This window comes from Corynebacterium sp. UMB4614 (assembly GCF_030217065.1).
In the GTDB taxonomy this organism is placed as follows: Bacteria; Actinomycetota; Actinomycetes; order Mycobacteriales; family Mycobacteriaceae; genus Corynebacterium.
The window spans coordinates 1-53,561 of sequence record NZ_JASONC010000018.1 but is presented as its reverse complement, the minus strand read 5'-3'; the positions used below and the strand labels follow the sequence as shown (position 1 = coordinate 53,561).

44 protein-coding genes, 2 pseudogenes and 1 CRISPR repeat array are annotated in these 53,561 nt (G+C 64.1%); of the genes and pseudogenes, 34 read left to right on the top strand and 12 right to left on the bottom strand.

Features of this window, described 5'->3' with window-relative positions; translation table 11 throughout:
• Nucleotides 1-230 precede the first annotated feature (230 nt).
• Nucleotides 231-3,866 carry a YPDG domain-containing protein gene (locus QP413_RS08175; protein ID WP_284781404.1) on the top strand — a complete coding sequence of 1,212 codons (3,636 nt, stop codon included), beginning with the start codon at nt 231-233 and terminating at the stop codon, nt 3,864-3,866.
• Between the two features lie 257 nt (nt 3,867-4,123).
• On the top strand, nt 4,124-4,696 hold the full coding sequence (locus QP413_RS08170) for an NUDIX domain-containing protein (RefSeq protein WP_041628540.1): 573 nt from the start codon (nt 4,124-4,126) through the stop codon (nt 4,694-4,696).
• Nucleotides 4,697-4,716: 20 nt separating this feature from the next.
• On the opposite strand, the gene QP413_RS08165 is transcribed toward QP413_RS08170, so the two are convergent.
• A complete protein-coding gene (locus QP413_RS08165; protein ID WP_284781403.1) occupies nt 4,717-5,754 on the bottom strand; it encodes a bile acid:sodium symporter family protein in 1,038 nt (345 codons plus the stop codon).
• A gap of 116 nt (nt 5,755-5,870) precedes the next feature.
• Here QP413_RS08165 and QP413_RS08160 point away from each other — a divergent pair, with 116 nt between their 5' ends.
• From QP413_RS08160 to QP413_RS08150, 3 genes and pseudogenes are all read left to right on the top strand, one after another.
• Nucleotides 5,871-7,412, top strand: a complete 1,542-nt coding sequence (locus tag QP413_RS08160) for a GMC family oxidoreductase (RefSeq protein ID WP_284781402.1) — start codon at nt 5,871-5,873, stop codon at nt 7,410-7,412.
• 18 nt (nt 7,413-7,430) lie between these two features.
• Nucleotides 7,431-8,039 carry a hypothetical protein gene (locus QP413_RS08155; RefSeq protein ID WP_284781401.1) on the top strand — a complete coding sequence of 203 codons (609 nt, stop codon included), beginning with the start codon at nt 7,431-7,433 and terminating at the stop codon, nt 8,037-8,039.
• 26 nt (nt 8,040-8,065) lie between these two features.
• Nucleotides 8,066-9,604, top strand: a pseudogene (locus QP413_RS08150) (aldehyde dehydrogenase family protein); the annotation flags it as partial.
• A 29-nt stretch (nt 9,605-9,633) separates the two neighbouring features.
• Here the strand turns inward: QP413_RS08150 and QP413_RS08145 are convergent.
• Complete coding sequence (locus tag QP413_RS08145; protein WP_284781400.1) at nt 9,634-11,139, bottom strand: MFS transporter; 1,506 nt, start codon at nt 11,137-11,139, stop codon at nt 9,634-9,636.
• Between the two features lie 241 nt (nt 11,140-11,380).
• Nucleotides 11,381-12,460 (bottom strand): nucleoside hydrolase, encoded by a 1,080-nt coding sequence (locus tag QP413_RS08140; RefSeq protein ID WP_284781399.1) that lies wholly within the window; start codon nt 12,458-12,460, stop codon nt 11,381-11,383.
• 319 nt (nt 12,461-12,779) lie between these two features.
• Between QP413_RS08140 and QP413_RS08135 the strand changes: the two genes are divergently transcribed.
• On the top strand, nt 12,780-13,046 hold the full coding sequence (locus tag QP413_RS08135) for a hypothetical protein (RefSeq protein ID WP_284781398.1): 267 nt from the start codon (nt 12,780-12,782) through the stop codon (nt 13,044-13,046).
• Between the two features lie 67 nt (nt 13,047-13,113).
• Nucleotides 13,114-13,203: pseudogene (locus QP413_RS08130) on the top strand (cadmium transporter); the annotation flags it as partial.
• 37 nt (nt 13,204-13,240) lie between these two features.
• Here QP413_RS08130 and QP413_RS08125 read toward each other — a convergent pair.
• A complete protein-coding gene (locus tag QP413_RS08125; RefSeq protein WP_284781397.1) occupies nt 13,241-14,254 on the bottom strand; it encodes a ribokinase in 1,014 nt (337 codons plus the stop codon).
• 184 nt (nt 14,255-14,438) lie between these two features.
• Here QP413_RS08125 and QP413_RS08120 point away from each other — a divergent pair, with 184 nt between their 5' ends.
• Genes QP413_RS08120 through QP413_RS08105 form a run of 4 tightly spaced genes read left to right on the top strand, consistent with a single transcriptional unit; the run spans nt 14,439 to nt 17,336 of the window.
• Nucleotides 14,439-14,855: a hypothetical protein gene (locus QP413_RS08120; protein ID WP_012361225.1), complete on the top strand. Its 417-nt coding sequence runs from the start codon at nt 14,439-14,441 to the stop codon at nt 14,853-14,855.
• Nucleotides 14,856-14,866: 11 nt separating this feature from the next.
• Nucleotides 14,867-15,595 carry an ATP-binding cassette domain-containing protein gene (locus QP413_RS08115; RefSeq protein WP_015382111.1) on the top strand — a complete coding sequence of 243 codons (729 nt, stop codon included), beginning with the start codon at nt 14,867-14,869 and terminating at the stop codon, nt 15,593-15,595.
• Nucleotides 15,595-16,776, top strand: a complete 1,182-nt coding sequence (locus QP413_RS08110) for an ABC transporter permease (RefSeq protein WP_284781396.1) — start codon at nt 15,595-15,597, stop codon at nt 16,774-16,776. Before QP413_RS08115 ends, QP413_RS08110 begins: the two co-directional genes overlap by 1 nt.
• Nucleotides 16,776-17,336: a hypothetical protein gene (locus QP413_RS08105; RefSeq protein ID WP_231837680.1), complete on the top strand. Its 561-nt coding sequence runs from the start codon at nt 16,776-16,778 to the stop codon at nt 17,334-17,336. Before QP413_RS08110 ends, QP413_RS08105 begins: the two co-directional genes overlap by 1 nt.
• Before the next feature lie 31 nt (nt 17,337-17,367).
• Here the strand turns inward: QP413_RS08105 and QP413_RS08100 are convergent, their stop codons facing one another.
• Complete coding sequence (locus tag QP413_RS08100) at nt 17,368-18,006, bottom strand: SdpI family protein (RefSeq protein ID WP_284781395.1); 639 nt, start codon at nt 18,004-18,006, stop codon at nt 17,368-17,370.
• A gap of 40 nt (nt 18,007-18,046) precedes the next feature.
• Between QP413_RS08100 and leuS the strand changes: the two genes are divergently transcribed.
• Nucleotides 18,047-21,082, top strand: a complete 3,036-nt coding sequence (gene leuS / locus QP413_RS08095; RefSeq protein ID WP_284781394.1) for a leucine--tRNA ligase — start codon at nt 18,047-18,049, stop codon at nt 21,080-21,082.
• Nucleotides 21,083-21,200: 118 nt separating this feature from the next.
• On the opposite strand, the gene QP413_RS08090 is transcribed toward leuS, so the two are convergent.
• From QP413_RS08090 to QP413_RS08075, 4 genes are all read right to left on the bottom strand, one after another.
• Nucleotides 21,201-21,677 (bottom strand): hypothetical protein, encoded by a 477-nt coding sequence (locus tag QP413_RS08090; RefSeq protein ID WP_284781393.1) that lies wholly within the window; start codon nt 21,675-21,677, stop codon nt 21,201-21,203.
• A 201-nt stretch (nt 21,678-21,878) separates the two neighbouring features.
• Nucleotides 21,879-23,105 carry a universal stress protein gene (locus QP413_RS08085; RefSeq protein ID WP_012361218.1) on the bottom strand — a complete coding sequence of 409 codons (1,227 nt, stop codon included), beginning with the start codon at nt 23,103-23,105 and terminating at the stop codon, nt 21,879-21,881.
• 36 nt (nt 23,106-23,141) lie between these two features.
• Nucleotides 23,142-23,606: a MarR family winged helix-turn-helix transcriptional regulator gene (locus QP413_RS08080; protein WP_012361217.1), complete on the bottom strand. Its 465-nt coding sequence runs from the start codon at nt 23,604-23,606 to the stop codon at nt 23,142-23,144.
• 160 nt (nt 23,607-23,766) lie between these two features.
• On the bottom strand, nt 23,767-24,894 hold the full coding sequence (locus QP413_RS08075) for an inositol-3-phosphate synthase (protein WP_284781392.1): 1,128 nt from the start codon (nt 24,892-24,894) through the stop codon (nt 23,767-23,769).
• Nucleotides 24,895-25,161: 267 nt separating this feature from the next.
• Here QP413_RS08075 and QP413_RS08070 point away from each other — a divergent pair, with 267 nt between their 5' ends.
• From QP413_RS08070 to dnaB, 7 genes are all read left to right on the top strand, one after another.
• Nucleotides 25,162-27,402 (top strand): transglycosylase domain-containing protein, encoded by a 2,241-nt coding sequence (locus tag QP413_RS08070; protein WP_284781391.1) that lies wholly within the window; start codon nt 25,162-25,164, stop codon nt 27,400-27,402.
• Nucleotides 27,403-28,899, top strand: coding sequence for a glycosyltransferase family 87 protein (locus QP413_RS08065; protein ID WP_284759009.1), 1,497 nt, complete (start codon nt 27,403-27,405; stop codon nt 28,897-28,899). It abuts the gene before it with no gap.
• 18 nt (nt 28,900-28,917) lie between these two features.
• On the top strand, nt 28,918-29,106 hold the full coding sequence (locus QP413_RS08060; protein WP_284781390.1) for a hypothetical protein: 189 nt from the start codon (nt 28,918-28,920) through the stop codon (nt 29,104-29,106).
• 175 nt (nt 29,107-29,281) lie between these two features.
• Nucleotides 29,282-29,569 carry a 30S ribosomal protein S6 gene (gene rpsF, locus QP413_RS08055; RefSeq protein WP_012361211.1) on the top strand — a complete coding sequence of 96 codons (288 nt, stop codon included), beginning with the start codon at nt 29,282-29,284 and terminating at the stop codon, nt 29,567-29,569.
• 83 nt (nt 29,570-29,652) lie between these two features.
• Nucleotides 29,653-30,270 carry a single-stranded DNA-binding protein gene (locus QP413_RS08050; RefSeq protein WP_284781389.1) on the top strand — a complete coding sequence of 206 codons (618 nt, stop codon included), beginning with the start codon at nt 29,653-29,655 and terminating at the stop codon, nt 30,268-30,270.
• A 95-nt stretch (nt 30,271-30,365) separates the two neighbouring features.
• Nucleotides 30,366-30,824, top strand: a complete 459-nt coding sequence (gene rplI, locus QP413_RS08045; RefSeq protein WP_012361209.1) for a 50S ribosomal protein L9 — start codon at nt 30,366-30,368, stop codon at nt 30,822-30,824.
• 812 nt (nt 30,825-31,636) lie between these two features.
• Entirely contained in the window at nt 31,637-33,157 is a 1,521-nt protein-coding gene (gene dnaB / locus QP413_RS08040) for a replicative DNA helicase (RefSeq protein ID WP_070761720.1), read from the top strand.
• Nucleotides 33,158-33,178: 21 nt separating this feature from the next.
• Here dnaB and QP413_RS08035 read toward each other — a convergent pair whose 3' ends face one another.
• Entirely contained in the window at nt 33,179-33,820 is a 642-nt protein-coding gene (locus QP413_RS08035; protein ID WP_284781388.1) for a MarR family transcriptional regulator, read from the bottom strand.
• A gap of 150 nt (nt 33,821-33,970) precedes the next feature.
• Here QP413_RS08035 and QP413_RS08030 point away from each other — a divergent pair, with 150 nt between their 5' ends.
• The 4 genes from QP413_RS08030 to QP413_RS08015 all read left to right on the top strand — a co-directional run bounded on the left by QP413_RS08030 (nt 33,971) and on the right by QP413_RS08015 (nt 36,575).
• A complete protein-coding gene (locus QP413_RS08030) occupies nt 33,971-34,519 on the top strand; it encodes a YceI family protein (RefSeq protein WP_284781387.1) in 549 nt (182 codons plus the stop codon).
• Between the two features lie 155 nt (nt 34,520-34,674).
• Nucleotides 34,675-35,184 (top strand): CrcB family protein, encoded by a 510-nt coding sequence (locus tag QP413_RS08025; protein WP_284759001.1) that lies wholly within the window; start codon nt 34,675-34,677, stop codon nt 35,182-35,184.
• The gene (locus tag QP413_RS08020; RefSeq protein WP_070761723.1) at nt 35,184-35,672 is read left to right on the top strand and encodes a CrcB family protein; all 489 of its coding nucleotides are present in this window, start codon (nt 35,184-35,186) and stop codon (nt 35,670-35,672) included. The genes QP413_RS08025 and QP413_RS08020 overlap by 1 nt, the downstream gene beginning before the upstream one ends.
• 87 nt (nt 35,673-35,759) lie before the next feature.
• A complete protein-coding gene (locus QP413_RS08015; RefSeq protein ID WP_070761724.1) occupies nt 35,760-36,575 on the top strand; it encodes an ABC transporter ATP-binding protein in 816 nt (271 codons plus the stop codon).
• Between the two features lie 7 nt (nt 36,576-36,582).
• Here QP413_RS08015 and QP413_RS08010 read toward each other — a convergent pair whose 3' ends face one another.
• On the bottom strand, nt 36,583-37,095 hold the full coding sequence (locus QP413_RS08010) for a hotdog fold domain-containing protein (RefSeq protein ID WP_070761725.1): 513 nt from the start codon (nt 37,093-37,095) through the stop codon (nt 36,583-36,585).
• Between the two features lie 151 nt (nt 37,096-37,246).
• Here QP413_RS08010 and trxA point away from each other — a divergent pair, with 151 nt between their 5' ends.
• From trxA to QP413_RS07995, 3 genes are all read left to right on the top strand, one after another.
• Nucleotides 37,247-37,633 (top strand): thioredoxin, encoded by a 387-nt coding sequence (trxA, locus tag QP413_RS08005; protein ID WP_070757873.1) that lies wholly within the window; start codon nt 37,247-37,249, stop codon nt 37,631-37,633.
• Nucleotides 37,634-37,755: 122 nt separating this feature from the next.
• Nucleotides 37,756-38,502 (top strand): PspA/IM30 family protein, encoded by a 747-nt coding sequence (locus QP413_RS08000; RefSeq protein ID WP_070761726.1) that lies wholly within the window; start codon nt 37,756-37,758, stop codon nt 38,500-38,502.
• An 84-nt stretch (nt 38,503-38,586) separates the two neighbouring features.
• Nucleotides 38,587-40,086: an MFS transporter gene (locus QP413_RS07995; protein ID WP_284781386.1), complete on the top strand. Its 1,500-nt coding sequence runs from the start codon at nt 38,587-38,589 to the stop codon at nt 40,084-40,086.
• 278 nt (nt 40,087-40,364) lie between these two features.
• Here the strand turns inward: QP413_RS07995 and QP413_RS07990 are convergent, their stop codons facing one another.
• Nucleotides 40,365-41,942: a sodium/glutamate symporter gene (locus QP413_RS07990; RefSeq protein WP_284781405.1), complete on the bottom strand. Its 1,578-nt coding sequence runs from the start codon at nt 41,940-41,942 to the stop codon at nt 40,365-40,367.
• 544 nt (nt 41,943-42,486) lie between these two features.
• Here QP413_RS07990 and cas3 point away from each other — a divergent pair.
• From cas3 to cas2e, 8 genes are all read left to right on the top strand, one after another.
• Nucleotides 42,487-45,231 (top strand): CRISPR-associated helicase Cas3', encoded by a 2,745-nt coding sequence (gene cas3 / locus QP413_RS07985; protein ID WP_284781385.1) that lies wholly within the window; start codon nt 42,487-42,489, stop codon nt 45,229-45,231.
• Nucleotides 45,232-45,392: 161 nt separating this feature from the next.
• Nucleotides 45,393-47,075, top strand: coding sequence for a type I-E CRISPR-associated protein Cse1/CasA (gene casA / locus QP413_RS07980; protein WP_284781384.1), 1,683 nt, complete (start codon nt 45,393-45,395; stop codon nt 47,073-47,075).
• A complete protein-coding gene (gene casB, locus QP413_RS07975; protein WP_284781383.1) occupies nt 47,059-47,754 on the top strand; it encodes a type I-E CRISPR-associated protein Cse2/CasB in 696 nt (231 codons plus the stop codon). Before casA ends, casB begins: the two co-directional genes overlap by 17 nt.
• Before the next feature lie 48 nt (nt 47,755-47,802).
• Complete coding sequence (gene cas7e, locus QP413_RS07970) at nt 47,803-48,933, top strand: type I-E CRISPR-associated protein Cas7/Cse4/CasC (RefSeq protein WP_284781382.1); 1,131 nt, start codon at nt 47,803-47,805, stop codon at nt 48,931-48,933.
• Complete coding sequence (gene cas5e / locus QP413_RS07965; RefSeq protein ID WP_284781381.1) at nt 48,933-49,655, top strand: type I-E CRISPR-associated protein Cas5/CasD; 723 nt, start codon at nt 48,933-48,935, stop codon at nt 49,653-49,655. The genes cas7e and cas5e overlap by 1 nt, the downstream gene beginning before the upstream one ends.
• The gene (cas6e, locus tag QP413_RS07960) at nt 49,652-50,356 is read left to right on the top strand and encodes a type I-E CRISPR-associated protein Cas6/Cse3/CasE (RefSeq protein WP_284781380.1); all 705 of its coding nucleotides are present in this window, start codon (nt 49,652-49,654) and stop codon (nt 50,354-50,356) included. The genes cas5e and cas6e overlap by 4 nt, the downstream gene beginning before the upstream one ends.
• 2 nt (nt 50,357-50,358) lie before the next feature.
• Nucleotides 50,359-51,297 (top strand): type I-E CRISPR-associated endonuclease Cas1e, encoded by a 939-nt coding sequence (gene cas1e, locus QP413_RS07955; RefSeq protein ID WP_284781379.1) that lies wholly within the window; start codon nt 50,359-50,361, stop codon nt 51,295-51,297.
• Entirely contained in the window at nt 51,294-51,638 is a 345-nt protein-coding gene (gene cas2e / locus QP413_RS07950; RefSeq protein WP_041628535.1) for a type I-E CRISPR-associated endoribonuclease Cas2e, read from the top strand. The genes cas1e and cas2e overlap by 4 nt, the downstream gene beginning before the upstream one ends.
• A gap of 75 nt (nt 51,639-51,713) precedes the next feature.
• Nucleotides 51,714-53,512: a CRISPR direct-repeat array (repeat unit 28 nt; unit sequence GTGCTCCCCGCGCTAGCGGGGATGAGCC).
• Nucleotides 53,513-53,561: the final 49 nt, after the last annotated feature.

The following is a 53,561-nucleotide window of genomic DNA, read 5'->3' as shown; positions in this document are numbered from 1 at the left end:
TGGCTCACAATGAACATCCTCTCCTACGGACACAACATCCGTACAAGTTGGGTGTCCACTAAACGAGGGTAACCTCACAGTACGTTCTTCAGTTCAACGGTACGTACGGAGTCACATCGACGAACATCGGGACTCTGCCAAATGCGGAAGCCAAGAAACTCTTCCACACTGTCGCCGACTCTGCCGCTTCTGGACGATGGGCCACATCGGGAGGAGACGTTGCTCAGGGTGTGGGCGCAGGGACTGTCTCAAAGCACATCAACATGGACTACGTCTATGTGCAGCCCATCTTGGACGAAAGCGCCAATGTCAATCCGGATAACTTCCGGACGGCCATGTTCACCAACCCGACCTGGAATATTTCATACGCCACAGCGCCCAAGAGGCACGCCGTTGATAACTCTGACTTCGCTCTGAAGCCCTCGAAGCCCGGCTTTGATGTTGTCGATTACAACACCACCGACAAGCCTGCTTTCAAGGGCACCGAGGTGCAGACCAGGACCGTCGGCCTTGTTCCGAACACGCCGTACACCATCCAGTGGTACAACGCTGCTGGTGAGAAGGTGGGCACAACCTGCAAGCTTGACAGCGATGACTTGGGCGCAGTGCCTTCGTGCCCGTTCACCGTTCCGGACACAGCAAAAGCCGGTGACGTCTTTACCGCAGTTGTGGAACTGCCGGACGGCACCCCGTTCTTGGCTGATTCGTTCATCGTCAAGGAGCCGATGACCGATTCCATGGACCCCAAGTACGACGACAAGCTGGTTGTTCCTGGTGAGGAAACCAAGTCGTCCCCGACCTTCACTGACAAGGACGGTCAGAAGGTCGACGCTCCTAAGGATGCGAAGTTCTCGATTCCTGAAGACTTCAAGGCTCCTGAAGGCTACGAAGTGAAGATTGACGAGAACACCGGTGAGGTCACCGTAACGTTCCCGGACAAGTCCAAGCTGAACAAGGACACTGCCGAAGAATTCAGTGTTCCTGTCACGGTTACTTACCCGGATGGCACCAAGGACGACGCTAAGGCGAACTTCAAGCTGGACACCGATGGTGACGGTGACCCTGACGTCACGGACCCGGATGATGACGGCGACGGCATCCCGGACGAAGACGACAGCAACCCGAAGGTTCCGAACGCGAACGATCACTTCGATCCTGTATACGAAGATGGTTCGGGTAAGCCGGGCAGCGACGTCAAGATCGATCCTCCGACCTTCAAGGACAAGGACGGCAACGAGACCAAGGCTCCTGAGGGCACCAAGTTCACCCCTGGTGAGAACGCGCCTGAGGGTGTGACCATCGATGAGAAGACTGGTGCGATCACTGTTCCGGTTCCGGAGGATGCGAAGCCGGGTGACAAGATCACCGTTCCGGTTGTTGTGACCTACCCGGATGGCACCAAGGACAACGTCGACGTCACCGTCACGGTGACTGAGAAGGACAACGGCGTCTACGAGCCTGCTTACGAGGACAAGCTGGTTGTCCCTGGTAAGGAGACCAAGTCTTCCCCGACCTTCACTGACAAGGAAGGTAAGGACGCCAAGGCTCCTGAGGGTTCGAAGTTCACCATTGGTGAGGACTTCACCGTTCCTGAGGGCTACGAGGTCAAGATCGACGAGTCCAACGGTGAGATCACGGTGACTGTCGACGGCGACAAGCTGAACAAGGACACCGTTGAGGACTTCGATGTTCCGGTGACGGTGACCTACCCGGATGGCAGCACCGATAAGACGGACGCGAACTTCAAGCTGGACACCGATAATGACGGTAAGCCTGACACCGAGGATGACGACGACGATAACGACGGCATCCCGGATGAGGTAGAGAAGGAGAAGGGCTCTAACCCGAAGGATAAGGGTTCGATTCCGGCAACTCCGATCGAGCCGGGTAACCCCACCAATGCCGCAACCTACGAGCCTGGTTACGAGGATGGTTCGGGTAAGCCGGGTTCTGATGTCAAGATCGAGGCTCCGAAGTTCACCGACAAGGACGGCAACGACACCAAGGCTCCTGAGGGCACCAAGTTCACCCCGGGTGAGAACGTGCCGGATGGTGTGACCATCGATGAGAACACTGGTGAGATCACGGTGACCATCCCTGAGGATGCGACCCCGGGTGACAAGATCACTGTTCCGGTTGAGGTGACTTACCCGGATGGTTCGAAGGACAACGTCGACGTCACCATCACGGTTGAACAGCCGGACGCGGTTGACCCGCAGAAGTACCCGGAGGATACCGAGGTCGAGCAGGGCGGATCTGAGAAGATCACCCCGACCACCGACGTTCCAGAAGGCCACACCCCGAAGCTGGTCGGTCAGGACGGTAAGCCGACCGACAAGGTCGTCGTCGAGGACGAAAACGGCAAGATCACCGTCGAGATCGACGAGAACGGCGTCATCACCGTGACCACGGACGAGAAGGCAACCCCGGGTGACTACAAGGTTCCGGTTGTTAACGTCGACGAGAATGGTCACCCGATCGAGGGCACCGAGCAGCAGGTCCCGGTCAAGGTGACCGAGAAGGGCGACCAGGGCGACGAGGGCAACAACACCGGCGACGACGCGGTGAAGTACACCCCGACCTGGAAGAACGCCAAGACCAAGCCGGCTGTCCCGGTCGACGTGAAGAACGAGCGTCCGGATCAGCTGCCAGAGGGCTCCAAGGTTGAGGCCCAGTCCGACAAGGGCTGGACCGTCACCACAGCTCCGGATGGCACCATCACGGTGACCCCGCCGGCTGACGCACAGCACGGCGATAAGTCCGAGATTTCCGTTACGGTGACCTACCCGGATGGCTCCCAGGACCGGGAGACCTTCACCGTCACCGTCGAGACTGATCCGAGCTGGGAGGATGGCAAGACCACCCCGGATAAGCCGATCGTGATCCCGAACGACGGCGGCCCAGTGAAGCCGGGCACCACCGTCGAGGTCGTCGATAATGGCCCGGGCACCGTGGAGATCGACGAGAACGGCAACATCACCGTGACTCCGACCGATGAGGCGGAGCCGGGCGACACGGTTGTCGTGGTGGTCAAGGACCCTGAGGGTAACGAGATCGACCGCGTGACGGTGGAGATTGTTGAGAACCCTGAGGAAGTGACTCCGACCGACCCGAACGACGAGCCGAAGGGTAACCAGGCTGACGATGTGACCCCGGACTGGGAGAACGAAACCGTCAAGCCGGGTGGCTCTGTTGAGGTTCCGAACAAGGGCGACAAGCTGCCTGACGGTTCCAAGATCGAGACCGAGGTCAGCAAGGACGGCTGGACCGTCGAGGCCGACCCGAAGACCGGCGAGCTGAAGGTCACCGCTCCGAAGGATGCTAAGCACGGCGACAAGGTCACCGTCACGGTGACTGTCACCTACCCGGATGGCTCCACGGACACGGAGAAGTTCACTGTCACCGTTGTCGAGAAGAAGGACGGCAGCACTCCTCCGGGTAGCAGCGGCTCCTCTGACCTGCCGGATGGCCTCATCCCGGGTCTGATCGGTGGCGGAATCATCGGCGGCCTCATCGGCAGCCACCTGGGCTCCTCCCACGGTTCCTCCACCCCGGGCCAGGGCACTGGCTCCGGCCACGGCTCCTCCACCCCGGGCCACGGTGCCGGTAAGGCTCCTGCGGACAAGGGTGCCCAGCAGGGTGCCGGTAACCAGGGTGGTAACGCTGGCGGCCAGTCCGGCAAGGTTGGTCCTCTGGGCGGTAAGTCCGGCGCAGCTCAGTCTGGTGCTTCCAGCTCCAGCACTGACCGTCAGGGCTCCCTGGCAGTGACCGGTGTGTCCGGCGTGGCGATCATGCTGGGTGCTGCTGCGATGGCCCTGGCCATCGGTGGCGCACTGCTGGCTGGCCGTCGCCGCCGCGAAAACTAAATAACACCCTCGGCTTCAGGTGAGGGCCGGCGAAAGCTGGTCCCCCTGAGCCGGAAGGGCAGTGCGCTGTAGCGCACACCCCGCTTAACCGCGGGTAGAAGGCTCCCAGGCCGTCTGAACTGTATGAGTTCGGGTGGCCCGGGAGCTTTTTCTCTTCCCAAACCCTGCGGGCCGACCCGCTCAAGCCCCGCCACCAACACTCAAATCCACTCCCCAGCCACTCCCAACCCCACCACGCAGCCAGCTACACTGCAGGCATGGCAACCCCCGAGTTCATCCTCAACCTGCGCGAAAAAATCGGCACCGACCCGCTCTGGCTCCCCGGCATCACCGCGATCGTCCTCAAAGAAGTCCCGCCCGAAGCCCCACTCTGGGAAGTCCCGAAAGTCCTGCTCGTCAAACGCGCCGACAACGGCGAATGGACGCCCGTCTGCGGCATCGTCGACCCCGGCGAGGAACCCCACGTCGCCGCCATCCGCGAAGTCAAAGAAGAAACCGGCCTGTACGTCACCGTCGCCGCCCTCCTCGGCGTCGGCGCTACCGACCAGGTCACCTACCCCAACGGGGACCAGACCGCATACATGGATACTGCGATGCGGTGCGTCCTCACCGATAAGGACGCCAACCCCCTCGACCCCACACTCCCCGACTACGATTCACTCGCCGAACCCATCGTCGGCGACGAAGAATCCACCGACGTCGGCTGGTTCTCCGTGGCCCAACTGCCCCCGATGAAGCCGCGTTTCCGCCTCATCATCGCAGACGCCGTCGCGCAGCTGAAGCACCCGCAGGGCTTCCGGCCCCGCATCGGCTACTTCAAGCGCAGCTAGGGGCTGCTGCGATCCCGGCGCTACCAGGTCGTGGCGCGCTCTGGGGCCTCCTCGTACTTCGCGGCATAGCTGGAGGCCCGGAAGGAACAAATAATCAGCTGCACCTGGTGGAAGATCATCAGCGGCAGGATCATCATCCCCAAACTTCCCCCGCCGAACATCACCGCAGCCATCGGCAAACCAGAGGCCAGCGACTTCTTCGTGCCCGCGAACTGGATCGCCACCTGGTCCTCATAGTTAAAGCCCAGCTTCCGTGCCGCGAGCGAGGAGGCCGAGAGCATCAGGTACACCAGCACCACCGAGCCCAGCACCAGGCTAACCACGCTGATCCAGCTGATCGTCGACCAGATCCCGTCCACGATCCCCTCGGAGAAGGACACGTACACCACCAAGCCGATGGAGATCTGGTCCACCTTCTTCGTCGCCTTCGAGGCCGCGAAATCCTTCACCCACGGCCGCAACAGCTGCCCCACCACGAAGGGCAAGAACAGCTGCAGGCCGATCTTGTAGAAGGTGCTGGCGTCGATATGGAAACCACCCTCCGCGGTGGACATCAACAACAGCACCAGCAGTGGCGTGAGCACCACACCCAGCAGACTGGAGGCACTCGCCGCGACGATGGAGGCAGCCACATTACCCCGGGCGATGGAGGTGAACGCCACCGAGGACTGCACCGTGGAGGGCACCAACGTCAAAAACAGAATGCCCAGGTACATCTCCTGGCCGATCAGGCCGGATAGCGGCCGCAGCGCCACACCAACCAGTGGGAAGATCGCGAAAGTGAAGGCGACGATCAGCAGGTGCAGCCGCCAGTGCATCAGGCCCTCCAGCGCCTCCCGCGGGTGCAGGCGCGCACCGTAGAGGAAGAAGAGGAAGGCGATGGCGATCGTCACCACCCAGTTGCCGATCTCCGCGCCCTGCCCCCGCAGCGGCACGATCACCGCCGCGACCACCGCAAGCACGATCAACACAATCAAAAAATCCGGGCGGTAGCCCAGGATCTTCTGCAGGACCGTCTGCTTCTTCGGGGTGGGGTTCTCAGCGCTCATTCTTGGCATTGTAGCCTGCGTCACAGTTGCGTCAGCGATGGGAAGAATTGCACCCCGCGGGCAGCTTTAAAACTTTTTCACAGATATAGAATACACAGAGGGTTTCGTCGGGTTAACTAACGAACATGACGAATAACCGAGGGGATCACAGCACCGGCGCGGCAGCTGGCCGCGCACCACAGAACCCGACCGCCGAAAGAATCGACCCGACCGCCGCGGCGCAAGAAACCTACGACGTCATCATCATCGGCGCCGGCACCTCCGGGCTGAACATCGCCCGCGAACTCGCCGCCGCAGGGCTGACCGTCCTCGGCCTGGAAGCCGGCAAGCGCTACGACCGGCACACCTACCCACGCACCGAGATCGACTCCAGCTCCCAGCTCTTCTGGGGCGGCGGCGTGGAACTGACCACCGACGCCGGCCTCGGCCTGCTCCGCCCCAAGGCCGTCGGCGGCGGCTCCATCGTCAACCAGGCCCTCATGGACCGCTTCGACGACGTCGCCTTCTCCTCCTGGCGCGACCAGTCCGGCGTCTCCTGGCTCAACGAGGACTACCTCGCCGACTACTACGAGCGCGCCGAGGGAAACATGAGCCTCAAGAACGTGCCCGAAGAGTGGCGCAACAACAACGCAAAGAACTTCGCCGACGGCTTCGACGCGAACGGCTACCGCTACGCCCCACTGCGCCGCGGGGAGGCCGACTGCCGCTTCGAGGACGGCAACTGCTGCGTGGAGTGCCTCAGCGGCTGCTCCATCGACTCCAAGCAGTCCACCGCCGTCACCGCCCTGCCAGCAGCGGAAAACCACGGCTTCCACCTCATCGACTGCGCCGAAGCGCGCACGATCACCGAGCACCCCGACCGCGTGACCGTCACCACCCGCGTGCCCGCGGACAACACCCCGAAGGGCCGCCGCGGCTTCGGCAAGCCCACCAACTTCGAACCCCAGGTGGAGCGCACCTTCACCGCCCGGCGCGTCGTGCTGGCCTCCGGCGCGATCGGTAACACCGCCCTCCTGCTGCGCAGCGGCTACGGCAAGCAGCTGCCGGGCCTGGGTAAGAACTTCTTCACCCACCCGCAGTACATGAACCTGGGCCGCTACGCCGAGGACGTCCGCGCCTTCGCCGGCCCCCTGCAGAACTACAAGTCCGACGACCCGAGCTTCCGCCGCCAGGGCTTCAAGCTGGAGAACGTCTTCGCAGGCCCAGGCAACATCGCCCTCCTGCTGCCCGGCTTCGGCGCCCGCCACGCGGAGATCATGCAGGACTTCCCACGCCTGGGCTGCATCGAGGTCTGCGTGCGCGACACCAACCCCGGCGAAATCAGCATCAACCGCAAGGGCAACCCGGTGATCAAGAAGAAGCTCAACCGGGAGGACGCCCGCCGTCGCGACGCCGGCATGGCCGCCATCCGCAATATCTTCAACGCCACCGGTGCCGAAGAGATCCTCCACGGCCAGTTCGGCATCGGCCTGCACCTCATGGGCGGCCTCGGGATGGGTGCCAGCGCCAAGCAGGGCGTGGTCTCCCCCGAGTTCACCCTCTACGGCAGCAACCGCATCCACGCCGCGGACTCCTCGATCTTCCCGAACGCGCCGGGCATCAACCCCGCACTCACCATCGCCGCCCTGTCCCTCAAGGCCGCCGAGCAGATCATCGCGGCGAGCTAAGGAAGGAAGAAAGCAGACATGACCAGCAAGAACCTCAACCCCCGCTCCACCGAGCTGCTCACCGCCACGCAGATGAAGGGCCTGCTGCGCCTGGGCGACGTCGTCATCCCCGGCGTCCCGGCCCGCAAGGCCGCGTCCGGACGCGCAGGGTCCCCGACCGCGACGTCCGGTGGCGCGACGTCCCGGCCCCTGACCTCCGGCGGCGGGGCGCTGCCGTCCTTCTCCGAGTCCGGATGCGCGGCCGGCATCGACCGCATGCTCTCCTACATGTACGACGACGACCGCACCGCCTTCCTCGCCCTCGCCACCGTCTGCGCCTACGCGCCCACGCCCCTGGTCCGCCTGATCGTCGCGATGGCCAACGCGAATGCCAAGTTCCCCGAGCCACTCGCCGGGCTGATGCGCATGGCCAACCTTGGTATCAAGGGTGTCGTGCACAGCCTCTACTACTCCAACCTCGGGGTACGCCTCGGCGAGGAACTTACCGACTCCCCACTGCTTGCCCGGGGCACCAACCCCAACCAGCTGCCCAATATCCACCAGGCCATCGGCTACGAGACCACCATCAACCAGGAGGCCTACGAGGCCGCCCTCGCCGCCGCCGACGCGCAGAACCCACGCGACTAACCCGCGCTCAACAACCACAAGGAGCACACACCATGGCAACACAGATCCCAGAATCCGAATACGCCCAGGTCGAGGGCGTCGTCGAACGAGCACGCGAAGCACAGAAATCCATCCGCGCCCTGAGCGTCGAGGAACGCCTCGAACACCTCCGCCTCCTGCGCGGGGTGATCGTCAACCGCACCGAGGAGATCGTCGACCGCGTCCGGGAGGAAACGGGTAAGTCCCGCAGCGACATCCTGATGTCCGAGATGTTCGGCGCGCTGGACGTTATCAGCTGGCACGAAAAGAACGCCGCGAAGGTCCTGGCTCCGCAGAAGGTCGAGACCCCGCTGACGATGATGGGTAAGAAGTCCGAGATCTGGTACGAACCCCTCGGCGTGGCCTTCATCATCGCGCCCTGGAACTACCCCTTCTTCCAGGCGATCGTGCCGATCGTGGCGGCGCTGGCTGCCGGCAACGCGGTCGTCTACAAGCCCTCCGAGCACACCCCACTGGCCGGGCTGATCGAATCCCTCCTGGAGGAAGCCGCCATCGCCCCGAACTGGGTGCAGGTGGTCTACGGCGACGGTGCCGTGGGTGCCGAGGTCATCGACCAGCACCCCGACCTCGTCATGTTCACCGGCTCGTGCGCGACCGGGCGGAAGATCATGAAGCAGTGCTCCGACATGCTCATCCCCGTCGAGCTCGAGCTCGGTGGCAAGGACCCCATGATCGTTTTTGAGGACGTCGACATCCCCCGCACTGCCGCGGGCGCACTGTTCGGCGGTCTGACGGCGACCGGCCAGTCTTGTACTTCCGTGGAGCGGCTCTACGTCCACGAGAGCATCAAGGAGGAGTTCGTCGCCGAGCTGGTGCGGCAGGCCCGGCTGCTCACGCAGGCGGACACGGATTCCCGCAACAACGACCTGGGCCGCATGACCGTCGACTTCCAGATCGAGCAGGTCAACGAGCAGGTTCAGGACGCTGTTTCGCGTGGTGCGCGCCAGCTCACCGGGCAGGACTGGGACGGCCGTTCCGCGCTGATCCCACCGATCCTGCTGGTCGACGTGCCGGAGGATGCGCTGGTCGTGACGGAGGAAACCTTCGGACCGGTGATCCCGGTGCTGAGCTTCAGCTCGGAACGGGAGGTCATCGACCGGGCGAATGACACGCCCTTCGGGCTGACCGGTTCCGTGTGGAGCGCGGACATCGACCGGGCGCGCCGGGTGGCCGGGGCGCTGCGCGCCGGCGGGGTGTCCATCAACAACGTCATGGCCACCGAGGCCACCCCGGTGCTGCCGTTCGGTGGGGTGGGTGACTCCGGGATGGGCCGCCACAAGGGTGCCGATGGCCTGCGAGCCTGGTGCAACCCGAAGTCCGTGATCGTGGATAAGGACGGCTCCCAGGGCGCTGGCCTGGAAGCGAACTGGTACCCGTACACGGAGAAGAAGTACGAGAAGTTCAGCAAGATGCTGCAGGCTTATTTCGCGGAGCAGCCCGCCCCGGTGAAGCTCGCGAAATTCGGGCTGCTGGGGACTTCGCTGGAATCCTATGCTCAAAAGGCACGGGAAGAGCGGGAGAAGTAGGGCTATGGGGTGTTAACCCTTTCGGATGCTTAAGCCGTGGCGCTTTCCTGCGCTGCGGCTTCTTGCTCTGCCGTGGTCGTCTTCGGGATAAACAGGCTGGTCAGCGCAGCCAGGCCCAGAATGATGCCACCCACCAGGAAGGCCGTGGTGTAGCCCGTGGCGGAATCCGAGCCCTCTGGGGAGCCCACCACCTGGAACACCGGCAGCACCGCGAAGGAGATACCCGCACCCAGGTTGAAGGCCGCGGAGTTCATGCCCGGCAGGAAGCCCTGGTTATCCTGCGGCGAGTTCACCACACCCAGGTTGTTCAGCACGATATTGCCGATGCCTGCGTAGGTCACGCCCAGCAGGATCACGCCCACGATCAGCACGATCTTCGAGCGCGTCCCCACGAAAGCTAGCAGGAACAGCAGCAGCATGGACGCGATATTGGAGAGGCGCAGCAGGTTCGCATAACCCACCTTCGGCGCCAGGCGACCTGCGAAGGGGCCCACCGCCCAACCGATCAGTGCGTACGGGGTCAGCAGCAGCAGGGACGCCATCGTCGCACGCATGCCGAAACCAGCCTCCGCGTTCTGGGCCAGGGACGGTGCCACACCGTTGACGGCAGCGAACACCCCCGTCATCGTCAACACGGTGGTCAGCAGCAAACCCCAGGTCTCCCGGCGGCGCAGGTACTTCGGGGCAACCAGCGGAGCCGCACCAGCGGTGTTCTCCTGGCGGGTCTCCCAGCGCCAGAAGATGGCAAACACGATCAGACCAGCGGCCACCAGGCCGATGACGTACAGCCAGTCCGCGGCCGCACCCTTACCGGCCTCATTCGCGGCCAGCGTGATGGACAGCACGGAAACGACCAGGACGGCCGCGCCGATCCAGTCCATGCGGACGTTATCGGAAGGCTTGGACTCCGGGGCGAACATCGCGACCACCACGGTGGCGACCGCGCCGACGGCGAAGATCAGCCAGAACACGGAGCGGAAGCCCCAGTGCTCAGCCATCCAGCCGGAGAGCAGGACGTCGATACCCGCCACACCACCATTGATCGCGGCGATCAGGCCCATCAACGTGCCGAGGCGAACCTCGTCCTTAACCTGGCTGCGCAGGATGATCAGCGTCATCGGGATGGTCGGGCCGGAAATACCCTGCAGCGCGCGGGCCAGCATCAGCACGCCGATATTCGGGGCGAGGGCGGCCAGCAGGCCACCCAGGGACATCACGGCCAACATGATGACCAGGATGCGGCGGCGTCCCACAATGTCCGAGAGGCGCGGGAGGAACAGGCCGCACATCGCGCCACCGGTGAAGAACGCGGTCTGGGTGAGGCCGACCGCGGACTCATCGGTGTTGAGCTCGGTGGCCATCGTGCGCAGCACCGGGGAGAGCATCGAGGCGTTGAGCTGGAATGCCACCGCCGCGGTGATGAGCACGAACATGAGCAGTGGCAGGCCGCCCTTGCGCGAATCCACCGGGTCGATGACTGGGGTCGCGGCGGCGGGGTTATTAGGCCCGCCTGAGCGGGGGGTGTTTGCGTTCATATATGCAGGATAAGTGGGCGATTCGTGCGAGTCCACACTTTTTCCTGTGATGTTGGCTGCAGGTGCGCGCTGGTTGGTGCGGGAGGGTGCGAGCGAGCGCGTGCCCTGGCTCCCGATTGTGTGTTTTGCAGAGTTTGTTGCCGGAAATCCGCCCAAAAGCGACCTCAAACTCTGCAAAACGTGAAGGAGGGGGCGTGCCCCGCTCCCCCGGCCCCGCTCCCCGCGCGGCCCCGAACGGGCGCTAGCTGCGGAAGCCGGTGTCGCCGATGCGGGTCAGCGCATCAACCAGCAGATCCCAGAAGCGATCCACGTCCACGTCCACGCCGACGCGGTGGCGCACCGGCTCCACGTGCTCGCCATAGGTATCCATGCCCGCGCAGGCGTAATCATCCGTGAGGCACAGCGAGGAAGGATCGCCCGGCTGCTCAGCCGTCTGATCCTGCGCGCCCCAAGTGCGCCGCAGGTCAACCACGGTCATGCCGCGGGTATACTCACCCTTGGTCTCCACGACAACCGGGGCCGCCACGGTGCGCAGCACCTCCGGGTCAGCCACCGCCGCAACAGCCAGCGGGTCGTGCATCGGCGGCCCCGGGTAACGGCGCTCCTTCATGTACGCGCCCCCGAAGAACTCCACAAGCTCCGCGATGAACTCCGCAACATCCGTGCCCACGGCCTTGAGCTGCGCCATGCGGGACGGAACCGCGAGCACCTTGTGGGTGACGTCCAAACCAACCATCGTGACCGGCCACTCCGCGTCGAAGACGATCGCGGCGGCCTCCGGGTCGGCGAGGATGTTGAACTCCGCGGACGGGGTCATGTTGCCGGTGTGGTGCCCGCCGCCCATCAGCGTCACACCCGCCACGCGGGAGACGAGCTCCGGGTAACGCCGCGCGAACAGTCCAATGTTGGTCAGCGCGCCCGTCGGGACGAGCGTGACGGTGCCCGGCTCCTCCCGTTCGATGACCTGCGCGATCAGGTCGACCGCGTGGGTGTCCTCCAACTCCACGCCAGCCTCCGGCAGCTGCGGGCCGTCGAGGCCGGACTCGCCGTGGATCTCATCCGGGATCAGCTGCGGCCCGACAAGCGGACGGTGCGCACCAGCGGCGAAGGGCACGCCGGTGATCCCGCCGACGCGCGCGAGCGCCTGCGCGTTCTTGGTGACCTTCTCGAGGGTCTGGTTCCCCGCGACGGTCGTGACCGCGAGCAACTCGAGGTTCGGGTTTCCCCAGGCCAGGAGCATGGCGATGGCGTCGTCGTGGCCGGGGTCGCAGTCGAGGATGATCTTGCGCGGCTGGGTGTTATTGGCTGCAGAAGTGCTCATACCTCAAGTGTGCCACGCGCACCTGGGAGAACGCGGTGCGAAAGCTAGGATATTGCTCACGCACTTTCACACCCCGCGCATACTCCGCGCCCGACCCCCAGGACGCCCCTTGTTCGCAACGATCGCCCAGGCTGTTGGCCGTTTCGCCGTGACGAATATCGACGACATCATCGTCCTCTCGCTGCGCTCATTGTATTAAGGACTGAGGGAGTTGACGACGCAATTATTTGAAGAGGAGCTCAACGTTAGGTGCTCCCGACAAAGGTTTAGCGTAATCAAGTCACGGTTACTGAGGGCGTTGAAAAATAGTCCCATGGTAATGGAAATAATTGACTGCGTTCAAGGGGTTGACCGAGGTAATGAATATAATTTAGAGCTTCCCACGGGGGATGATGGAAGAAGTCCGGATGCGACTGAGGTTAATACGGTCGCTATCTCATTCAGCGCGAGTGCCAATGTTTCAGATTTAGATGAACTGAGTGACGAAGTATATAGCTGCGTGCTGTATGCGCTGAATAATTCTCAGACATTAGATTTTTTCAGCCTATTATCTCCCCTTGAAGATAAAAGGGATTTAGGCGGTTAGATCGGCATTCTGCTTTGAGTATTTGGGGTAAGCAGATGGCGATTGGGATTGATTGGCTGTCGTCGCCGGTGCGGGTGCCTTCCTGCCGCCCAGCGCGATCCCCTATTTCGGTCTGATTCCGCTGGTCGATGGCCTGAAGGCTGCATGGAAGGCCTGGGCGTGGTGATCCTAGTCCAGGGCTACACTTTCGGCCTCTAGCTGCGGTTTTCCTGTTCTGCCGCCAGGTCGCGGATCTCTGCTTCCGTCGCGTACGACGCCGCCGCGCCGGCCTTCTGGGTCGCCAAGGACCCGGCCGCAACAGCCACGCGGGTGGCGTCCACCAGGGAGGAACCCGTAGCCACAGCTGCCGCGAGCGTGCCGCAGAACGCATCCCCGGCACCGGTGGTGTCCACGATGGTCTCCATCTGCGGGGCGGGCACGCGCGTGACCCCGTCCCCGTCGATGACGGCCGCGCCTGCTGGCCCCAGGGTGACCACGCAGGTGCGGGCGACGTCCTTGAGCGCGGCGAAGAGCTCCTCGGTGGGGGTTTCGCGGGGCAGCCCGGTGATGTCCGCGGCCTCCAGCTCGTTGAGAATGATCGGGTCGGACGCCGCGACCAGGTCCGCGTCCTTCGTGGTCACCGGGGCGAGGTTCAGTATCAACCGGGCGCCGATGGCCTCTGCCAACGCGGGCAGCTCCGCGGAGTGCTCCGGGGTCAGCTCACCTTGCGCCAGCACCACTGGGATGGGGCGGTCATCGGCCAGCTCCTTGGCGAGCTCTGTCAGCTCGGTCGGGCTGGTCAGCTCGTTGGCTCCGGAGGTCACGATGATGATGTTCTCGCCGGACGCGTCGTTCATGATGAATGCCTGGCCGGTGGGCTGGTTGGCGCGGGCGATGTGGACGGTGTTCACCCCGTGCTCGTCGAGCTCCTTGATCGCCAGCAGCGCCAGCGGATCGAGCGGCTGGTTGGGGTTATCGGCGCTGGTCTCCCCCACGGCACCCAGCAGGATCGTCTCCACGCCCATGCGGGCGGAGGCGACGGCCTGGTTCGCGCCCTTGCCGCCGAGTCCCTGCAGCCCGCGGCGGCCGATGATGGTCTCGCCGGGGTGCGGGAACTCATCGAGGCCCACGAAGGTGTCGACGTTGATGCTGCCGCACACGAGGACGGCAGGTGCCGCGTTGCTCTTCGCGTCGGTGGGCGCGGTGTTCGGGTTCTTACCGGGGTTCATGCCTCACAGTCTAGAAGACGCCCCGGGCTTGCCTGGGGTTGTCTCGGAAGGGGGTGGCCAACGCCACAGGTGCATTACAGAAGCCGCAGATTCCGGGCACGCGCTACCCCTGGTTGGATAATCTATCAATAGTACAATTGAGGAGTGAGAGAGTTGCGGTCCGTACGATTTCGGAGAGGAATACATGCGTAAAATTATGCAGAACCGGCGAGGGGTAACCGCGGTTGCCGCAGCCCTGGCTTTGTCAACAAGCCTCGTTGCCGCCCCTGCCGACGCTAGCGTCATCAATACACGACTTGAGCGCGTTCGCACCGGTTTTCAATCGCAGCGCGTAAACCATGTGGGTGCGCATGCAGTGCAGGCAGGGTTGATCGATTGTACTTCCAATGCCCCCGGGGCTACCCCGTACCTTGAGTTGATGTTGAAGAAAGTTCGGCGACTCCAGCCAGATGTCAACATGGGGCTTCGAAATGTCTCTAATTGCTTTAAAAAGCCGTACCGAGCGTCGTGGGGATTCCCTGGTCATGCGAAGTATTACTGGCAAGTAAAGTCACGGGATTACCAGACAACCAGCGCCCGCATCATGAACCTCTACTTTTAGATTGCCACTCCATGCCTACAGCCTCTTTCCGCTTCGCCTACCCGCAGAGTACCCGACGGATCGACATCCGCGATCTCGCCATCAACGATGCTGCCACAGTCGTTCTCGGTGTCAACGGAGCAGGTAAAACGACCATGTTGCGCTGCCTCGCTGGACAATTCAAACTGCAACGAGGGAAGCTGCCCAGCGCGGATGGCACCGTCTACGTTCCCCAAAAGTTCATGCCCATCAGCGGTTTTAACGTGGCGGATTACATTTCTTACGTCGGTTGGCTGCAAGGGGCTCCCCTGCGACAGGCCCAGAAGGACGCCCTCACCTGGGCCGAGTTCGTGGGTTTGCAGGGAGATGTAACCCGCCAGGAATGTCGACAGCTGAGCGGTGGGCAGCAGGCGAAGCTCCAGCTGGCCGCCGCCTTGAATTCTCAGGCGCGCTGGCTGTTACTCGACGAACCCAGTGCGACTCTGGACCCAATCGCGAAGCAGGAGCTACGGCAGCTCTATCGCGACGTCATCAACCGAGGCATCCGGTTGTGGGTTTCCAGCCACCAGCCCTTGGAAGTCGGCGAACCATTTGAGCAGGTCATCGTGTTAGATCATGGCTGTCTCGCATTTCAGGGGCGAATCGACGACTTCATTGGCTTCAGTGATGACCGAACTGACGCCTCCGATACGACCTGGCGAGGAGAACCTATCTCCCCCACTGTTCTGCAGTTGTCTGCCGTCCACCGGTCGGAGGCGTGATGAGAAAAGCGTTACTTCGAAATGCGCTAATCGTTCTCGTGGGTTTCGCTGTCAGCTTGCGGCTCAACATCAGCATCGAGGGTGCTGAAACCTACCCGAGTTCCCCGCAAGCCACGCTCCATAAGTCTTGGCAGTTGTTCATTGTCCTGGGGCCCTTGCTTGGGTTCCTGAGCGCGTGGGAGGCGTCCCGGTTTCGCGAAATCCTGACTCAGCTGGGCAGGCCACGTTATGCCGGGAAAGTATGGTTGCGGTCGATTGCTCCACTCCAGCTGATTGCATTTTTGCTCGTCACTCTACATTTTGTTCTCAACGATGGATTCGGCTCCAGGGCCTGGCCGCAAGGCGTGTTGATTATCGCGCTGCATGCGCTCGTTTGGGCTTCACTCGGTATGGCATGCGGCCTCTATCTTCCAAGCCTGATCGCCTTGCCCGTGGCAATGTTCCTGAGCTTTGTTCTGCAGGCTTACCCGCCGGCACTGTCGCAGCCTGAATGGCGCTACATGTTCGGCCAGACTGCAGGGCTGTGCTGCGGTATTGACCGCGAACTGAGCTCCTCCTTCGTGGCGGCGAGTGCCACGATGCTCGCCGCATTGCTCATGGCAGCGTGGGTGCTCATTTATGTCGGTAGCTCCGGGTGTCGAGGAACGACCGCCGCCGTGGCCGCTGGAGTAGCCGTTGCGCTGTTGGGAGGGTTTGCTAGCTATTCGCAAGTTGCAGGGGCTGGTTATGACGTGACCGTCCAAAGGTCTGAGAAAGACTTGGTCTGCAGCGATAGCCAGTGTTTATGGCCCGAAACGCCCGAGGAGGTCGTGGCTGCTAATCGTGATGTGCTGAGCTCTCTCGGCAAGCCGCAGGCGTCCCTGTGGGACATACACAGCTCAGCTGCACCGGAAGACCTGCAGAAGGAGCAACCACTGCAATATCTCCTTGTGCGATCCACCGACCCCGACACGGTTGAACTCGTGCTCATCCTGCAGCATCTTCAGGCAGATGACGCACTACGCCGCACCCCGAGCTGCTGGTTCGGCGAGGACGGGCCCGTGCCGGTCGCCGATGCCTTTGACGGGGTCTCCCCTGATGACCTCAAGCGCTTGGTGTTGGAGCCATCGGGTCACCTTCGGCAAGAGCTCGATCATGAGGCGCTCATTAGCAAGGTCAACGAGGGCTGCGTGGCGTCGTGATGACCAAGCTGTACCTTCGCGGCCACCGTGTCCCCCAGGCCTTTGGTCTAATTGCGATCGCTGTATGCGGCGCCATTGTTCTGGGGACAACAGCAATACCCTTGCCGTGGGTTGATGGCACGTACGGCGCTGTTGTGCCGTTCAATGTCGTCTTTGCGTTGCTGTTTCTCAGTGCTGTTGTGCTCTTCTACACCAGCGACCTCGCGGTGTGGGAGGAATACAGCCCCCGGTCGTGGAAGACACAGGATTATGCCTTTCTCGGTGCTGCGTATCTCCCACTGGTTCTGCTCGCCTCGTTCGGAAACGCAGGCTTGTGGCAGTTTAGCGCCTTGAGTCTGGCCTGCTTCTGGACCTTAAGTCTTGTGCAGCCCCCACTACATGCGCTGAGCGCGACACTCTTTCTGGCCTTTGCGCAGTGTCTATTGATCGTGGCCCTACCAGCAAAGTTCCTGCCGCTTTTTTGGAAGCCCACGCTGTGGGTCACGCTTGCCGCGAGCGCCTATTCGCTAGTGATTTTTTCCATCGCGCGACCCAAGTTGAAGCGCGCGAACCTCCGCTAGTCTGCGCGCTAAGGTGTACCCGCGTTAACCCCTAGCGGCGGTCCTGCTCCGCCACCGCGCGCCGTGCCGCATCCAGATCCAGCGCGGGCTTCGCCGCCGCCTGCTGCGCGCCCTGCCCAGCACCAGCACTAGCACCAGAACCGGCGTCCCGACCTGCGTCGAAGGCCGCTCCCCCGCCTTCGCATGCGCCATTGAGCGAGCAGCTACCGCACGCATTCCCCGACGCACATTCCTCCGCCGACGGTTCACAACCGCCAGCCGAGGCGTCGTCGTTGGAAGAAGAACCAGAGGAACAGCAACCCGCAGCGACCCGCTCGTCCTCGGCCTCCTGACCACGCACGTGCTCCAGGCGAGCCATCGTGGACGCCGCCATCGCAGAACCCATCCCAATCAGGAACAGCGCCCCCACGATCAACAGTGCGAAGACCAGCCACATCCAGCCGCCGATCCCCGTCGTCAACAACGCAGCCCCCAGCAGCGCCGCACCCGCACCCATCCACGCCGGGCCCGCGATCTTGTGCGCCAAAACCCAGTTCTCGGGGGACTTCCGAACCTCCGGGATACGCAGCCCAACCACCCCGTTACCAGGCAGTTTCTCCATAAACCCGAGCAGCCCCACCGTCAGGACAGCGAGGGCGAGAATAACCAGCAGGATGGTGAGCACGATCATGCGGTTCAGTCTATTACCCCGTCTACTAGAATGACCAACCATGAACACCCCAGCTGACACGTCCGACCAGACCCCGTACCGCTACTCCCCCGCGCTCGCCGCAGATATCGAGCAGCGGTGGCAGAAGCACTGGGCCGACCACGGCACCTTCAACGCCCCCAACCCCGTCGGCGACCTCGCCTCCGACGGGCAGAAGCTGCCGGAAGACCGCATCTTCGTGCAGGACATGTTCCCCTACCCCTCCGGCGCCGGGCTGCACGTCGGCCACCCGCTGGGCTACATCGCCACCGATGTCTATGCACGCTTCCAGCGCATGACCGGCAAGAACGTGCTCCACACCCTCGGCTACGACGCCTTCGGCCTGCCCGCCGAGCAGTACGCCGTCCAGACCGGCACCCACCCGCGCACCACCACCATGGCCAATATCGAGAACATGGAGCGCCAGCTGGGCCGCCTGGGGCTTGGCCACGATAAACGCCGCGCCGTCGCCACCACCGACCGCGAGTTCTACCGCTGGACCCAGTGGATCTTCCTCAAGATCTACAACTCCTGGTTCGACCCGGAGGCCGACCCCGCGCCGGGCTACCCAGCCAAGCTGAAGGGCCGCGCCCGCCCGATCTCCGAGCTCATCCCGAAGCTCGAGGCCGAGCACGCCGACTGGGCCGAGAAGACCGAAGCCGAGCGCCAGGAGATCATCGACGGCTACCGCCTGGTCTACCGCTCCAACTCCACCGTCAACTGGTGCCCGGGCCTGGGCACCGTGCTGGCGAACGAGGAGGTCACCGCCGAGGGCCGCTCCGAGCGCGGCAACTTCCCGGTCTTCCGCAAGAACCTCCAGCAGTGGATGATGCGCATCACCGCCTACTCCGACCGCCTGCTCGAGGACCTGGAATTCCTCGACTGGCCGGAGAAGGTCAAGTCCATGCAGCGCAACTGGATCGGCCGTTCCCGCGGCGCGCAGCTCGCGTTTTCCTCCGCGGCGGGCCCGATCGAGGTCTTCACCACCCGCCCGGACACCCTCTTCGGGGCGACGTACATGGTGCTCGCCCCTGAGCACGAGCTCGTCGACACCCTCGTTTCCGCAGCTGAGGACGCCGCCGGCTCCCCGCAGGCCGCCTACGCCGACGCCGATGAGCGCTGGACCTTCGGCAAGAACAGCCCATCCGAGGCCGTCGCCGCCTACCGCGCGTCCATCGCCGCGAAGTCCGACCTGGAGCGCCAGGAAAACAAGGAAAAGACCGGTGTGTTCACCGGCGCCTACGCCACCAATCCGGTTAACGGCGAGCAGGTGCCCGTCTTCATCGCGGACTACGTCCTCATGGGCTACGGCACCGGCGCCATCATGGCGGTCCCGGCCCACGACGAGCGCGACTTCGACTTCGCCACCGCCTTCGGCCTGCCGATCCGCGAGGTCGTCGCCGGCGGTGAGAAGGGCGAGGACGGCCAGCTCACCGCTGCCTACACCGAGGCCGGCAAGGCCGTGAACAGCGCAAACGCCGAGGGCCTGGACATCAACGGCCTGGCTCTCGACGAGGCGAAGGCCACCACCATCGAGTGGCTCGAGGACAAGGGCTACGGCCACGGCAAGGTGCAGTTCAAGCTGCGCGACTGGCTGTTTGCCCGCCAGCGTTACTGGGGCGAGCCCTTCCCCATCGTCTACGACGCCGACGGTGTCGCCCACCCGCTGCCGGAGGACATGCTCCCGGTGGAGCTGCCGGAGGTCGAGGACTACAAGCCGGTCGCCTTCGACCCGGAGGACCAGGACACCGAGCCGCAGCCCCCGCTGGCCAAGGCCCGCGAGTGGATCGAGGTCGAGCTGGACCTCGGCGATGGCCGTGGCACGCAGACCTACTACCGCGACGCGAACGTCATGCCGCAGTGGGCCGGTTCCTCCTGGTACCAGCTGCGCTACATCGACCCGAATAACGAGAACGCGCTGGTAGACATCGAAAACGAGCGCTACTGGGTCGGCCCGCGCGAGGGCAACCCCTCCGGTGGTGTGGACCTGTACGTCGGCGGCGTGGAGCACGCGGTGCTGCACCTGCTGTACTCCCGCTTCTGGCACAAGGTGCTCTTCGACCTGGGCGTGGTCAGCTCCTTCGAGCCGTACCACCGCCTGTTCAACCAGGGCTACATCCAGGCCTACGCCTACACCGATTCCCGCGGCGTGTACATGCCGGCCGCGGAGGTCGTGGAGCGCGACGGCGCATTCGTGCACGTCAACCCGGAGACCGGCGAGGAAACCCCGCTCCAGCAGGAGTACGGAAAGATGGGCAAGTCCCTGAAGAACTCCGTCTCCCCGGACGAGATCTGCGATAACTACGGCGCGGACACCCTGCGCGTCTACGAGATGTCCATGGGTCCACTGGACACTTCCCGCCCGTGGGCGACGAAGGACGTCGTCGGCGCGCAGCGTTTCCTGCAGCGCGCCTGGCGCCTGGTCGTGGACGAGACGACCGGCAAGGCCGCCGTCGATGAGGACGTCAACACGCTGGCCTCGCTGCCGGATGAGGACCGCCGTGCGGTGAACCGCGCGCTGGCGGGTGTCCACGAGGACTACACCAACCTGCACAACAACACGGCCGTCGCGAAGCTGATCGAGCTGGTCAACTACCTGACGAAGCAGTACGGCGCCGCTGGTGCCGGTGGCGCCCAGGGTGCAGCAGCGGATGCTGCGGTGCCGCGCGCGGCGGCGGAGGCGCTGGCGCTGATGCTCGCCCCGGTGGCCCCGCACCTGGCCGAGGAGCTGTGGCAGGCCCTGGGCGGGGCTGCGGCCTCCGGCCTGCTGGCTGGCGGCGCCGGCCAGGGTTCCGGCCTGACCCAGGACGAGGCCTCCGTGGCCTTCGTGCCTTACCCGGCGTGGGAAGAGGACTGGCTGGTCGATGACCAGATCGAGATGCCGGTTCAGATCATGGGCAAGGTTCGCGCCCGCATCATGGTCGCCGCCGACGCCTCCCGGGAGGACCTGGAGGCCGCGGCGCTGGCAGACGAGACCGTGCAGGGCCACATCGAGGGCAAGACGGTGCAGAAGGTCATCGTCGTGCCGGGCCGCATGATCAATATCGTCGCGAAGTAACGCGAAAGGCCGCCCGGGAGGGGACCGGGCGGCCTGGGGCTGGGGGAGCGCTGAGCTTTGGCCCTTGGGGTTGTGGGGTGAAGCCCTTGGGCGTGGGCGCGCGGGGGAGCGCTGAGCTTTAGGCGTTGAGGATCAGCATCGCCGCGCTGTTGACCGACCAGCCGATCGCCACTGGCATGATGAACCAGATCACCGCGATCCACGGGCGCCAACGCTGGTGGCGCTTCCACTTGTAGTAGCAGATATACGCCGCTCCGAAGAGCCCGAAGAAGCACACCAGAGCTGGGGCGATGTGGAAGAACAGCCGGAATCCCTCGGTGCACAGCCAGGCGGAAGAATCGGCGTCGCAATACGGGCCGCCCACGATGCGGGAGATGATCGCGGTGCCCAACGCGAGGACGATCGCGATGCCCGGAACAGCGAAGAAGAAGATGATCGCCTGCTTCGTCGAGCGGTTATTGCGCTCCAGGCGGGCAAGGGGATCGGCCTCGTAATCGAGCTCGGTGAGCTTCGGGCGTCCGACGGTCTGCGGCGGGAGGTCCTCCGGCGGTAGCTCGGCGCCATTCTCCGGGTGCTCAGGGCCCAACGTACTCACGAATACCCTCTCCTTCGGTGAAAGTCCTGGTAGCTCCCCACCTTAAGAGATGCAGGCCACAAAGCTAAACCCCACCGCCTAACTCGAGCGGGGAAGCGTAACTCGGGTGGGGTAGTGGGTGTGCGCTGCGGCGCGCAATGCACACAGGGGGAGGGGCAGCCAGATCCGGCTAGCTCGACCCGCCTAGCTCGCCCCGACCGCCTAGACCGTGCTGAGGAACACCGGCACCGGCACGTGCCGCAGGATCTGGTTTGTCGATGGGCCGATGAACACGCGGTTGAAGTCACCCAGCACGCTGGAGCCCATGACCATCAGGTCGCCTTTGCGCCACTTGATCGCGCCGACGGCCTCCTCCCAGCTCGCGCCGATGCCGGTCTTCGTCGTGACTTCCAGCTCTGGGTGGCGGGACAGCGCTCGTTTCCGGCCACGCTCCAGCAGCTCCTTGGCCTGCACCTGCCACGCCTCCGCCAACGGGGCAGCGGCGTTGTTAGAACCAACAGCACCGGCACTGCCGGCACCCGCGGCATCCACCGCGTCGCCGAAGGCCACCTGCGTGGGGTCCAGCGAGACCCCGGCGGGGGAGAAGGCCACCAGGCGCAGTGGCACCTCCCACCGCCGCGCGAGATCCGAGGCATGGCGCAGTGCCTGCTGGGACTGCTCGGTATCCACATAAGCGCAGTTCAGGCGGGTCGGCCCGGCCTTAGAGAAGTCCAGGTTCCGCGGCACCAGCATCAGCGGTAGCGGGGAGCAGTGCAGCAGTGCATCCGCGGTGGAGCCCATCCGGTAGCGCCCGTCCGGCGAATCCGCCTGCGAACCCAGCAGGATCACATCCGCCCCGAACTCCTCACCGGCCTCGATGAGTCGGCTGGTCTCGGAGTGATCGCTGTAGACCATCGCGAGCTGCTCTTCGTCGAGCATCTTCTCGGGCACCCCGGCGGCCAGCAGCGCGGCACGAGCGGACTCGCCCGCGGCGGTCATTTCTGCCGCCAACCAGGTATTGAAGGCCTCCCGGGCCTCCGTATAGGTGGTGGGGGTGGCGGACCCGGCGACCGGGGCGCCCAGTGCCTCGGCCGCGCCCATCCCGGTGCCTGGGGTGCCGTGGCTGCGGCTGGTGTCCGGGCTGGTGGGGTAGAGGTCCGAGGTGGCGGTGGGGTAGAGGTCCGCCTGATCCGCCGCCGCGGCGGGGACGTCCGTCTGTGGCCAGGTCTGGGAGATCACCGTCGCGGTCCGCACGACCAGCGGGTTCTCCTGCGCGAGCCAGGCAACGGTGCGCGCGAGGTCCTCGCCCACGCTTCCGGCATGGGGTGGCCACGCGACCAGGACGCGCAGCGCGCGGTTGACGCGCGGCGCGCTCACCGGCTTGGCGAGCGTTGGCGGGCGGAATGCCTTCTTAGCGGTGCGGGACTTCTTCGTCTTCTTCGGTGCCACAGCGTTGAGCTCCCCGTCCCAAATCAGTGTTTAGCGCTACTTCTCAGCCGGGTTAGCGCTCTCATCATCCTCAGAGTAGCGCTCCAGGATGGTGTCGATGACCGGGATGAAATCGTCGACGGTCTGCAGATCTTCCTCGCTGAGGTTCTCCAGCATGCTGGCGAGCTGGATGCTGCGCGCCCCCTCCTGGTTGTGCAGCTCTTCCCGCCCCTTGTCGGTGAGCTGAACGCGTACGCCGCGGCGGTCGCTGACGTCCCGAACGCGGTGGACCAGCCCCATCGTCTCGAGCTGGTTGACGGCGTTGGAGGCCGTCGGCATGCGGATGGATTCCATCGCAGCGATCTGAGAGATGCGCATGGGCCCCTCGCTGTCCAGGATCATCATGATCGACAGCTGGGCCTGCGAGATGCTCGACTGCTCCGTCTTACGGAAGTAGAGCAGGTAAAGGCGCGTGAGGCTCGGGCGAAGATCCCGGGCGATGTCCATTTTTGAACGTGGCATAAAGACCAATCTACCTGAGTGTTGTCCATACAAAACTATCGACTACCAGATATTCCCCTATCGCGGGGAAAGATCTACCCCCGGGGGCTCGTGTAGCACCCCGAGGGTAGCGGTATAGGAGGCCTGCTGGGCTGAAGCCGCAGCCGATGCACGTACGGGTTTAGCCAATCCCGCCGGAGATGAATTCCTCCAGCTGGGTGCGCGCCACATCGTCCGGCAGCTGCGTCGGAGGGGACTTCATCAGGTAGCTGGACGCCGCCTCAACCGGACCAGCAACACCGCGATCCAGGGCGATCTTCGCCGCGCGAACAGCGTCGATGATGATGCCCGCGGAGTTTGGGGAGTCCCACACCTCGAGCTTGTACTCCAGGTTCAGCGGGACCTCGCCGAATGCGGAGCCCTCCAGGCGCACGTAGGCCCACTTCCGGTCGTCCAGCCAGCCCACGTAGTCCGACGGCCCGATGTGCACGTTCTTATCGTGCACCTTGCCCGCCAGCGGGGAGGTCTTCAGATTGGACGTCACCGCCTGCGTCTTAGAGATCTTCTTCGACTCCAGACGCTCGCGCTCCAGCATGTTCTTGAAGTCCATGTTGCCGCCAACGTTCAGCTGCATCGTGCGGTCCAGGCGCACGCCGCGCTCCTCGAAGAGGTGGGCGAGCACGCGGTGGGTGATCGTGGCGCCGACCTGGGACTTGATGTCATCGCCGATGATCGGCAGGCCCGCGTCGCGGAACTTCTGCGCCCACTCCGGGTCGGAGGCGATGAATACCGGCAGGGCGTTGACGAACGCGCAGCCAGCGTCGATGGCGCACTGCGCGTAGAAGCGGTCCGCCTCCTCGGAGCCGACCGGCAGGTAGCTGACGACGACGTCCGCCTCCGCCTTCTTTAGCTCAGCAACGACGTCCACCGGCTCCACCGAGGACTCCTCGATGGACTCCTGGTAGTAACGGCCCAGGCCGTCGTGGGTGGGTCCGCGCTTGACCTCGACGCCGAGGTGCGGGATATCCGCGATCTTGATCGTCTGGTTCTGGCCGGAGTACAGCGCCTCGGAGACGTCCTTGCCGACCTTGTCCGCGTCGACGTCGAAACCAGCGACGACCTTGACGTCCGCGACGTGGTAGTCACCGAAAACGGTGTGCATCAGGCCCGGGATCTCAGCATCCGGGGCGGCGTCCTTATAAAACTCAAGGCCCTCAACCAGGGAGGTGGCGCAGTTGCCGAGGCCGACGATCGCGATGTTGACCGTGCGGCCCTCGGCCGCTGCAGGGGAAGTCGAATTATTGCTCATAGCTGAACAACTTAAGGCCGCTGACCTTGGCAATTGGGAGCCTTAAAGCGGTTGACCGATCAAGAGCCGCCAGTAAACCGATCAAGTGCCGGCCCGGGGCGACGTCCTCAAAGGTAGGGGAGGGGATCCGAGAAAGCGGGGTCATGACGGCGAAGCGCGGACCGTGGCGATGTGGAGGCAGTAAACCCCTGTGGCGAAAGTGGCGCGCGAAAGGTGCAAACCACGGGGGCGACCGCGTAAAGTAATGAAAATCGACTGCCCTTTTCAATGAGGAGACATAGCTCGTTGAGTAAGAACACTCAGCCGCCGCGCCGCAAGAACAACGCCGCGAAGCCAGGCCCGAAGAAGAACGGGTCCGGCTCCGGGCGCTCTGTCCGCAGCGGCAACTACGTCGCGCGGGCACGCAAGAAGAACCACTGGCGCGATAGCGAATTCCGCAAGAAAGTCCTGGTGGGCTTCACCGCGCTCATCGCGGTCGCCATCATCGTGCCCGTCGTGGCCTTCTTCACCGCCTACTCCGTGACCAAGGTTCCGGAGCCAGAGGAGCTGGTCAACAACCAGGTCTCCTACATCATGGCCTCCGATAACGAGACCGAGCTCGCGCGCATCATCCCGCCCGAGGGCAACCGAACCAACGTGGAGATCTCCGAGATTCCGGAGCATGTCCGCGAGGCCGTCCTCGCCGCAGAGGACCGGGACTTCTACGACAACCCCGGCTTCTCCCTGACCGGCTTCGGCCGCGCCGCGCTCGGCCAGCTCACCGGCAACAGCAGCGCCGGCGGTGGCTCCACCATCACGCAGCAGTACGTGAAAAACGCCATGGTCGGCGACGAGCTCAGCATCTCCCGTAAGGCCAAAGAGCTGGTGATTTCCTCCAAGATGGCCCGCGAGTGGTCCAAGGACGAGATCCTTGGCGCCTACCTCAACACCATCTACTTCGGGCGTAACGCCTACGGCATCAACTCCGCCGCGCACGCCTACTTCAACAAGGACGTCAAGGACCTCACCGTCGAGGAAGGCGCGGTGCTCGCCGCGTCCATCCAGTCCCCGAGCGTGCTGGACCCGTGGACCAACCGCGAGCGCGCGGAATCCCGCTGGAACTACGTGCTCGACGGCATGCTCGGCATGGGCTCCATCACCCAGGAGCAGCGCGACACCGCGGAATACCCGAAGGCCCAGGACCCGGCCAAGGCGGGCCAGGTGCACCAGGCCAAGGGCACGAACGGGCTCATCAAGCAGGCAGTCATCCGCGAGCTTGAGGAAGCCGGCATCAACGAAAACCAGGTCAACACCGGGGGCCTGAAGATCACCACCACGATCGACCCGAAGGTCCAGCAGGCGGTCGTCGACGAGGTGCACCAGCAGTTCGAGGGCGCGATGGAGGGCATCCGCGGCGCGGTCGTCTCCATCGACCCGAAGACCGGCGGGGTGCGCGGCTACTACGGCGGCGACGACCCGGTCGGCTGGGACTACGCCAACGCGCCGATGCAGACCGGCTCGACGTTCAAGATCTTCGGGCTTGCCGCCTACCTGGACCAGGGCGGGTCAATCTACGACAACTTCGACTCCTCCCCGGTGACCACCGGCCAGACCGAGGTCACAAACGTCGGCGGCGAATCCTGCGGCAGCTGCTCCATCGCACAGGCCCTGAAGATGTCCCTGAACACCTCCTTCATCCGCCTGACCCGCTCCCTCGACGGGGGCGCGCAGGCCGTGGCCGACATGGCCCACCGCCTGGGCGTGGCCGAGGAACTGCCGGGCTTCGGCAAGACCCTGCAGGAAAACGGCGGTACCCCGTACGAGGGCATCGTCCTGGGCCAGTACCAGTCCCGCCCGCTGGACATGGCCGCTGGCCTGGCGACCCTCTCCAACGAGGGTGTCTTCCACCGCCCGCACTTCGTGGAGAAGGTGGAGAACTCCAATGGTGAGGTCCTGCTCGACAACACCGACCCGGAGGGCGACCAGGTGATCGACAAGGAGATCGCCAACGCCGTCATCGAGGCGATGGGCCCGATCGCGGCCTACTCCAACGGCAACGCCCTGGCCAATGGCCGCCCGTCCGCTGCGAAGACCGGTACCGCCCAGCTCGGTGACACCGGCCAGAACAAGGACGCCTGGATGATCGGCTCCACCCCGCAGCTGGCCACCGCCGTGTGGATCGGCACCGTGGACAACCGCCCGCTGGTCAACCAGTGGGGCGGGACCATGTACGGCTCCGGCATTCCGTCCACCATCTGGAAGAACGTGATGGACCGCTCCCTGGTCGACGACCCGATCGAGAACTGGGGCTCCGGCGGCGAGGCTGCGGCCGGCGTTCCGGACAACGGTGGCTACGTCGCGCCGGAGAACCCGCAGCCGGAGCCGGAGCAGGAACAGCCATCGCAGGAAGCCCCGGCTCCGCAGCCGGAGCCGGCCACGCCACCGCGCCAGGGTGGCGGGAACACCGGTGGCGGGGGAGCCCCGCCGCCGCCGGACCTCGGCCAGATCATCGACGATCTCTTGGGCTAAATGGCCAACCGTGACCGCCACGCGGTGGCGCCCCGGTGGAACCCGCAGCTAGCGATCCTCGCGACTGCGGGTTTCTTCCTCATTCTCGGCTGGTTGCAGAAGGCCCCGTGCCTGCGCGGCAACGTCAATGCTGAGGGCCAGGCTCACCTGGACTGGTCGGGCCGACCGCAGTACACCGCGGCCTGTTACTCGGACCAGATCCCGCTGTTCGGCGGCCGGGGCCTGGATACCCTGACCGTCCCGTACTTCCAGTCCATCACCACCGATGGGGTGGAGCGGTGGATGGAGTACCCGGTGCTCTCCGGGTTCTATCAATACTTCGCCGCGGCACTCGCCCGGCCGGTGCATGCCGCGTGGGATTCCCTGGGCCTGCCGCCGGTTCCCGCCTCCGTGGTCTTCTTCGCCGTCTCCTCCATTGGTCTGGCCCTGTGCTGGCTGATCGGGGTAGCGCTGCTGACCCGCCTGGTGGGCGCGCGCACCTGGGACGCGATGCTCATGGCCGCCTCCCCGCTGGTGATCGTCCACGCGTTCACGAACTTCGACCTGCTCTCCATCGTCTTCGCAGTGGGCTGCCTGGCCGCGTGGGCGAATCACAAGCCCCTGCTCGCGGGCGTGCTCGGCGGGCTCGGGGTGGCCGCGAAGCTCTGGCCCGCATTCATCCTGGGGGCGCTGCTGTTGCTGTGCCTGAAGACCCGCGCGTGGCGCGAGCTGGGCCGCATGCTGGGTGGCGCGATCGGCAGCTGGGCGCTGCTCAACGCCCCGGTGATGATCGCCGCGCCCCGCGGTTGGGGCGAGTTCTTCCGCCTGAACTCCGTGCGCGGCTACGAGGGCTCGACGATCTACGCGGTCATCGCCCACATCACCGGCAACCAGGCCTGGGACGGCGGCTCGCCCTCCAAGGCCATCGAGGGCGTGGAGACGCTCAACTACATCACCACCGGGTTGCTGCTCGTAGCCCTGGTCGCCCTGGGCTGGTTCGTCGTTTTTTATTTGAGGACGACGCCCCGGGTCGCTCAGGTCGCCTTCCTTGCGGTGCTTGCCTTCCTGCTGACCAATAAGGTGTGGAGTCCGCAGTACTCCATTTGGCTGGTGCCGCTGATCGCCCTGGCGCTGCCCCGCTGGCGGCTGTACTTCATCTGGGCCACCATCGAGGCCGGCTACTGGTACCTGCGGATGTGGCAGTTCCTCCCCGCCGAGGAGGCTGCTCCGAACTGGCTGGTCGACAGCGTGACGGTGCTGCGCCTGGGCCTGCTGGTCGCGATGGCGGTGATCGTCATCCGCGATATGCTGCAGACTGACGGGCGCCTGACCGCGCCGGGCAGGCAGGGCGACCTGGTGCGCGCCGCGCATTCGGGAGCAGACCCGCTCGCGGGTATCCTGGCTGCTAAGGAGCCGGGCGCGAGGCGGTTGACGTCGGAAAAAGAAAGCGGCGCAACCACGGTGAAGAAGAAGCCCGCTGGGAAGAACCGCAGCGAGGCAGCGCCCGCAACGGACTAAGGGAGAGTTAGAGCGGCAATGTCGATGTCCTTGTACCTGGGGATGGGCAGCATCCTCATCGGATTCATCTTCTTCGGCACCGCGTTCTACAGCTTCCACGCGCAGAAGCCCAAGAACGTCATCATCGTGCTCTTTTCCATCGCGATCATTTTCATGACGATCATCCCGGTCACCCTGGCCGTGGGCTGGGCCTCGATCAATAAATAACCCGGCCCCAGGCGGGCCGGGCGGGGGTGCGCGGGGAGCAACGGGGGCTGTGGTCGCGGATTTCCCATTTCCGCAGGCAGCGGGGTACACTGGCCAGGTTGCTGACGCAACGACCCTCCTGCCATGCCCAAATGAGCATGGCCGAAACACTAGACCACAGGAGGTGATGAGGTCCGTGCGTCAATACGAAGTCATGATCATCGTCGATCCTTCCCAGGATGAGCGCACCGTAGCCCCATCGTTGGACAAGTACCTGAACATTGTCCGCGAGGAAAAGGGCTCGGTCGACAAGGTTGATGTCTGGGGCAAGCGCCGCTTTGAGTACCCGATCCAGAAGAAGGAAGAGGGCGTCTACATCGTTCTCGACCTGACCTGCGAGTCGGACACTGTGCGCGAGCTCGACCGCGTGCTCAACCTCAACGACAACGTCCTGCGCACCAAGGTGCTCCGCAAGGACAAGTAAGAAATCAGCTTCACCCATGCAGCACGGGGCGCAGGCGATTAACCTGGCCTTAACTGCATAACCCCAGCTGAAAGGAACTATCAATGGCACCGGGAGATACCCCAATTACCCTGGTCGGCAACGTTGTTGCTGATCCGGAGCTGCGTTACACCCAGTCGGGTGCTGCAGTCGCCAGCTTCCGAGTCGCATCCACCCCGCGGCGCTACGACGCGCAGGCAGGTCAGTGGGTCGACGGCGAGGCACTGTTCCTGACCTGTAACATCTGGCGCCAGGCTGCGGAGAACGTGGCCAACTCACTGAACAAGGGCGACCGCGTGGTCGTCACTGGTCGGCTGCGCCAGCGGAGCTTCGAGACCCGCGAGGGCGAGAAGCGAACCGTCTTCGAGGTGGAGGCCGACGAGGTCGGTCCGTCCCTGAAGTACGCGACCGCACAGGTACAGCGCAACCCCCGTGGTGGCGGGCAGTCCTTTGGTGGAAACCAGGGCGGCGGCTCCAACTTCGGGCAGGGTGGCCAGGGCGGCTTTGGTGGAAACCAGGGCGGTCAGGGCGGATTCAACCAGGGCTCCGGCTCTGGGCAGAGCATGGGTGGCCAGCAGAACCAGGGTGGCTTCGGCGGGCAGAATGCCTCCAATGCCGATGACCCGTGGAACTCTGCACCTCAAACTGATTTCGGTGTCGGCGACGAAGAGCCGCCATTCTGAACCAATTGATGAGCGCTGGTGACCGGCAGATCGGCCGCCAGAGGCAATAATCACTGTTCACGTCAACACTCCATGCACAACGAAAGGGTTGGATCATGAAGCTGATCCTCACCACCGCCGTTGACAAGCTCGGTGTCCCCGGCGACATCGTTGAAGTCAAGGCTGGTTACGGACGTAACTACCTGCTGCCACGCGGCTACGCCATCGTCGCGACCCGCGGCGCAGAGAAGCAGATCAAGGATATCCAGCGTGCCAAGGCTGATCGCGTTATCCGCGACCAGGAGCACGCAGAGGCGGTCAAGGCAGAGCTCGAGGCGCTGTCCGCTGTTCAGGTGCCAGTGCGCACCGCACAGGGCGGCAAGCTGTTCGGCTCCGTGACCTCCGCAGACGTCGTCGCAGCTGTTGAGCGCGCAGGCGGTCCGAAGCTGGACAAGCACGCCATCAAGCTGCCAAAGAACAGCATCAAGAACACGGGTAAGTACGCCGTGGATGTGAAGCTGGTTTCCGGCATGACCGCGAACCTCGAGTTCGCAGTGGTCGACGCCGATAAGTAATCGCAGAAGCAGCCTGGCGTCCAGCGCCGAGGCGGGTGGCAGGAGCCGCGCCGTCTGAGCGCTGTGCGCTTAAGCCCTCGCTGACCTTCGCCGGCCTAGACAACCGGCACAGTGGCAGGTTCACACTTCTACGCCCCTGGCTTAGACACCCAGGGGCCGGGTTGGAACCGCCCATGCACAATGGCGTTGGGACAGGCTCATTTTTCACCGCGTTTTGGCTGGTGTGCAGGCCGCCGCACAGGCGAGCGGCGCTGCTGCGATGAACGCCGGAACGCAAACATAGACAACAGCAAGCACGAGGCCCCCGGCCGGGAATGATCCCGCCGGGGGCTTGGTGTATTCAAGGGCCTTGCGCGGTGTGGGCAAGGATGTGGATAACTGCCTGCGGGGCGTCCCAAAACTTGTAATTTCGGGGGGTCTAGCGGTGGGTGAAGGTTGTGGGGGACACGCCATATTGAGCTGCACTTATAGGCATTTTCGCGAGTTATCCACAGGGGGGTCTGCTTCTCGGCAGGTTTTTGGAAAAGCTCTCTACCTGCAGAAATAGGGCGCACAGAGGGTTATGGACAGGCTGATCCACAGTTCATCCACAAGCTGACCTGGGGCTTGTGGATTTGTCCACACATCATCCACACGCCATACACAGAGCTATCCACAATCGCCTGTGGATAACTCCTCCGAATGCGCGCTGGATCGGCCCCGAGTCAGTCATCTGAAGAACAAGAATGAGAACGCTCTGGGCCGCCGAATCGGGTTTGTCCGCAGCGCTGGCTAGGGTGATAACCGAGCCTGATTAAGCACGCGGAGGCACGATGGAGAGCAACATGGGTGGAATGTCTTTCGACGACGGCGCAGAACTCCTGCCGCCACCACCGGAGGAGGACCACGCCCCGCACCCGGATAGCGGTGGGGGTGCGTGGAGCTCTGCCGCGCCCGCCCGCAATAACTTCGGATCCGGCCAGCGCCGATCCGGGCGTTCGGGTGGACGTCGTGAAGAATTCCAGGATCTGGGCCGCGAGATGCCACAGAACGTCGCGGCGGAGCAGGGCGTGCTCGGCGGCATGCTGATGAACAAGGACGCCATCAGCGAGGTCGTCGAGGTCCTCGTCATGGACGACTTCTACCGTCCCGCCCACCAGACGATCTTCGACGTCATCGTCCGCCTCTACGGGGAGGGCAAGGAGGTCGATCCGGTCATCGTCGCCGGGCGCCTGGACCGGGATGGCAAGCTCGAGCAGATCGGCGGAGCGCCGTACCTGCAGTCCATCATGTCCAAGACCCCGACCAGTGCGAACGTGGGCTACTACGCCAACCTGGTCAAGGAGAAGGCCACGCTGCGCCGGCTCGTGACCGCGGGCACCCGCATTGTGCAGCTGGGCTACTCCGGCATCGAGGGCGCTGAGGTGGAGTCCGTGGTGGACAACGCCCAGCAGGAGATGTTCGCGCTGACGAACTCCGCGACCAGCGAGGACTACGAGGTCTTCGAGCGCCTGCTGGACCCCACCCTGGACGAGATCGACGAGCTCGAGTCCCAGGGCGGCACCGCCAAGGGCATCGCCACCGGATTCCAGGATCTGGATGACCTCACCAATGGGCTGCACGGCGGGCAGATGATCATCGTCGCGGCGCGCCCTGGTGTGGGTAAGTCCACCCTGGCGCTGGACTTCATGCGTTCGGCCTCCATCCGCCAGAACAAGGCCTCCGTGCTCTTTAGCCTGGAGATGAGTAAGTCCGAGGTCATGATGCGCATCCTCTCCGCCGAGGCGGAGGTGCACCTCTCCGCGATGCGCGGCGGCAAGATGGAGGAGGACGACTGGGAGCGGCTGACCCGCCGCATCGGGGAGATCGATAAGTCCCCGATCTTCATCGATGATTCCCCGAACCTCACGATGATGGAGATCCGCGCGAAGGCGCGCCGCCTGAAGCAGCAGCACGATATTGCGCTGATCGTGGTGGACTACCTGCAGCTCATGAGCTCGGGCAAGAAGGTCGAGTCCCGTCAGCAGGAGGTCTCCGAGTTCTCCCGCCAGCTGAAGCTGCTGGCCAAGGAGGTGGACGTCCCGGTCGTGGCGATCTCCCAGCTGAACCGTGGTGTGGAGAGCCGTGGCGACGACGCCCTGCCGCGCATCTCCGACCTGCGTGAATCCGGCTCGCTGGAGCAGGACGCGGACATGGTCATGCTGATCAACCGCCCGGATAGCGCAAACCGCGATCACGAGCGCGCCGGCGAGGCGGACATCATCCTCGCGAAGCACCGTGGCGGCCCGATCGGCACCGTGGTGGTGGCGCACCAGCTGCAGTACTCGAAGTTCTCCGAGTACCGCGCGGGCTAGTTCTTCTTAGCCCTGCGCCTTTTAGCTCTGCGCCTTGCCGCGCCCGCGCTTGGCGGCCAGGGCTGCGGCGATGCGCTCCTCCTGGTCCGCGACCTGCGGCTCGATGTGGGCGAGCACGTCCCGGAAGGCGGCGAGCTGCTCTGCGCTCAGCCCGTCGAACATCATGTGGCGCACGGCTTCGACGTGCCCCGGTGCGGCGGCGGTGATGGCCTCCAGCCCCTGCTCCTCGAGGATCACGAAGGCGCCGCGGCCGTCGTTATCGCAGGATTCGCGGCGGACGAGCCCGCGCTTGGCCATGCGGGTGATCTGGTGGGACAGGCGCGAGCGCTCCCACTTGATGGCCTCGGCGAGCGCCACGACGCGCTGCCGGTGATCCGGCGATTCCGACAGGTAGACCAACACCTCGTAGTCGGCCAGCGAAATGGTGCTGTCGAGCTGCAGTTCGCGACTGAGTGCGTTGGTGATGCGGGCGCCCAGGTCCAGCCACTGGCGCCAGACCTGTTGTTCCTCGTCGGTTAGCCAGCGCACGTCCTGCGCCGGGTTCTGGTGTGCCTGCTGGGTCTCGGGCCGTGCCGTGCCGTCCTTCGGATTGTGCTTCGCTCCCAGGGGCGCCGGTGTTCCCGTGCCCCCCTGGGGCGTCAGCTGTGAATCATTCCTGCTCATGGTGCATTCATTTAAACATATTTCTAAGTAGTTGACACATCACCAACATCGGCCTATGGTTGAGATCAACGCCAGGCCGGAGCCTGACGTCCCCAATAAAGAATCATCACGGCGGAACAACGCAGCCGCCGCAAGGAAAGGCAGCACAACATGACCAAGTCCGTGAACGACTACGCAGGTACCTACACCATCGACCCGACTCACACCGAGATCGGCTTCACCGCTCGCCACGCGATGGTGACCAAGGTCCGTGGTAACTTCGGCGAGTTCGCCGGCTCCGCCAGCACCAAGGAGAACCTCGAGGACGCAGCGATCAACGTCGAGATCGACGTCGCCTCCATCGACACCGGCAACGCCGACCGCGACGGCCACCTGCGCACCTCCGACTTCTTCGAGGTGGATAAGTTCCCGAAGATCACCTTCAACTCCACCGCAGTCGAGGCCAACGGCGAGGACGGCCTGAAGGTCACCGGCGACCTGACCATCAAGGACGTCACCAAGTCCGTCACCATCGACTTCGACTTCAACGGCGAGGTCACCGACCCGTGGGGCATGTCCCGCATCGGCTTCGAGGGTGCGACCACCATCAACCGCAAGGACTTCGGCCTGACCTGGCAGACCGCCCTCGACGGCGGCGGTGTCCTGGTCTCCGAGAAGATCACCCTGAACTTCGACGTCTCCGCGGTCAAGGAGGCCTAAGCGCCCAGGCGGTGGTAGCCACCACCTCCTTGCCTGAAACTCGCCCCGCCAGCCTGTGCCCTCGAGTGGCACAGCGGTTCACTGAAGCCCAGTGAGCTGTACAGCTGGCCGTGGGCGAGTTTTCGCGTTTCTGGGATGGCGGTACACTGAACAGCGTGATTGGCGCTCTGCTCGTGTTCACCGGCGGCCTGCTCGGCACCCTGGCCCGCTGGGTGCTCACCGATGCGCTCAGCGGCGGGGCCGGCCTGGCCGGGCAGTGGGGGCTGCTGTCCGCGAATGTGCTCGGCGCGGGGCTGCTGGGCTTTGTGGGCAGCTTCTTCCGGGACGACAATGCGGCAGCGGGGTTTGGCTCCTCCGTGCGGCGCGACTGGTTCCTCGCGGGCCGCGAGAAGCTCCTGCTCGGCACCGGTTTCTGCGGGGCGTTCACCAGTTACTCTGCTCTCGCCGGTGCGGTCGCTTTTATTAACGACGACGCCGGCGCCATTGCCGTCCTCGGCTACTTCGCGGCCACGATCGTGCTGGGCGTGTGCGCGGCTACGGCCGGCATTGCTGCCGGCCGCGCCGCCAGCCAGCGCGGGGGTGTGACTTCCCAGTCCGCCGAGCAGGGCGCGGGCAAGCAGCCCGGCGGGCAGCCGGACCAGAGCGCCCTCGGGGGTGATGCGTGATGGCGGGTTATGGCGCAGGCGCGGTGCTCCTCATGGCCATCGCTGGCGGGCTGGGCGCGCTCGCCCGCTGGGGTGCGGATAGTTGGCTGAAACGCCACGTGCCCCCGTTGGCGAGCCTGGCGGTGATTAATACCGTCGGCAGCCTCCTGCTGGGCCTGCTCATGGGCGCGGCCACCGGTGCGGGGGAGGGGCCGGATGCGCTCGGCGAGCTCTCGCTGGGGCCGGTCTCGGTGAGCGGGGCCGCGGCCGTGCTCGTGATGGGGACCGGATTCCTGGGCGGCTTCACCACCTTCTCCACCGTGGCGGTCGGCCTGGTCACGGACCTCCTCGCACCGCCTGAGGCCGCCGAGCCTGCTGCGTCACCGCGCTCCACGCTCCACCGCTACGCTGTGGTTTGCCGCTACGCGGTGGCCGCCCTGGTGGCCGTGGGCATGCTCGGGGTGGCCTGCGCGGCGTGGGGGCTGGGTTTCGCCCTGACGTCGTCATAACAAGAAGACACCGCGCCCCGGGGTGGAAACGGGGAAGGGGAAGGGTGGCCCGCGGGCGTGTCTGCCCGGGGCGTAGGGTTATGAGGCATGGATCACAGCGACGCGAACACTGCAGGTACGGGGGAGCGGCCGGTGGCGATCTCCATCTCGGGGGTGGCCGTGACCCGCAATGGTAAGGACCTCATCTCCGGGATTGACCTTAAGGTTCCCGCGGGCACGCACTGGTCGATCCTCGGGCCCAACGGTGCGGGGAAGACGACCATGCTCAAGCTGATGGGGGCGCAGTCCTTCCCCACCACCGGGACCGTCGAGATCCTCGGCGAGCAGATGGGGAAGGTCAACACCCTGGAGCTGCGCAAACGCATCGGGCACGTGGACCCGCGGAAGAACCTGGGGGACATCACGGCCTATGAGGCGGTGCTCTCCGGGGCGTCCGGGTCGAATGGCTACGTGCAGCGCTTCGACTACACCGAGGAGATGAAGCAGCGCACCAGCGAGTTGTTGGATCTGGTGGGAATGGGCAACCGCACCGATCGGCGCTGGCCGCAGATGAGCCAGGGGGAGCGGGCGCGCACGCTGATCGCCCGGGCCCTGGTGACGCAGCCGGAGCTGCTGCTTCTGGACGAGCCCTCGACAGGGCTGGACCTGCCGGGGCGGGAGACGCTGCTGCACGTCGTGGACCGGCTGCGCGAGGCCCGGCCGGAGGTGGCGACGGTGCTGATCACGCACCACGTGGAGGAGATCGCGGCGTCCACGACGGACGTGCTGCTGATGAAGGACGGGCGCATCCTGTCCAGCGGCCCGGTGGACGAGGCGCTGACCGCTGAGAAGCTCGGGGAGCTCTACGACATGGACGTCGAGCTGCACCGGGTGGGCGGCCGCTGGTTCGCCTTCCAAGGGTGAGCCGCGCCTACTTCTTGGCGGTGACCCAGATCTTGATCTCCGCGTAGGTGGACTCCACGCCGGCGGAATCTTCGAAGTGGATCTTCACCGGGACTTCCTGGCCGCCGGTTTCGCGGGTAATGGTGGAGAAGTCCGGCAGCTCGGCGGTCGCGGTGGCGGTCAGCCGGCCGGTGGTCTTCTTCAGGTACTTCGCTTCCATGCCCATCGGCAGCCAGCGGTGGGTGTTCGGCACGGAGGCCTCGGCGAGCATGCCCATCGCGACCTCAGCGAGGTTGCAGGCGGCAATGGCGTGGAAGGTGCCGATGTGGTTCTGGACCAGCCACCACTTCGGCGCGGTGACCTGGCAGTAGCCCGGGCGCAGGTCCTTGACGAACGGCAGCACGGTGAGGAAGTACGGGGCCTTGAAGGCCGCGAATACGGAGAACAGGCGGTTGCCGGCCGGCTTCTTGGCCAGCTTCTTCCAGGCCTTATAAGTCGCAGACGGGGCTGCTTCAGCGAAAGATGCGTTCGGAATGCTCATAAAAAACAAAGTAACTCATGTTTCGTGCGCCGACCCTGGAATAAAGCAAACTGCACCCAACGTTGCACGGGGCAGAAAGAAACGATAAAAATTCGCCGCGCCGGGCGGGCACCCCGGGCGGACACAACGTAAGCAGCGAAAGGGATAACACATGGCTACGAAGGAAATCACTGGCGAGAACTTCCAGGAGACCGTCGGCAAGGAGGGCATCGTCCTGCTGGACTTCTGGGCAGAGTGGTGCGGCCCATGCAAGCGCTTCGGGCCGATTTTCGAGGCCACCTCCGAGGAGCACCCGGAGGTCACCTTCGGCAAGGTGGACACCGAGGCTAACCAGGAGCTCGCAGCAGCCCTGCAGATCCAGTCCATCCCGACGATCATGATGTTCCGCGACGGCGTCCTGCTGGCCCGCGAGGCCGGCATGCTGCCGAAGGAGGCCCTCAACGACCTCATCTCCCAGGCCGAGAAGCTGGACATGGACGAGGTCCGCAAGCAGGTCGAGGAGCAGATGAAGCAGGCTGAGGCTCAGCAGGAGGGCTAAACCTCCGCCTGTCCGCACTAAGGCCCGCGCTACCACGCGGGTCTTTTCTTGGCCGCCGCGCGGTCACGGTGAGCCATTCGTGTCTACTCTGGGGCGCACGACCTACTAGAGGAGCGATACTCATGGCTAATCCATTTTCCAAGGGCTGGAAGTACCTGATGGCCTCCTTCGACACGAAGATCGAAGAGAACGCAGACCCCAAGGTGCAGATCCGTCAGGCCGAAGAGGCCGCCCGCCAGCAGCACGCGAAGATCACCGAGCACGCAGCCAGCGTCATCGGTAACCGTAACCAGCTGGAGATGAAGCTCAACCGCCTCCAGAAGGACGCGACCGAGCTGCAGGAAAAGACCCGCGTCGCACTCCAGCAGGCCGACCAGGCCCAGTCCGAGGGCGACGCCAACCGCGCGACGGAGCTGAATCAGACCGCGGAACTCTTCGCCTCCAACCTGGTCACCGTCGAGCAGCAGCTGGAAGAGACCAAGGAGCTGCACGCGGCGGCGTCCCGGAGCGCGGAGGAAGCACAGCGTCAGCAGCAGGAGTCCGAAACCCGCCTGCAGGACCAGCTGAACCAGATTAATCAGCTGCGCGCGCAGGCCGATCAGGCGAAGATGCAGGAGACCGCGAATAAGTCGATGGCCTCCATGAACGACGCCGCCCTCGCCCCGGACGAGGCCGTCCCAACCCTGGACAAGGTCAGGGATAAGATCGAATCCCGTTACGCGAACGCGTTGGGGGCCCAGGAGCTCGTCGAGGGCTCGGTGCAGGACCGCATGACCGAGATCGCCGAAGCTGGCCGCGACGTCAAGGCCAGCTCCCGCCTCGCGGAAATCCGCGCTGACATGGAGAAAAATAAAGAACTCGAACAATAGGAGAAAGCCATTAGCACCGGCGCCGAAAACAGCGGCTCGCACACCGCCGAAACACCCGCACCCAACGCGAAGCTCCTGATCGGCGTGCTCGTCGCCGCAGCCTTCGTGGTCATCCTCAACGAGACCACTCTCTCGGTCGCGTTGCCGGTGCTGATGGGCTACTTCGAGATCACTGCGGATGTCGCGCAGTGGCTGGTCACCAGCTTCATGCTGACGATGGCCGTGGTGATCCCGATGACCGGCTACATCATGCAGCGTTTTAGTCTGCGGCAGGTCTACGCCGCGGCGATGCTGCTCTTCCTCGCGGGCACGGTGCTCGCGGTTGTGGCGCCGGTCTTCCCGGTGCTGCTGGTCGCCCGCATCATTCAGGCTTCCGGCACCGCGCTGGTGATTCCGCTGCTCATGACGACGATCATGCGGCTGGTTCCACTGGAGCGCCGCGGCGGGGTCTTTGGCCTGGTCTCTGTGGTCATCGCGGTGGCCCCGGCGCTGGGCCCGACATTTTCTGGTTTGGTGCTGCACTCTTTGGGCTGGCGCTGGATCTTCATCCTGATGTTGCCGCTGGTGGTGCTCGCCCTGGTGGTGGGCCTGCTGCTGGTCCGCAACTTTGAGGAGCCGACCCGCCCGTACCTGGACGTGCCTTCGGTGTTCCTTTCCGCGGCAGGTTTCGCCGCCACGCTTTACGGCATGGCTGGGCTGTCCGACCTGGCTCACGGGATTCCGGTGGGCCGGGTTGGGGTGATGCTCGGTGGCATTGTGATTCTCGCCGTCTTTTTCGCGCGTCAGCGGTCGCTGGCCCGCGAGGCCCGCGCCGGGAAGGCGGCTGCTGCAGAGGAGCAGGGTGCGCAGGGGAGCGCGGTTGCCGCGAACGCGGGGGACGGCGAGCCTGCGGGCAAGCGGGTGCGCGAACCGTTGTTGGATCTGGCCCCGCTGGGGGAGCGGAACTACCGCCTCTCCTTGGCTCTGATGTTGCTCACGTTCAGCATGCTCTTCGGTTTCATCATCCTGATGCCGATGTTTGCCCAGCAGGTGATGGGGCTGTCGGAGAGTCAGTCTGGCCTGGCGATCCTGCCCGGTGGTTTGGCGATGGGCGTGATGGGGCCGTTCGTGGGGCGGGTCTATGACGCTCGGGGTACGCGCGTTCTGACTATTCCGGGATCTATCCTGATGAGCGCCGCGATGCTGGGTCTGGTGGCGTTGGGCCGGGACTCCTCTTTCTGGGCGCTGACGGGGGTTGCGGTGGTGCTGCACATCGGTATCGCGTTGCTGATGACCCCGCTGATGAGTAACGCGCTGGCCGCGGTGCCGGATTCCCTGGCCTCCCACGGGCAGGCGATCCTCAACACCTTCCAGCAGGTGGCTGCTGCTGGCGGCACCGCGATCTTCATCGCGATCATGACTTTCGGTACCCAGCGTGCCATGAATAGCACTCCGGGCGACGCGGTGGGAAGCCTGGCCTCCGGCCTGAACCTGGCCTTCTTGGTGGGCGCGGTGATGTCGGTGGTCATTGTGCTGTTCACCGTGTTCGTGCCTCTGGATGCGAAGAAGCCGATGAAGGAGAAGAAGGCGCAGAGCGACAACTAGACGGGGTCGCCTAGGGGGTAGGTGCCTCACGCTGTGCAGGGGGCCGGTGGCCCACATGGGGCAAGCGGAGCCGGGGGTTGGTGGCTCGCGTAGCTCAAGCTGTGCCGGGGCCGGTGGCCCACGGGGAGGAGCAGAGCCGGGGCTGGTCACATAGGGCAAGCAGAGCAGGACGAGCAGGGCCGGGGCGGGGCCTGGAGGGGGCAAGGCAAAAGCCGGGTGCTGCGCGGAGAGTTCCGCGCCGAGCACCCGGCTTGAGCTTTGGGGGAAGCCGTTGGGGCTTAGTTCTTGTGCTGCTGCGCAGCGGCGGCGGCCTTCTTGGCCTCCATGTTGGCCTTGTGGTTGCCCAAGGCCTTGGTGCCGCCAGCGGCCTTAGATCGGTCGATGCCGAACTTGCGGCCCCAGTAGAACAGGCCGGTGGCGATGGCGAAGATGAATAGTGCCGTCATGACGCCCAAGACTGGGAGTGGTCCGACCGCCATGATAAACGGGATGGACACGGCAGTGATGATGCCGCCGCCGAAGAAGGGTTCGAAGACGAGCTGCTTGTAGCCGAAGGACTCGAAGGCAGGGGACTCCGCCTCCGGGTCGACGATGCGCATGAGGATCAGGCCGGTTGCGGTGACACCCATGGACTGGCCGAAGTCGCCGACACCACGCTCGAGCCAGTACTCCGGGATGGAGCGCGGCGCCAGCCACAGCAGCAGGAAGACGTTCAGCAGGATGCCGCCGAGGCACAGGATCAGGAATGCCCAGAAGTTATCGGCGATGGCCTGCAGGGAGATCGTCGCCAGGGCGGCGGTGATCAGCAGGTCCAGGGCCAGACCCTGGATGCGCAGCATCATGTTCTGGTCGATGAGGTGCTCGTAGCCCAGGAAGTTCAGACCCAGCTGGACGAAGATACCGCCGATCATGGCCATCGGAAACAGCGGGACGTAGCTCAGCAGCTCGATCTTGTCGATCCACAGCATCTGCTCGATCCACTGCAGGGCCTTCAGCAGGACCACGCCGACGCCGATTGCCACGGCGAGGAAGGCGACGTGGAGGGAGAGCGGCTCGACGGAGGACGGGCGCGTCGTCATCTTCGCGGCCATGTACTGCTCGTCGCGGCGGAACAGACCGCGCTGGTCCTCGATGGAACGGTCCTTGACCTCGGTGATCACCTCGGTGCGACCGGTGCGGATGGCCCAATTGATGACGGCCACGCCGATGATGATGCCGGAGAGCAGGCCAACGGTGGCGACGGCGACGGCGAGGTCGTAGCCCTCAGCCCACTCGATGTCTTCGAAGACGGACTGCATACCGGCGGCGGTGCCGTGGCCACCCTCGAAGCCGATCTCGATGAGCGCACCGGCGGCCTCGTTGATGCCGAACAGTGGGGCGAGCAGGAAGGTCACCAGCGCGATACCCACGACGTACTGGCCGGAGGCGAAGGCCACACCCACGGAGAGCTGCGGGCCGGCAAGCTCGACGACTTCCTTCGGCTTCGGCAGCTTCTGGCCGAGGAACAAGGTACCGAAGACCACGGAAATCAGCAGGCCGGGGAGGGTCTTCCACACGGCGAGGGTCTCCTCGCCGAAGAGGCCGCCCTCGGCGAAGCGATCCGTGCCCAGAGCCGAGGCGATGGAGCCGAAGACCTCAGGGCCGAGGAAGAGTGCGAGGAAACCAGCGAGGATGGAGGCCGGGAGGAACAGTTTTTGGGTCCAAACCCACTTGATGCGCATGGTCTTGCCCAGCAAGACCATCACGCCTAGCAGCACGAGCGCTAGGCCGACTTGATTGGGTGTCAATGCTCCTCCTTGGGTCTGTTTCCGGCGCGGGGATCTCCCGAGCGAAAAGTGCGGGCCCCGGCGAGTCATGCTCGAACGGGGCGGGGATGTGGCGTGGATCACGCCGTTTCTGGGAAGAATACGATGTTTCTGGGTATTCCACCAGTGTTGCCTGAACGCCCGCTTGCTAAAAAGCGGGAAGGCGTGCGCTGTCTCACATTATGGTGTAACGCGCGTTATGCGAAATTGGCGGGTGGGTGCGGTGAGGTTTTGCGGTTGGGTGGGCCGAAAAGAAAAGAAGCCTTGGGGATCCCCGCTAGCGCGGGGAAGTGGCGCATTCGCCAATGTCCCAAGGCTCATCCCCGCCGGAGCTAGAGCTGCGGGGAGCGTGCTCAAGAGTACGCCCCAGGAAGGTTACGGGCGTAACTTTAAAAGATAACTGGGAAATTGGGGAATGATAGAAAGGGGTTCGAGAAGCTTGCTTTCGATCTGTGAAGTAGCTATGGTTATGTTCACCACCGGAAGTAGTGAGGATTGTATGACTTTCCCCAGACATGGCGTTGAGAGCTCGAACACTCGTGAATCGAACGCTTCCAACACGCGCGATGCTTTTATCAACAGGCTTGATGCGTGGTTGCGTGGAGCGAGTCCTCAGCTCGCGGCACTGTGGGCGAAGTCTGGGGAAGAGGGGAGGTATCTCAATCTGCCGCAACACCTGGCGGATGTGGCCGCGACCGCCGGGGAGGTTTTCGATATCTGGGTCGCGGATGCGACAAAGAATGACCTAAGTGGCGAGTTGGGTATTGACGTGGGGGAGTTGCGCCGCCTCGTGACGTGGCTGGCTGGATTGCATGATTCCGGGAAGGCCAGTGTCAATTTCCAGCGGTTGCTGGAGAAAAAGCCTGGATATGACTACCTGCTTAACGCAGTCTCGGACGCTGGACTGCCGCTCGACACTGGGCATCGAGAGACCAATTTACACGCGGTGCCGCACAGTGTGGCCTCCGCTGCGATGCTGGGGGAGTGGCTTGAGTCGGAGACCTCGGTGTCCAGCACTATGCGTAGACGCTTGCGCTCCATCGTTGGTGCTCACCATGGAATTCCTGCAGATGAGGAACTCTGTCGGGATGTTGAGGACGCCCTGGAGGAGTATCCGCAGTCCTGGCGGGAGATCCACAAGGAACTCCTGGACGGGTTCGCTGAGTTAACGGAGATTAAACCGGTTCTGAGCAAGATGTCCACACCTCGAGCTCCGGAGCTGCAGCTGCTCACCGGCATCGTCGTCTTCGCGGACTGGATTGCCTCCAACGTCGATGCCTTCCCACTTGCCCTCCAGCCCATGCGAGAGCGCCTGGAGAACGGTATGACGAAAACCGACATCACCCCGCCGTGGGACCCAACCGAGCCGGCTGCGAATATCGATGAGTTCTTCCGGCGGTCCTTCTCGTGGCCAGAAGAATTCTGCGCCCGCAGCGTGCAACGCACCATGGTCGAGGCTGTACGCGCTACCGAGGGGCCAGCGCTGTACATCCTGGAAGCGGAAACCGGGGTGGGTAAAACCGAAGCCGCACTCGCCGCGGCCCATCAACTCGGGGCCGAGGGAGGTGTCCAGGGCGTCTACTTCGCCGCGCCGACGATGGCGACCGCCAACGGGCTGCTCGACCGCACCATCAACTGGGCACAGGGGACAACCGGCGACACGGTGGCGTCCTTGTACCTGGCGCACTCGAAGAACCAGCTCGCGGAACCTTACCGGGCGTTGAAGTACAAAAACATTGCGGAAGATGAGGCAGGCGGCGCTGCTGGGAAAGTCATTGCCAGCCAGTGGATGAGCGGAAGACGGCGCGGACTGCTCTCCAATATCGTCGTCGGCACCGTCGATCAGGTCCTCATGCTGGCGCTGGTGCAGCGTTACTCCATGCTGCGGCACCTCGCGCTAGCGGGGAAGGTCATTATCTTCGACGAGGTTCACTCTTACGACGCCTATACCTCCGACTACCTCAAAACCACCCTCGCCTGGCTCGCCTACTACGGGGCGAGCGTGATCGTCATGACCGCGACGCTGCCGACCCGTCAGCGCGAGGAGCTCGCGGAGGCGTATAGCGGCGAGGCGCTGAGGGTCGAATCCTCCGCATATCCGCGGATCACGGTGGTCACGGAGGAGAAGGACGAGGTCTGGGAACCGGAACCGTCGCCGAGGAATCTCGACGCGAGCCTGCAGGTCATCGGGGACGAGCTCGCGGAGCTGCAGGCGCTGCTTGATCAGCTGCTCGCCGAGGGCGGGTGTGCGCTGGTTATTTGCAACACGATTGCGCGTGCACAGCAGGCCTATCAGGAGCTCGCCGCGGTCTATCCGGATGAGGTCGAGCTGCACCACGCGGGCTTCATGGCCTGGGAGCGCTCGCAACGCGAGGACCGTTTGCGCGAGGAGCTTGGGCCTGCGGCGCGCCGGGGGGCCGGGAGGCCTGCGCGGAAGATCGTGGTCGCAACCCAAGTCGCGGAGCAGTCCTTGGACATCGATGCCGACGTTCTGATCACCGACCTGGCTCCCATGGACCTGGTGATTCAGCGTATCGGGCGCATTCACCGCCACCAGCGGCCAACGTCGGACCGGCCGACGGCGCTGCGGAAGCCGCAGGTATTTATTCGCGGTGTTGTGGACCGTGACGGCGTGCCGGAGCTCGATAAGGGAGCTCAGGCGATTTACGACCCCAAAATCCTCCTCGCCACCCTGCTGCACCTGCCGGAGAGATTCCGTCGGCCGGATGATACCGCCCCCTTGGTGGAGGCGGTGTACGGGGATGACCACGCGGTCCCGGAGGGGTGGGCTGAGCTCTGGGCAGAGGCGGAACGGGAGAGCCGGAGCCGGGAGGCGCGAGCGCACGGGAGGTCTGCAAGATACCGGGTTCCATCGGCCTTCGATGCGGAGGAGTTCGAATCGCTCTTCTGTGGCCTTATTGCTGTGGCGCAGTCACTGGGAGATGAGGAACGGGGTGCTGCACAGGTCCGTGACAGCGAGCCGACCGTCGAGGTCATTCCAGTGGTGAGCACTGACTATGGCTACCGACCCCTGACCCCGCGGAGCGCTGAGCACTCCGTGGAGATCCTGAGCGGAGTTACGCCTGAATTTCAGCAGGCCTGGGATCTAGCCATGAGCACGGTTCGGCTGCCGACCCGGATGACGAACTGGAAGGAGGACTTCGAGGCGGTCGTCACTCAGCTGGAGGAAGAAACGCCACCGGAGTGGCAGGAGCACTTCCTTCTCAAGGGGCAGTTGGCTCTACGTCTCGACGAAAAGGGGGAGGCCGAGATTGGGAGGTTCCTGGTCCGATACAGCTCTGAATTGGGCCTTGAGGTCGTGCCTAAGTCAAGGAGGTGACCGAGGATCACGGGGAGAGCAGTGTGGCTGTTCGAACACCACAACGGAGCGACCGACCCGTGTCTGCACCGCAACGTAGGTTATTAGCTAGATCGGAAAAATGATTAATGAACAGGATTAACAGGCAGGGAGTGGGACAGTGAGCGGGAAAGGAGAAAACGGTGGGAAGTAACGAGACCTTTAACCTCGTGCATGAACCGTGGATCAAGTGCCGGACCGCAGAAGGAAACCAGCTGCTGAGCATCCGCCAGGTGTTCGACGGTAGCGCGAAACCACTAGCCGTCGTGGGGGATTCCCCCACGCAGGATTACGCGGTGCTGCGGGTATTACTCGCCATTTTTTGGCGAGCGCACTACCACGATTTTGTGCGGCGTTACCCGAGCCCACGGTCGCGCAAGAAATTTGAGTGGGAAACATGGTTCCTCGATACGAGGGAAACACTGCGGGAGACGGGGAAGGACGAGGTCGTTCTCGGGTATCTGGCTAACATCGAGGACCGCTTCGACCTGCTGGACCCGGCGGTGCCCTTCATGCAGGTAGCTGACCTTCATACGGCGAAAAACACCAGCAACGAGATCCGCCGGATCTTGCCGGATTCGGAGGATAGCTACTTCACCATGCGCACCGGGCCAGGCCGGACGTCGATCAACTATGACGAAGCGGCACGCTGGCTCATCCATGCCCAGGCCTACGACTACTCGGGTATTAAATCCGGGGCCGTGGGGGATCCACGGATCAAGGGAGGCAGGGGCTACCCCATCGGGCAGGGCTGGTCCGGTTTAACCGGAGGCACCGTTATCCGAGGGGCCAACCTACTCGAGACCCTCGTGCTGAACACCACGGGGTCGTGCGTGTCCACTGCCGCCGAGACGGATAAGCCAGTCTGGGAACGTGAGCCCGATACCGCCGCGCCTCAGGACCTGGAAGCCACCCAACCGAAAGGGCCAGCAGACTTGGCGACGTGGCAGTCCCGCAGAATCCGGCTCTTCACCGAAGATGGTGTGGTCACCCGGGTGCTGGTGAGTAATGGCGACCGCATCCCGAATGCTGGGCTGAACGTCTTCGGGGACCCGATGACCCCTTATAGGTTCAGTAAGAACAAGTCCAAGAAGGGCTTTGAGGCTTACTACCCGCGGCCCTACGACGAACAGCGAACTACCTGGCGCTCGCTGGATGCCCTTGTTGCGGTGGACGGAGACCCAGGCTTCTCAAGCCGGGAGCTGCCGCCGAAAAGGCCGGAGAATGTCGATAACGTCGCGAGAATCCTCGAGGATCGGGAGGTCCTCGACCTGCAGATTGTGTCCATGGCCTATGGCCCGCAGAGCTCCACTTACGGCACAATCGTGAGCTCCTCCATCGGGCTTCCAGTGCATCTGCTCCGGAACTCTGAGTGGAGCCGCGCGGTTCGTAACGATGTCCGTAACAGCGCGGAGGCCACGGGACGGGCGGCGACCGCGGTGGGCGCCTTCGCTGGCCAGCTCTACGTGGCTGCCGGCGGAGAATACGAATTCGGTGTCGATGCCGCCGACCGCCTCTATGCCCAGCTGGAGCCCCGTTTCCACAACTGGCTGCGGGGACTGGATCCGAAGAATATGGCACAGGAAGTGAGCTCCTGGCAGCACACCGTACGTGAGGCAGCGCTGGGCATCGCCCAGGATCTGCTAAACGGAGCGGGTCAAAAAGCGCTGATCGGCAGGCTCCTAGACGAGGACTCTGGTGGCCGCGTCATCAATGCAGGCACAGCATTTCAGCAACTCAAACGAAAACTCAACAAGGAATTACCCCTTACCGCCCCACAGAAAACGATGAGTGAAGAAGGAGAAGGCAATGGCGAGCGATCTTAAAGCAACCGCTCCGTCACCCGGTGTGGCTGCGGACGTGGCGGGCACTGGAACGGCGGAGGCGGCCACCCCCGCGGAGCAGCGTCCCAACCTAAAATTTGCGGTCGGGCGCACGGCAGAGATCCTGCAGCGCGACTACCTCGCGGGTGGGAACACTGCGGCAGCAAACGCGCGCGGGACGCTGGCCGAGCTCCGTAAGGCAGGAGCCCTCAAGCTGGAGAACCACCCCCTCGCGCTGGAATCCGTACTTATGGCGCTGGTCGTGCCCCTGAGCGAAAGGGAGCAGGGGAAGTCGGACCACGCATCCCCGTCTGAGCGCGCGGCGTTCTATGCACTCACTCTTTTCGGCCAGCACATGCAGAGTTCCCAGCAGCAGGTGCATAACTCGGAACAGTCTTTCGCCGCGGCCTGCGGTCGGCTGCACGCCACGGTGGAATCGAAGTCGATCAAACCGAGGTTTGACGCGATGCAGTCCGCGTTTAACGAGGACACGCGCATGATCCACCTGCGCAATCTCATTGCGCTGCTGCGAGATAAGAAGATTGGCTTTGACTACGGGCAGCTTGCGCAGGACCTGCGAAGCCTGCAGAACCCCCGCCGGCGTAACGGCGTGCTCCTGCGATGGGGTCGAGATTTCGCCAACGGTACATTCCGCGGCCGAGCCAACACCGAAGAATCCTAAACAACCACCACGGCAACACTGTCGATCACGAATCCGGAAGGAATCACCATGTCCAAGATCATTGATATCTACGCCCTCCAGTCCTTGCCACCATCCCTGATCAACCGTGACGATACGGGCGCGCCGAAGAACGCCGTCTTCGGTGGCGTGCCGCGCCAGCGCGTCTCCTCCCAGTCCTGGAAGCGTGCGATTCGCCGCTACTTCTTCGAGAACTTCGACGCCGCCAACATCGGCGACCGTTCCAAGCGACTCCCGGAGAAGATTGCACGTCAGCTCGAAGAGCAGGGCATGGAGCAGGGCACCGCGATCGAGCGAACCGAACAGCTTTTCAAGGCAGCTGGCATTAAGACGGCCGTCGAGAAGAAGCCTAAGGATAAGGACGAGACCGACGCAGAGGTTGCCTACCCACAGACCGGCTACCTGTTGTTCCTCAGCGCTCACCAGATCGACAACGCGGTGAAGGCGATCCAGGAACGCGACGGTAAGAACTTCACCAAGCGCGAGGCGCAGGCGATCCTCGACCAGGAGCACTCGGTGGATATCGCCATGTTCGGCCGCATGGTTGCCGACGATGCTGCATACAACGTCGACGCCGCTGTGCAGGTCGCCCACGCACTCGGGATTCACGACTCCGCCCCGGAGTTCGACTACTTCACCGCCGTCGATGACCTCGCCGAGGAGGGTGAAGAGACCGGTGCTGGCATGATCGGCACGGTACAGATGATGTCCTCGACGCTGTACCGCTACGCCACCGTCAACCTGGAGGGTCTGGCCGAGAACCTGGACTCCGAGGACGCAGCGAAGCAGGCTGCCGTGGAGTTCGTTGAGGCCTTCATCGCGTCGATGCCGACCGGAAAGATCAACACCTTCGCTAACCAGACCCTGCCGGAGCTCGTCTACGTCGCGGTTCGCGATACCCGCCCGGTCTCCCTGGTGAACGCCTTCGAGGCTCCTGTCGAAGCAACCGAGGACAAGGGCCGCCGCGAGGTCGGTGCCGAGGTACTGGCTCAGGAGGCGCGGGACGTGGAGAACGTCTATGGATTCAAGCCGCAGGCCTCCTTCGTCATGGGCCTGGGGCAGCTGGCGGAGCCGTTTACCGATATCGCGACCCAGGTGACTCTTCCGGAGCTGAAGGAGCAGCTGGCCGGCGCCATCGATCAGCTCATGGGTGATGAGTAATGGCTCATTCCCTCTTACTACTACTCAAAGGTCCCATGCAGTCCTGGGGCGACGAGTCCCGCTTCAGTGTTCGGGCGACGGCCACCACGCCAACCAAGTCCGGCATCGTGGGGCTGATCGCGGCTGCGCAGGGGCGGCGCCGTACTGACGGCGTGGAGGACCTGGCCAAGTTGCGGATGGCAGTGCGTGTTGATCAGTCGGGGAGCCTGCTGCGGGACTACCAGACGGCGCAGCCCTGGCTGAAGAACCCGGGAGCAAACGCCAGCCTCGTGACCAGGTACTTCCTCTCAGATGCGGCGTTCGTCGCGGCGGTGGAATCGGAAGATCGGGAGCTGCTGGACCAGATGGCGGAGGCCCTGCGCAGACCCGCTTACCCGCTGTACATGGGTCGCCGGTCTTGCCCAGTGCACCCTGGCCTTGTGATCGGTGTGGTGGATGGCGACGCGGAGTCTGCCCTGCGCGCGCACGACACGTGGCACGCCACCGCGGTGCACCGCAAGGAGTCGCCGAAGAAGGTGTCTTTGGCGATTTACCGAGATGCCGACCCCGGTGAGGGTGGCTCGGTTCCCCGCCAGGACGTGCCGGTGTCCTTCAGCCCGGAGCACCGAAAGTACGGGTGGCGGGAAGTGATCCGTGCCGAGGACGTGGAGATTGACAATCCGGATGGTGACGAGAAGTCCGCGACGGGTGACGTGTTTTTTGAAACGGTGATGCGAGCATGACGACATTCACGAAAATTCGGCTCAATCCTCACCGGAGGGAAGGGCGAAAGCTACTGAGTGACCCGCAGCGCATGCACGCCGCGGTGCGTGCCGCATTCCCTCCCGAGCTGGACGAATCGGACGCCAGAGTGCTGTGGCGCGTGGATCCAGGTGAGCACGAGCACGTGCTTTATTTGGTGGGTCCAGAGAAACCGACGGGCGCGGTTCTGGTGGAACAGGCCGGGTGGGATACGCTTCCTGCGCAGACGGCAGACTACTCCCGGTTCCTGGACAAGCTCACTCGTGGGCAGCGATGGCGTTTCGAGCTGGTGGCCAACCCGACGTATTCCGAGTTCCGGAAGGGAGAGCGGGGCAAGGTGAAGGCCCACGTTTCTGTGCGGCATCAGATTGGCTGGCTTTACCGCAAGGCTGATGCGGCTGGCTTTGCGTTGGCACCCCGGGTTGATGACGAGGTCAGCGACGAGGAACGTTCGCGCTGGTCTGAGTTCGACGCGCCCCAGGTCACGGAGCGCTGGACTGATGTGTTTCACCGCAGGAAGGCTGGTGGCGGGCGCAGCCGACCAGTACGGATTGCGAAGGCTCGGTTCACCGGCACCTTGGAGGTGACAGACCCGGAGCTATTGAGGCGGGCCTTGGAGCAGGGTATCGGCCGGGCTCGGGGCTACGGCTGTGGGTTGCTGACCCTGGCGCCGGTGAGTTAGCCGTGCGCACCCCGCAGCAGGTTCCGATTGAGCGCCAATCGCTGTCGCAGATGGGGGATCGGATTTCTTTCCTCTATGTGGAGCGGGCGGTGGTCAGTCGGGACGGGAACGCGCTGACGGTGACGGATCAGCGGGGAGTTGCACATGTGCCTGCAACACAGCTCGCTGCCTTGCTGTTAGGTACGGGGACTCGGATCACGAATGCCGCGATAGCTCTGCTGGGTGACTGCGGGGTATCGACCGTGTGGGTGGGCGAGCGTGGTGTGCGTTATTACGCCCATGGTCGTCCACCTGCTAAGTCTTCTCGAATGGCTGAGCTGCAGGCCAGGGTTGTGACGCATCAGCGTAAACGTTTGGACTGCGCTCGACGGATGTATGGGCTTCGTTTTCCCGGTGAGGACGTGTCGGGGCTGACGATGGCGCAGTTGCGGGGCCGGGAGGGCTCCCGCATGAAACGGCTGTATGCGGAGGAGGCGAGACGGACGGGTGTGGCGTGGGATCGGAGGCGCTACGACCCGAATAATTACGACTCCTCAGACCCGATTAATCAGGCGTTGACAACGGGCAGTGCGGCGCTTTACGGCATCGCCCATGCTGTGATCGTCGGGCTTGGCTTCGTGCCTGCTTTGGGAGTGATTCATACGGGAACTGACCGGTCATTTGTTTACGATGTCGCGGACCTTTATAAGGCGGAGGTGTCCATCCCGGCTGCGTTCAACGCCGTTGCGTCTGGCACCGAAGACGTGGGGCCGATGGTGCGGCGATTGGTTCGAGACGCCGTTGTGGAGCAGCGATTAATGCCGCGGATGGTGCGGGATTTGAAGTTCGTGATGAGCGTGCCGGATGACGAGCCGCTGAGCGACATCGAGCTCATGTTGTGGAGTGAGCTTGAATTGACCTCTGCGGGCATTAATTGGGGGAAGGAAGGAGCGGAGCAGTGATGGTGCTGATCGTCACTGCCTGTCCAGCGGGACTGCGAGGGGACCTAACGAAGTGGTTAATGGAACTCGCGCCGGGGACGTTTGTTGGTAGGCCTTCGGCGCGGATTCGTGAGCTTCTATGGGATCGAACGGTGGAGTTGTGCAAGGACGGCCGTGCACTGCTGGTCTACAGCAGCAATAACGAGCAAGGTATGGAGTTCCGCACGCATCGGCATGACTGGGAGCCCACCGATTTTGACGGTCTTAAGCTCATGATGCGCAAAAGCGATAGTGAGAAAACACGACGCAGAACGGGTTGGAGTAGGGCTCGTCAATTGAGACGGAAGTACGAGGGCCGGTAATTCGGCACTGGGGGTGGCTTCGTACAGTTGAAGCTAGAATGAGGCTTAGGCTCGGTTATCCGCTGATCATACAGTGTGCTCCCCGCGCTAGCGGGGATGAGCCGCGTACGGGGCGATTCAGTCCGAGCTGGAGTTCGTGCTCCCCGCGCTAGCGGGGATGAGCCCCCGGATAGCGCCTTCCACGTGTCCCTGGCTGGGTGCTCCCCGCGCTAGCGGGGATGAGCCCATCACGCACCGCCCTCGACATGAAACCGGTTTGTGCTCCCCGCGCTAGCGGGGATGAGCCCCACACCGTCACGACCGGGGACGTGTATGAGCTGTGCTCCCCGCGCTAGCGGGGATGAGCCCCGATGCGCTGGCGCAGCAGACCGCGCAGCTGTGTGCTCCCCGCGCTAGCGGGGATGAGCCCGCCTCACTATCGCCCGCCCGCTGCGCCGCCTGGTGCTCCCCGCGCTAGCGGGGATGAGCCCGGGCGTGACGCTTATGAACCGGCGCACGCCCAGTGCTCCCCGCGCTAGCGGGGATGAGCCGATGCTGAAGGATTCTTCGAAGCTGGCCGGTCAGTGCTCCCCGCGCTAGCGGGGATGAGCCCTAACCGACCGCCGAGGCGAAAACCTCGAGTTTGTGCTCCCCGCGCTAGCGGGGATGAGCCTTCCCACGCCTTGGACGTGAGCGTGTCGAACGCGTGCTCCCCGCGCTAGCGGGGATGAGCCCACACTCCGGCAAAACACCCTCGGCACGCAGCAGTGCTCCCCGCGCTAGCGGGGATGAGCCCTCCTTGGATTCTTTGGTTCTTGGTTCATAAAGGTGCTCCCCGCGCTAGCGGGGATGAGCCGTACGCCCGGCGCGGTGTTGACCTCGTGGGACTGTGCTCCCCGCGCTAGCGGGGATGAGCCCGTGGGGGCAACAATGATCGTCTCGGTGTTGGGTGTGCTCCCCGCGCTAGCGGGGATGAGCCCGGGGTCTAGCCGGTAACCTGAAGGGAAAATGCGTGCTCCCCGCGCTAGCGGGGATGAGCCCTAGGCTGCACGCGCGCGCCGGAAATAGTGCCAGTGCTCCCCGCGCTAGCGGGGATGAGCCCGTGAGCAGGTGCGGGGAGATGGCGGTGAGGGTGTGCTCCCCGCGCTAGCGGGGATGAGCCCCAGCCGACATCAGGCAGGTAGATTTCATCCTCGTGCTCCCCGCGCTAGCGGGGATGAGCCGTTCGACAACATGATCGACGAGCTCGACAAGGAGTGCTCCCCGCGCTAGCGGGGATGAGCCGCACACCAACCAGGGCGGCGACGGCGGCGACGAGTGCTCCCCGCGCTAGCGGGGATGAGCCGCGCTCCGCGCCCGCCTTACGGATCTTCTCGAAGTGCTCCCCGCGCTAGCGGGGATGAGCCTCCAGTAGCGCGATTCCAGAATCTGGCTGGCGTGTGCTCCCCGCGCTAGCGGGGATGAGCCGCTGCGCCTAATTTCCTGTCGCTTCGGAACCGCGTGCTCCCCGCGCTAGCGGGGATGAGCCCCACTCGATGAACAGGATCCCGCGGAGGATACAGTGCTCCCCGCGCTAGCGGGGATGAGCCCCGACCATGCCCAAGCATCGCCACCGGTCCTGAGTGCTCCCCGCGCTAGCGGGGATGAGCCGTTCAACCGCGACACCCAGCAATGGGAGGACGCGTGCTCCCCGCGCTAGCGGGGATGAGCCCGACCGTATGCACTGGGCGCAGCGGGCGAAGATGTGCTCCCCGCGCTAGCGGGGATGAGCCCCCCCGGCAACGCGAACCCGTACGGCGCGTACTTGTGCTCCCCGCGCTAGCGGGGATGAGCCCAAGTGCAGGTCGATGTATGCGCCGCCGTGGTAGTGCTCCCCGCGCTAGCGGGGATGAGCCCAAGTGCAGGTCGATGTATGCGCCGCCGTGGTAGTGCTCCCCGCGCTAG

Coding starts and splice junctions, on each gene's coding strand:
- QP413_RS08170 (WP_041628540.1), top strand. CDS start 4,124: ATGGCAACCCCCGAGTTCATCCTCAACCTGCGCGAAAAAATCGGCACC.
- QP413_RS08165 (WP_284781403.1), bottom strand. CDS start 5,754: ATGCCAAGAATGAGCGCTGAGAACCCCACCCCGAAGAAGCAGACGGTC.
- QP413_RS08160 (WP_284781402.1), top strand. CDS start 5,871: ATGACGAATAACCGAGGGGATCACAGCACCGGCGCGGCAGCTGGCCGC.
- QP413_RS08155 (WP_284781401.1), top strand. CDS start 7,431: ATGACCAGCAAGAACCTCAACCCCCGCTCCACCGAGCTGCTCACCGCC.
- QP413_RS08145 (WP_284781400.1), bottom strand. CDS start 11,139: ATGAACGCAAACACCCCCCGCTCAGGCGGGCCTAATAACCCCGCCGCC.
- QP413_RS08140 (WP_284781399.1), bottom strand. CDS start 12,460: ATGAGCACTTCTGCAGCCAATAACACCCAGCCGCGCAAGATCATCCTC.
- QP413_RS08135 (WP_284781398.1), top strand. CDS start 12,780: ATGGAAATAATTGACTGCGTTCAAGGGGTTGACCGAGGTAATGAATAT.
- QP413_RS08125 (WP_284781397.1), bottom strand. CDS start 14,254: ATGAACCCCGGTAAGAACCCGAACACCGCGCCCACCGACGCGAAGAGC.
- QP413_RS08120 (WP_012361225.1), top strand. CDS start 14,439: ATGCGTAAAATTATGCAGAACCGGCGAGGGGTAACCGCGGTTGCCGCA.
- QP413_RS08115 (WP_015382111.1), top strand. CDS start 14,867: ATGCCTACAGCCTCTTTCCGCTTCGCCTACCCGCAGAGTACCCGACGG.
- QP413_RS08110 (WP_284781396.1), top strand. CDS start 15,595: ATGAGAAAAGCGTTACTTCGAAATGCGCTAATCGTTCTCGTGGGTTTC.
- QP413_RS08105 (WP_231837680.1), top strand. CDS start 16,776: ATGACCAAGCTGTACCTTCGCGGCCACCGTGTCCCCCAGGCCTTTGGT.
- QP413_RS08100 (WP_284781395.1), bottom strand. CDS start 18,006: ATGATCGTGCTCACCATCCTGCTGGTTATTCTCGCCCTCGCTGTCCTG.
- leuS (WP_284781394.1), top strand. CDS start 18,047: ATGAACACCCCAGCTGACACGTCCGACCAGACCCCGTACCGCTACTCC.
- QP413_RS08080 (WP_012361217.1), bottom strand. CDS start 23,606: ATGCCACGTTCAAAAATGGACATCGCCCGGGATCTTCGCCCGAGCCTC.
- QP413_RS08075 (WP_284781392.1), bottom strand. CDS start 24,894: ATGAGCAATAATTCGACTTCCCCTGCAGCGGCCGAGGGCCGCACGGTC.
- QP413_RS08070 (WP_284781391.1), top strand. CDS start 25,162: ATGAGGAGACATAGCTCGTTGAGTAAGAACACTCAGCCGCCGCGCCGC.
- QP413_RS08065 (WP_284759009.1), top strand. CDS start 27,403: ATGGCCAACCGTGACCGCCACGCGGTGGCGCCCCGGTGGAACCCGCAG.
- QP413_RS08060 (WP_284781390.1), top strand. CDS start 28,918: ATGTCGATGTCCTTGTACCTGGGGATGGGCAGCATCCTCATCGGATTC.
- QP413_RS08050 (WP_284781389.1), top strand. CDS start 29,653: ATGGCACCGGGAGATACCCCAATTACCCTGGTCGGCAACGTTGTTGCT.
- rplI (WP_012361209.1), top strand. CDS start 30,366: ATGAAGCTGATCCTCACCACCGCCGTTGACAAGCTCGGTGTCCCCGGC.
- dnaB (WP_070761720.1), top strand. CDS start 31,637: ATGGAGAGCAACATGGGTGGAATGTCTTTCGACGACGGCGCAGAACTC.
- QP413_RS08035 (WP_284781388.1), bottom strand. CDS start 33,820: ATGAGCAGGAATGATTCACAGCTGACGCCCCAGGGGGGCACGGGAACA.
- QP413_RS08030 (WP_284781387.1), top strand. CDS start 33,971: ATGACCAAGTCCGTGAACGACTACGCAGGTACCTACACCATCGACCCG.
- QP413_RS08020 (WP_070761723.1), top strand. CDS start 35,184: ATGGCGGGTTATGGCGCAGGCGCGGTGCTCCTCATGGCCATCGCTGGC.
- QP413_RS08015 (WP_070761724.1), top strand. CDS start 35,760: ATGGATCACAGCGACGCGAACACTGCAGGTACGGGGGAGCGGCCGGTG.
- QP413_RS08010 (WP_070761725.1), bottom strand. CDS start 37,095: ATGAGCATTCCGAACGCATCTTTCGCTGAAGCAGCCCCGTCTGCGACT.
- trxA (WP_070757873.1), top strand. CDS start 37,247: ATGGCTACGAAGGAAATCACTGGCGAGAACTTCCAGGAGACCGTCGGC.
- QP413_RS08000 (WP_070761726.1), top strand. CDS start 37,756: ATGGCTAATCCATTTTCCAAGGGCTGGAAGTACCTGATGGCCTCCTTC.
- QP413_RS07990 (WP_284781405.1), bottom strand. CDS start 41,942: ATGACTCGCCGGGGCCCGCACTTTTCGCTCGGGAGATCCCCGCGCCGG.
- casB (WP_284781383.1), top strand. CDS start 47,059: ATGGCGAGCGATCTTAAAGCAACCGCTCCGTCACCCGGTGTGGCTGCG.
- cas7e (WP_284781382.1), top strand. CDS start 47,803: ATGTCCAAGATCATTGATATCTACGCCCTCCAGTCCTTGCCACCATCC.
- cas5e (WP_284781381.1), top strand. CDS start 48,933: ATGGCTCATTCCCTCTTACTACTACTCAAAGGTCCCATGCAGTCCTGG.
- cas6e (WP_284781380.1), top strand. CDS start 49,652: ATGACGACATTCACGAAAATTCGGCTCAATCCTCACCGGAGGGAAGGG.